Annotated in this window: 38 protein-coding genes and 4 pseudogenes; 23 read left to right on the top strand and 19 right to left on the bottom strand. The window is 62.5% G+C overall.

The features are described 5' to 3' along the window. Positions 1 to 255 precede the first annotated feature (255 nt). Positions 256 to 507: pseudogene (locus ASG57_RS23835) on the top strand (transposase); the annotation flags it as partial. 9 nt (positions 508 to 516) lie between these two features. Here ASG57_RS23835 and ASG57_RS39335 read toward each other — a convergent pair. Then, a pseudogene (locus tag ASG57_RS39335) lies at positions 517 to 953 on the bottom strand (SOS response-associated peptidase); the annotation flags it as partial. A 1,135-nt stretch (positions 954 to 2,088) separates the two neighbouring features. On the opposite strand from ASG57_RS39335, the gene ASG57_RS23825 reads away from it, so the two are divergent. Further along, a complete protein-coding gene (locus ASG57_RS23825; RefSeq protein WP_057197725.1) occupies positions 2,089 to 2,673 on the top strand; it encodes a DUF2939 domain-containing protein in 585 nt (194 codons plus the stop codon). Positions 2,674 to 3,810: 1,137 nt separating this feature from the next. Here the strand turns inward: ASG57_RS23825 and ASG57_RS23820 are convergent. Next, positions 3,811 to 4,577, bottom strand: a pseudogene (locus ASG57_RS23820) (YqaJ viral recombinase family protein). 448 nt (positions 4,578 to 5,025) lie between these two features. On the opposite strand from ASG57_RS23820, the gene ASG57_RS36995 reads away from it, so the two are divergent. Both ASG57_RS36995 and ASG57_RS36990 read left to right on the top strand, forming a co-directional pair. After that, positions 5,026 to 5,586, top strand: a complete 561-nt coding sequence (locus ASG57_RS36995) for a D-glycero-alpha-D-manno-heptose-1,7-bisphosphate 7-phosphatase (protein ID WP_502690811.1) — start codon at positions 5,026 to 5,028, stop codon at positions 5,584 to 5,586. Between the two features lie 119 nt (positions 5,587 to 5,705). Next, positions 5,706 to 6,089 (top strand): hypothetical protein, encoded by a 384-nt coding sequence (locus tag ASG57_RS36990; protein ID WP_230646867.1) that lies wholly within the window; start codon positions 5,706 to 5,708, stop codon positions 6,087 to 6,089. A gap of 719 nt (positions 6,090 to 6,808) precedes the next feature. Here the strand turns inward: ASG57_RS36990 and ASG57_RS23805 are convergent. The 4 genes and pseudogenes from ASG57_RS23805 to ASG57_RS23780 form a co-directional block, all read right to left on the bottom strand. Further along, a complete protein-coding gene (locus tag ASG57_RS23805) occupies positions 6,809 to 7,015 on the bottom strand; it encodes a hypothetical protein (protein WP_057197719.1) in 207 nt (68 codons plus the stop codon). 1,320 nt (positions 7,016 to 8,335) lie between these two features. Continuing rightward, positions 8,336 to 8,724: pseudogene (locus tag ASG57_RS40105) on the bottom strand (recombinase family protein). Next, positions 8,706 to 8,969 (bottom strand): hypothetical protein, encoded by a 264-nt coding sequence (locus tag ASG57_RS23790; protein WP_057197712.1) that lies wholly within the window; start codon positions 8,967 to 8,969, stop codon positions 8,706 to 8,708. Before ASG57_RS23790 ends, ASG57_RS40105 begins: the two are co-directional and overlap by 19 nt. 323 nt (positions 8,970 to 9,292) lie before the next feature. Next, positions 9,293 to 10,516: a phenylacetate--CoA ligase family protein gene (locus ASG57_RS23780; protein ID WP_057197708.1), complete on the bottom strand. Its 1,224-nt coding sequence runs from the start codon at positions 10,514 to 10,516 to the stop codon at positions 9,293 to 9,295. Between the two features lie 86 nt (positions 10,517 to 10,602). On the opposite strand from ASG57_RS23780, the gene ASG57_RS23775 reads away from it, so the two are divergent. Beyond that, positions 10,603 to 11,757, top strand: a complete 1,155-nt coding sequence (locus ASG57_RS23775) for an AGE family epimerase/isomerase (protein ID WP_057197705.1) — start codon at positions 10,603 to 10,605, stop codon at positions 11,755 to 11,757. A gap of 60 nt (positions 11,758 to 11,817) precedes the next feature. Here ASG57_RS23775 and ASG57_RS23770 read toward each other — a convergent pair whose 3' ends face one another. The 6 genes from ASG57_RS23770 to ASG57_RS23745 form a co-directional block, all read right to left on the bottom strand. Next, a complete protein-coding gene (locus ASG57_RS23770) occupies positions 11,818 to 12,657 on the bottom strand; it encodes an ABC transporter ATP-binding protein (RefSeq protein WP_057197703.1) in 840 nt (279 codons plus the stop codon). A gap of 125 nt (positions 12,658 to 12,782) precedes the next feature. Next, positions 12,783 to 14,066, bottom strand: coding sequence for an ABC transporter substrate-binding protein (locus ASG57_RS23765; protein WP_057197701.1), 1,284 nt, complete (start codon positions 14,064 to 14,066; stop codon positions 12,783 to 12,785). A gap of 44 nt (positions 14,067 to 14,110) precedes the next feature. After that, entirely contained in the window at positions 14,111 to 15,184 is a 1,074-nt protein-coding gene (locus ASG57_RS23760; protein WP_057197699.1) for a branched-chain amino acid ABC transporter permease, read from the bottom strand. A gap of 3 nt (positions 15,185 to 15,187) precedes the next feature. Further along, positions 15,188 to 16,081, bottom strand: a complete 894-nt coding sequence (locus ASG57_RS23755) for a branched-chain amino acid ABC transporter permease (protein WP_024343311.1) — start codon at positions 16,079 to 16,081, stop codon at positions 15,188 to 15,190. A gap of 118 nt (positions 16,082 to 16,199) precedes the next feature. After that, on the bottom strand, positions 16,200 to 18,131 hold the full coding sequence (locus ASG57_RS23750; RefSeq protein WP_057197697.1) for a long-chain fatty acid--CoA ligase: 1,932 nt from the start codon (positions 18,129 to 18,131) through the stop codon (positions 16,200 to 16,202). Then, positions 18,128 to 18,949 carry an ABC transporter ATP-binding protein gene (locus tag ASG57_RS23745; protein WP_024343313.1) on the bottom strand — a complete coding sequence of 274 codons (822 nt, stop codon included), beginning with the start codon at positions 18,947 to 18,949 and terminating at the stop codon, positions 18,128 to 18,130. Before ASG57_RS23745 ends, ASG57_RS23750 begins: the two co-directional genes overlap by 4 nt. 335 nt (positions 18,950 to 19,284) lie before the next feature. On the opposite strand from ASG57_RS23745, the gene ASG57_RS23740 reads away from it, so the two are divergent. Next, positions 19,285 to 19,959, top strand: coding sequence for a Crp/Fnr family transcriptional regulator (locus tag ASG57_RS23740; RefSeq protein ID WP_024343314.1), 675 nt, complete (start codon positions 19,285 to 19,287; stop codon positions 19,957 to 19,959). Here the strand turns inward: ASG57_RS23740 and ASG57_RS23735 are convergent. Together ASG57_RS23735 and ASG57_RS23730 are read right to left on the bottom strand one after the other, a co-directional pair. Next, positions 19,956 to 21,215, bottom strand: a complete 1,260-nt coding sequence (locus ASG57_RS23735) for an MFS transporter (RefSeq protein ID WP_057197695.1) — start codon at positions 21,213 to 21,215, stop codon at positions 19,956 to 19,958. The genes ASG57_RS23740 and ASG57_RS23735 overlap by 4 nt on opposite strands. Before the next feature lie 122 nt (positions 21,216 to 21,337). After that, entirely contained in the window at positions 21,338 to 22,177 is an 840-nt protein-coding gene (locus ASG57_RS23730) for a uroporphyrinogen-III synthase (RefSeq protein ID WP_024343316.1), read from the bottom strand. 136 nt (positions 22,178 to 22,313) lie between these two features. Here ASG57_RS23730 and purU point away from each other — a divergent pair, with 136 nt between their 5' ends. Then, complete coding sequence (purU, locus tag ASG57_RS23725; protein WP_024343317.1) at positions 22,314 to 23,177, top strand: formyltetrahydrofolate deformylase; 864 nt, start codon at positions 22,314 to 22,316, stop codon at positions 23,175 to 23,177. 97 nt (positions 23,178 to 23,274) lie between these two features. On the opposite strand, the gene ASG57_RS23720 is transcribed toward purU, so the two are convergent. Further along, a complete protein-coding gene (locus ASG57_RS23720; RefSeq protein ID WP_024343318.1) occupies positions 23,275 to 23,559 on the bottom strand; it encodes a hypothetical protein in 285 nt (94 codons plus the stop codon). A gap of 517 nt (positions 23,560 to 24,076) precedes the next feature. On the opposite strand from ASG57_RS23720, the gene ASG57_RS23715 reads away from it, so the two are divergent. The 12 genes from ASG57_RS23715 to ASG57_RS23665 all read left to right on the top strand — a co-directional run bounded on the left by ASG57_RS23715 (position 24,077) and on the right by ASG57_RS23665 (position 37,534). Further along, positions 24,077 to 25,279 carry an ABC transporter substrate-binding protein gene (locus ASG57_RS23715; protein ID WP_024343319.1) on the top strand — a complete coding sequence of 401 codons (1,203 nt, stop codon included), beginning with the start codon at positions 24,077 to 24,079 and terminating at the stop codon, positions 25,277 to 25,279. A 134-nt stretch (positions 25,280 to 25,413) separates the two neighbouring features. After that, positions 25,414 to 26,283 (top strand): branched-chain amino acid ABC transporter permease, encoded by an 870-nt coding sequence (locus ASG57_RS23710; protein WP_057197693.1) that lies wholly within the window; start codon positions 25,414 to 25,416, stop codon positions 26,281 to 26,283. 8 nt (positions 26,284 to 26,291) lie between these two features. Beyond that, the gene (locus tag ASG57_RS23705; protein ID WP_057197691.1) at positions 26,292 to 27,320 is read left to right on the top strand and encodes a branched-chain amino acid ABC transporter permease; all 1,029 of its coding nucleotides are present in this window, start codon (positions 26,292 to 26,294) and stop codon (positions 27,318 to 27,320) included. Beyond that, entirely contained in the window at positions 27,317 to 28,072 is a 756-nt protein-coding gene (locus tag ASG57_RS23700) for an ABC transporter ATP-binding protein (RefSeq protein WP_024343322.1), read from the top strand. Before ASG57_RS23705 ends, ASG57_RS23700 begins: the two co-directional genes overlap by 4 nt. Beyond that, positions 28,065 to 28,781: an ABC transporter ATP-binding protein gene (locus ASG57_RS23695; protein WP_024343323.1), complete on the top strand. Its 717-nt coding sequence runs from the start codon at positions 28,065 to 28,067 to the stop codon at positions 28,779 to 28,781. The genes ASG57_RS23700 and ASG57_RS23695 overlap by 8 nt, the downstream gene beginning before the upstream one ends. A 20-nt stretch (positions 28,782 to 28,801) precedes the next feature. After that, a complete protein-coding gene (locus tag ASG57_RS23690) occupies positions 28,802 to 29,920 on the top strand; it encodes a cobalamin-independent methionine synthase II family protein (protein WP_024343324.1) in 1,119 nt (372 codons plus the stop codon). Positions 29,921 to 30,392: 472 nt separating this feature from the next. After that, the gene (locus ASG57_RS23685; protein WP_024343325.1) at positions 30,393 to 31,748 is read left to right on the top strand and encodes a hypothetical protein; all 1,356 of its coding nucleotides are present in this window, start codon (positions 30,393 to 30,395) and stop codon (positions 31,746 to 31,748) included. A gap of 60 nt (positions 31,749 to 31,808) precedes the next feature. After that, the gene (gene metK, locus ASG57_RS23680; RefSeq protein WP_024343326.1) at positions 31,809 to 33,005 is read left to right on the top strand and encodes a methionine adenosyltransferase; all 1,197 of its coding nucleotides are present in this window, start codon (positions 31,809 to 31,811) and stop codon (positions 33,003 to 33,005) included. A gap of 122 nt (positions 33,006 to 33,127) precedes the next feature. Next, the gene (ahcY, locus tag ASG57_RS23675; protein WP_024343327.1) at positions 33,128 to 34,549 is read left to right on the top strand and encodes an adenosylhomocysteinase; all 1,422 of its coding nucleotides are present in this window, start codon (positions 33,128 to 33,130) and stop codon (positions 34,547 to 34,549) included. Positions 34,550 to 34,709: 160 nt separating this feature from the next. Then, positions 34,710 to 36,170, top strand: coding sequence for a flavin-containing monooxygenase (locus ASG57_RS23670; RefSeq protein ID WP_024343328.1), 1,461 nt, complete (start codon positions 34,710 to 34,712; stop codon positions 36,168 to 36,170). Between the two features lie 138 nt (positions 36,171 to 36,308). Beyond that, positions 36,309 to 36,464, top strand: a complete 156-nt coding sequence (locus tag ASG57_RS38805; RefSeq protein WP_162832013.1) for a hypothetical protein — start codon at positions 36,309 to 36,311, stop codon at positions 36,462 to 36,464. A 140-nt stretch (positions 36,465 to 36,604) separates the two neighbouring features. After that, positions 36,605 to 37,534 carry an aspartyl/asparaginyl beta-hydroxylase domain-containing protein gene (locus ASG57_RS23665; protein ID WP_024343329.1) on the top strand — a complete coding sequence of 310 codons (930 nt, stop codon included), beginning with the start codon at positions 36,605 to 36,607 and terminating at the stop codon, positions 37,532 to 37,534. A gap of 53 nt (positions 37,535 to 37,587) precedes the next feature. Here the strand turns inward: ASG57_RS23665 and ASG57_RS23660 are convergent, their stop codons facing one another. From ASG57_RS23660 to galE, 3 genes are all read right to left on the bottom strand, one after another. Then, positions 37,588 to 38,289 carry a fumarylacetoacetate hydrolase family protein gene (locus ASG57_RS23660; RefSeq protein WP_024343330.1) on the bottom strand — a complete coding sequence of 234 codons (702 nt, stop codon included), beginning with the start codon at positions 38,287 to 38,289 and terminating at the stop codon, positions 37,588 to 37,590. A gap of 38 nt (positions 38,290 to 38,327) precedes the next feature. Next, entirely contained in the window at positions 38,328 to 40,130 is a 1,803-nt protein-coding gene (locus tag ASG57_RS23655) for an ABC transporter ATP-binding protein (RefSeq protein WP_024343331.1), read from the bottom strand. Between the two features lie 118 nt (positions 40,131 to 40,248). Next, positions 40,249 to 41,262, bottom strand: a complete 1,014-nt coding sequence (gene galE, locus ASG57_RS23650) for a UDP-glucose 4-epimerase GalE (RefSeq protein ID WP_024343332.1) — start codon at positions 41,260 to 41,262, stop codon at positions 40,249 to 40,251. 126 nt (positions 41,263 to 41,388) lie between these two features. Between galE and ASG57_RS23645 the strand changes: the two genes are divergently transcribed. After that, entirely contained in the window at positions 41,389 to 42,480 is a 1,092-nt protein-coding gene (locus ASG57_RS23645; RefSeq protein WP_057197689.1) for a glycosyltransferase family 4 protein, read from the top strand. Positions 42,481 to 42,603: 123 nt separating this feature from the next. Here ASG57_RS23645 and waaF read toward each other — a convergent pair whose 3' ends face one another. Beyond that, on the bottom strand, positions 42,604 to 43,674 hold the full coding sequence (gene waaF / locus ASG57_RS23640) for a lipopolysaccharide heptosyltransferase II (protein WP_057197687.1): 1,071 nt from the start codon (positions 43,672 to 43,674) through the stop codon (positions 42,604 to 42,606). A gap of 157 nt (positions 43,675 to 43,831) precedes the next feature. On the opposite strand from waaF, the gene rfaD reads away from it, so the two are divergent. The 3 genes from rfaD to ASG57_RS23625 all read left to right on the top strand — a co-directional run. Continuing rightward, the gene (gene rfaD, locus ASG57_RS23635; protein WP_057197685.1) at positions 43,832 to 44,812 is read left to right on the top strand and encodes an ADP-glyceromanno-heptose 6-epimerase; all 981 of its coding nucleotides are present in this window, start codon (positions 43,832 to 43,834) and stop codon (positions 44,810 to 44,812) included. Between the two features lie 13 nt (positions 44,813 to 44,825). Continuing rightward, the gene (rfaE1, locus tag ASG57_RS23630) at positions 44,826 to 46,310 is read left to right on the top strand and encodes a D-glycero-beta-D-manno-heptose-7-phosphate kinase (protein ID WP_057197683.1); all 1,485 of its coding nucleotides are present in this window, start codon (positions 44,826 to 44,828) and stop codon (positions 46,308 to 46,310) included. Continuing rightward, positions 46,307 to 47,462: O-antigen ligase family protein (locus ASG57_RS23625; RefSeq protein ID WP_057197681.1), on the top strand; the 1,156-nt coding region annotated here is incomplete at its 3' end. The genes rfaE1 and ASG57_RS23625, both read left to right, overlap by 4 nt.

Raw genomic sequence — 47,462 nt, 5'->3', positions numbered from 1 at the left:
CCCTCGTTCACCACGCCACCATCGTCGAGATGAACGTCGAGAGCTATCGCAGGCGCACCGCCCTCGAACGCAAGCGCGGCCCCGGACGGCCGCCTTCGCACGCGACACCCAAAACTGTCGCTGATTGACGCTCCGCGACAATCAGAGCCAACAAAACTCTTGCGCGCGACAATCATCGCGGCAATCATCACCTCGCCGCGACACCGACTCGCCATCCTGATTGTCGCGCGCTTCCCACCCAGATTGTCGCGCTATAGCCACAAGTCGAAAGCCGTCAGGCAGATGATCAAGGCTGCCGGCGCCAGGCTCTGGTACCTGCCGCCATACTCGCCCGACCTCAACCCGATCGAACAGGCCTTCTCCAAGATCAAACATTGGATGCGGCAAGCTCAGAAGCGCACCATCGAGGACACCTGGCGCCATATCGGTCACCTCGTCCAGGACATCCAGCCTCGCGAATGCGCCAACTACTTCGCAACCGCCGGTTATGCTTCAATCAAAATGTGAAACGCTCTAGAGGCCGGCAAAGCAAGCCTGAGGGCGGCTCTCGTCAACCGCGGACCATGTGTTCTCGCCTTCAGCCTTGTTGAACTCGCTAAAGTTGTTGAAAGGGACGACGCACCGGATCTCGACGCCCAGTGACCGCGTCCAATGCTTCGACTTAGGTTCCGAATGTCCGTTGTGCCGCTGTTGGGCTCCATCCGAAGCGCTCCTTGAAGTCGACATCCTTACCCTTCGATAGCAGCTTCTCCGCGCGCTTCTTGGTCGCGTCAATGATGGCTTTGGATGAAGACTGCATTCCCGACCTGGCGAGCGCAAGCTATCGGCCATCATGCCCGGTCGGACGATCAGAGCTTTGTAGTCCGGGAATCCGCCTGGCATCAGCGCCAGATTCCCAGTGTATTGATTGCCGTGCGAAACAGAGCGCTGATCGCAGCTTGGTTGGTCGTGATTGGCGATCGGAGAGTATCGCCGACCGACCGAAATTCCCAGTTGATCCGTCAGAGAAGAACAGCGCCGGCTCGTAGCAAAACGCCTTTAATCTCCAAAGCCGGTGCTACGCCAGTGCCAACACGCCGCTGGACACGAAAGTGTGCTAGCCGCTTGTGTCGCTGACCCAGCCCAGTGGGTGAAGGCTCTCGCTACACCCAGTGAGAGCACTGGATCGAGCTATATGCGCCCAACTGGTACGGGATCTGGGCAGATCATTTGGCAATGGTCGCGGCAATTCCGACCGATGCTTCTGCGATCGGTAAAAGGCTTGCCCTAAGGGAAGCGCCTACCAATCCGCCAAGCCAAAGTCCGGCACAACCGCTGGCCAGGGAGAAAATTACGATAAACCGATAATCCGCAGCTGGCCCATAATTTGTCGGAGAGGCTGGGTCATGTTGCAATTCAAGAGCAATTTGTAGGCGAGTGCAAGCTACACCATCGGTGAATTGACGTTGCTAGTCCTTACCCGTGTCGGCAAGGCCTGTCCGTGAGGACCATCTGCTTTGGACATCGCGCCGAGCGAAGGAGGGGTTATCTATGCGATCAGTTCCTTGCGCAAACTCAAGCGGGATCGCAGGTCATTGAGATCGAGCCGGCCCCTCTAGACTGCGACGACGATGTCGCCAATGATGTCCTGCCGTGCGGCTCGCGGTGGCGGGCCTCTACTGCCTCGGCAGGCAGGTCCTGTACCGCGCCACGTAGTCATAGTCCGCCGGGCAAACAGCAGAGCCGCGGCGGTTTCGCTGAGCAGGGACTGCGCCGGACATTGCCGCCCGGGAGACGCAGCGACGGATCCGGGCGACGTAATCGTAGTCTTGCGGACACACCGCCGATCCGGCCCTGTTCCAGTAAGCTCGAACCTCGGGCGGCACACCTCGAGCCTCATTAATCAGACCCGCTGCAGTTGGAGACGCGGCGAGGGTAACCAAGGCGATAGTCAGCAATATCCGAAGTCTCCGCATACACTTCTCCCGGCCGGTGAATTAATGCTCGAGGAACTGAACACCGACTGAATTGTCGGCTCTATTCACGCCAGCGAGCCCTAATCTCATCACAAACGACATCCATCAGGGCGCGATCCAGAAAGGATGCCCAATGCGTTGGTTTTTCGGGTCTTTGGTTGCTTTGCTTGTTTGCCTTGGGATCTACATTGGTTCCGCGATTGTCTCTCTCGGTGGTCTGGTCCAGGCGGTCAAGGCTGGCGATGGCGCCGAAGTGCTTGCGCGGACAGACACGGCACGAGTGCGCCGCTCCCTAGTGGATCAAATCGTCGCGGCTTACCTCAAGCAGATCGGCCGTGAGCGGCCAGTGAAGCCGTTGGAGCGGTTAGCAGCCAATACGTATGGAGCCTCCGTTGCCGACGCCATGATCGCGAAGATGCTAACGCCGGAGAACCTTACGGCGGTCTTGAGCAAGGGTGCCATCAGCGTTGGCGGGGTCGACGCTAACATGCAGCGCCTGACCGATATCGACACCGCCAAGGTCTTCGACATCTTGAAGCGTGTGAGGCCAACGAAGCCGGTCGAGCTTCAAATCCTCGTCGGCGAGGCGGAAAACGAAGGAAGCGTCAGCCTTCACTTCGAGGGCAACGGATGGAAGCTTTCGGGCATCCAACTGCCGAATGCCGCGGTTCAAGTGCTCGCCCAGAACCTCGTAAGGAATCCCGGCCGGAACGGATAAGGAGGCGACGGTGCACGCTGACGGGCTTGTCTTCCATTTCGCGCAGCGCAGCACGTTCTAAGCGATATAGCCTCCGCTGTCATAGCTCACATAGGTGTGCACCAATTGGTTTTGTTGATCATATGTACAAACACCATAAAATGTTCGATTGGTTCGCCTGATCGTAATCCGTATAGGCAGCCGTGCCATCGTCATTGATAATGGTTACGTAGTCCATCCCTTGTGAGTCATAGCCGGTGATTGGCTGCGATCGCGACTGCGTTCCGGCGGCATCGGAGGTCGTAACGAAGACACCTCCGGCGTCGCCGTAAATAGATACAGACGAGAGGCCGCCCTGGGACGTACTCCGAAACCGCAGTCTTCCAGGAGAAGACCGACCGATCGTCATAATCCGTGAAATAGATGCGGCCATCGTCTAACTTCTGCTGAACGTTGTCCAACTGGCCCTCCGACTTATAGCTACTTGTCGAGACGGTCCAAGCTTGCGACGATGCTCGGTCCCAGTCCGTGATTGCCTTATGGCCATCGTCTAACACGTGCGTGACACGATCCAGCACACCTTGATTATCGAAAATCGAGGTGACCGACGCCCAAGCAAAAGAAGAGGCTTGATCGTATTCAGCGAGTTCGGGCGGCAACACCGAGGGCCGTTCAGAACGCTCCCCGGGCGGCTTTCCTTTCGGGCTCCGCTGGGCTCTGAGGCTCGCGGGCCGACGGAGGTACTGTCACGAAATCAAAGGCATTTAGATCGTCTTCCCCGGTATTTCAAACCAGGCGAACAGGGCATAGCGGCAGGCATAGGTGAGCGCCGCCCCCCCATCCGGTGCGGGGCTTCGACCTCCTTTGAGGCGCAGACCGGAAGGTCTGAGGAGATCCATTCTCCGGAGGCGTGGGCGAGCAGCGTGGTGAGATGAATTTGGCCCGTGACCTGCTCAATCCGAGTGGTCTGGATGGTCGCGATCTCCTGCGGCTCAACGTCTTGCGGACGATATCCAGACCCGAGGCCAGAGACGCGTAGCGGAAGGTTCGATCATCCTCCCGCGGAAAGGCGATCGGATCACGACGGTCAGGGTCTTTTCGGGGTTTGTCAGGTCAGCCTGGGCCCGGGCGAGGGCGGCGGCGATGGTCCCGATCTGCTCACTGGACTGATGCATGGGGCCCCTGCGTCGCCTGGGCTTCGAAGCTGATTGCGCCGGACTTGGAGCGCTTGGCCTTGATCCCGTGCCCGGTGGCTTCCTTGGCGTCTTCCGGCATGAGAGCTTTCAGGTCGGCCTTCGCCGCCTCATGTTGCCCGTGGGCCTCTCGGGTTCGCAAATAGGTGGCCGCCAGCTCTGCCCATTGGTTCGAGGTGGACATGTCGACCACTCTGACAGCCTCCAGTCCTGGGCGAGGCGTCTCGATGTTGAACAGAGCGGGAGGCTCGCCACTCTGGACACAGCGCCAGAGCAACATGGCGGCGTTGGCGAGCCTTCCGAACAAGTGGGTGAGCAGGGCGGGTGGGCGTGAATCTTGATCTCGACCCATTTGCCGCCGCCTGTGATGATGGAGAGAACGGCGCTACGAGATGCGGTGAACCACATGTCGTGCTGCAGCTGAGCCATGTGCTTCTCGGCTGCAGCTTCCTCGGTGAAGGCCCAGGGCAGCATGAACTTGGCTTCGAAGACCGCGCCGGTTTGCTCGACGGTCCCATCCAGCGTCGCCGCCATCCATTTGTGCACGGGATGACGAACACGCTTCTGGATGTCCTTCACCGTGAATCCGCTCGCGCGCTGATACCAGGCGCGGTTCAAGACTTCCGTCACAGTCCCGAGTTGGACAACCAAACTGTCCGAGAGATCCTGCGGCTCTGCTTCGCCGCGCTTTTCGCGCCAAAGTCGGATCAGGCTCTCTTGATCATCCCCCATGATGATGCGGGCATCCGAGCCGCCAATGAAATGCCGTCGGTCGTTTGGGTTGAATCTGATGATGTGATTGGGCGCGTCCGCGCCATTCGTTTGAACCGTTGTCACCGGTATCTCCTACGCAAGAACAAGCGGCTTCACATGCCGCACTGCCCGAAGCCCCGCATCCGCGAGGCGAGATACCGGCGCTATGATCGGTGCTAGCGCCCGGGCGACTCAGTAACGCTCCAATCGCGGGGGAATGCCAGTCCTTTCTGCAGCAATAATGTTGCTCGCTTTTCCGTAGGGAATGCCTCTTGTTCTCGCGCGCTTACACCAGGCGAGTGTAGGCTGACCGACATCAAAAATGACAAAAGGAAGCCAAATCATACGCGAGCAGCAACGAGCTGGCTGCAGATGGCGCGGCATGGAAATCCAATCCTATCCAGCCGCAACAGGTTGAATTGAAGCAGTGGTTGTCGGAGTATCGTGTATTTCCTCGAACGTAGGTCAGCGAGCTTTGCGGCGTCCGGCAGTTTTCTTTGATCGTGACGGGGTCCTCAATGAGGATGATGGCTACGCTTTTGATCCGGACAAGATCCGATGGGTCGAAGGAGCCCAGCAGGCTGTTAAAGCGGTCAACGACGCCGGGTACTTTGCGTTTGTCGTAACGAACCAATCAGGAGTTGCGAGGGGATTTTACGAGGAGCGCCATGTTCGCAACTTGCACGAATGGATGTCGCGTGAGCTTGATAGTGTTGGTGCCCACATCGATGCTTTCGAATTCTGCCCGCATCATCCCGATGGATTGATTGAGCGATACCGTGTCCTCTGCAACTGTCGTAAGCCGCAGCCAGGAATGATCAGAGCTCTGCTTGAGCGATATCCAGTCGATATCGATGCTAGCTTCATGATCGGAGACAAGCAAAGCGACCTTGCCTCGGCACAGGCGGCCGGCATCGCCGGCTATCTGTTCAATGGTACCAATCTCCACACCTTTATCGTCCCGTTGCTAAGCGGGCCGGTCTCATGATTCACTGCATCAACCACTCTCGCGCTGCGGCCGCGGGGACGAAGGCTGACCTCGTCAATTCTCAGATCGGCGGATGGTTGATTGCTAGCGCGCGAAATCAAGGAGGTACATTGGCGTCCATGCGACAAATCGAAGCCAATCGCGCAAACGCAGAGAAGAGTACCGGTCCTCGAACCAGTGTTGGGAAAGCAATATCGAGCCGCAACGCTTATCAGCACGGGCTGTCTCGTTGGAACGAGGCCGCTGGTTGTGGTTTTGCCGGGTTCGATGCAGTTCTTGCGGACGAATTCAAAAGAGCGGGAATGGAGGCTGCGCTTCAAGATCTGGCTCAAGCCAGAGATCGACAGAATAGGCTGCGAGCTTTTAAGCTCGCCTTGATCTTGGCCGTGATTGAGGGGGCCGCACTGCAGATGAAGGTCTTGGCGCGCCTGGAGCGTTATGAGAAGGCTGCTTTGTCGAGACAGCGGCGTGGGCTCAAACGCGTGAAGGGGAATAATGGATGAGGGTGTCAAGCTCAAGGCGAGCCGTCAGAGCGGGAGCTCACCAATGTCGGTTCAAGCTGAGTGACACCGCCCAGTTGGGCAATTTGTGCAGTACTGCTGGTATTCCTTTGGAAGCGTCATGAACTACATTTCCCCTGCTGGCAGTCATTGCCATCGGCCTCTTCGTGCTCTACGCGATGGTGCGGCCGACCTTGCGTCGATCTCGGACGTTCGAGGAGATTCCCCATTGGCCCGATTCAAGCCTGAGGTAAGCGGCTAAGCCAGTTAGGTCTGATCTTCAATCGCAAGCCGGCCTCGTCAGCCGGCCTTGCGAGGCGAATCGATAAAACCGAAATGGAACTTGCATCGTCGGACAAAACAGTGGTTCATAGGGTGCTGGTCCCCCGCCAATGGCGCCCAGCCAATGGCCGATGAATGCAAGACTTTGTCCGACCTGCCTGAAGTAGCTAAGCTTAATGGAGAGTTCCAAAGGAATTACGGAAAAGTACTCGGAGCGTTCCTGTACCTTCGATCAATCAGCGCCGCTCGTGGCCGTTCCTGGTTTTGGACAGCATTGCTCTCAGCCGCTTGCTCGGCGGGGCTGGCCTGGCTTGGAAAACAGATCCCTCCGTGAGCAGCCAGGTGACAGCTTCCTAACGAACGTGAGTGCCCATCGGGAAGGCCATTAGGGGATCCTCCGATCTCGCGTGCTAAGGGGAAGAGAGCTCCGCAGGAGCCGCTTAAACGATACCCCCAAAGTCGATGCCTTCCTTGGCAAGCTCCTCGGCTTCCTCGGCGGAGGCGGTGGGTTTCGTATCAAGGTAGGGATGCTCAGAAGCCGGCAGGATGGTGCGAATGTTTTGGCCATCCGAGCGTGTGATGCGGGCAACCCAGCGCTTGTGGCCGTGCTCAAACCGCTGGATGTGATACTGCTTGTACGCAATCATGAATCTCAAACGCGACTGACGCTGACACCGGCTCTATCTATATGACCCGATGCGGCCGCACAACGGTGTAAAAGCGCCGTAATATCCGCCTTTTCCGAACCGAAGCATCTCCTCGGTTCAATCTCATAGAAAAACCCGCCGACTTGGAAGGCCGGCGGGAGTTAACTGAGATTGCGACCGCATAACCGGCCGTCCGCTGATGATAGCACTGCAGCTTGCTGGCGTGAAACGGGGGCGCCTGCTCATTTTTTAGCTGGTCCATCCAGTCTTGACCCGAGACTAGAGGCGAAGATCTAGAGCGGGCTCGTGATTGAAAGTTGTTGACCGGGCGGGAGCCAGCTTCAGAAATGCTCTTCCTTTCGGTCCCGACGCAATCCCCGCTGTAATTTGCAACCTGAGACCGGGATGGCGCCCAACGCCGGCATGGCGACCCTTCGGACTGCATAGCGCGAAAGCGAGAAGGCTAGTCGCGATCGCGGTGTGCGAGGAGACGAAGTCGCATGCGGCAAGCTCCAGTTCGAGGTCAGTGATCCGTTCGAAGATGTGAGCGGCGATCCTCTCCGACTCCTGGATGGTCAGCGATCGGATGCCATGGACGTGAGTTCGTCTCTGAGGATTTTCGCGGCAATCGACTTAACACTCATAGTAGGCATATCCCAAATGCGAGCATCAAAGCTCAGCCCGAGCGCCAGCACAAGGTCTTAAACCCGGTTTACTGATATCAGCGCCGCCGGCGGATGTTTCTGGTTTAGGTTGCGGCGTTCTTGGCCGCTTGCTCCTCGACCATTGCGCAACGCGGGAAGTAGCATCCGGCTTTTTAAGTCGCCGGAAAAATGGCTTAGACTACATCATTGACGGTCTTCAAACGCGCAATCCTCCCGCCGGGCTCGTGACGTTTCGGAAAAGCGGATTGTGCGCTTTATTTTGCCGTCGGTCGGCAACGATACGTGATCGAGCACTGTCTTGTGCTCGGCTAGGCGGATGGCGGCGATCCGGCCGTGAGGAAGGCACACCTCCCGCTCGATGCTCCAATACGGTGCATGCGTTGGCTTTTGGCCAAGGGTCCAACGGGCGGCCCTCACAGAAAGAAAGGCCGTCCCGTTCACTCGAAGGCAATTGCTCCAGCCCCCGAAATGATCCGTCCGCCAGCCGCCTATTAGCAGCGGCCTGTTCGACAAGCTTTGACCTAAGCTCCGACCAAACCGGACGCGCATCGAGAAGCTCGTAATTGCGCTTCGGGGTGTAGCCGAGCAGCCGCTACAGATCTCGAAAATTGCCAAAGTGGGTCTGGCAGTTCGCAGACCAGGGCAGTCCTAGCGTTCAATCTATATTGGTCGGCGTCAAGCGGCCCTCTCTAAGAGCTTTGCGCAACGGACCGAGCATCTCGTCCTCGGACAGATCAACCCGACGCTCCTCGATAATCTTCCTGACTCTGAAGAAGACCTCGCGATCGATGATGGGCTCGGTGCAACCCTCTCTTCTTATCCATTGTTCGGGCGGGTTCTTCACCGCCGCCTGTCGGAGCTTTTGTTGAAGATGAGATTTCCGATATAGCTCTCGTTTCTGAGAACAGTGCCAACCGCCGCGCGGATCCACGCCGCGCCGGTACTCGAGACGAGGCCTTTCTGGTTGAGCTCCAAAGCGATGACTGACACGGATCTAACCTCCAAAAACCGTTCGAAAATCCATTTCACGACAGCGATTTCCATGGATCGCCCGGTCTAATGCGAATGTGGTCGGCCAGGATGTACTTCCGCTCCCCCTTCTTCATCGCTTGTCTGGTTTGCATCTCTTCATCGACGAGCTCCCGCACGAGCGCGTAGCCGACACGCCCGCAGGGTTTATAGCCCAGCCGCGCAAAGCGGCATCGACCGGCATAGACCTTCGCCGATAGCTCGCGACTGTACTCGGCCGCCATCACGCGCTCGATGTTCTTGACGATGCTCGCGAGCATGCTTCCATCGTTCTCGAATTGCTCGGCACAATGAGCGACCTTGATACCAGCGCGCCGATAAGCGAACTCATAGTGCGCGCTTTCATCAACTCCTGGAACGACCCCATCGACTTCCGTCGTAGGCCAGACGGGGTAAGTATCTCGAGCGCTTGTCTCATCCACTTCCGCGCTTCGATGAGGCTTCCCTGCTTGGGCTACGCATATTCCCTATTATCTGACGAGAAATTCCCTGGTAGCGGTTTGGAATCCCTGTTATTTTCCGCCGGCGGCTCGTCGTAACAGCGGACTATTGAAGCGCACGTGTGCGCAAAACTGGTCAGCTTCTAGCGCTCGTCCGAGATCACCTTGCCGTCGTTCGGCAGCGTGCCTGGACTGACCAGCTCGACGGCGCCGCTGAGTTTCGTCACGGCGCGCAAGCTGGCTGCAATCTCTTCGCCCAGCGCGTCGTTTGCGGCCGCCGTTTCGACCCTCAGCGTCATTGCGTCTGTTTCGCCTTGGCGCGTCACGACGAGGCGCAGTCGTCCCAGCGAGGAATGGCGCTTGCTGATCTCGGCGATCTGCTCGGGCCGGACGAACATGCCTTTGACCTTGGTGGTCTGGTCCGCGCGGCCCATCCAACCCTTGATCCGCATATTTGTGCGCCCGCATGGACTGGTGCCGGGAAGGGCCGCGGTGAGGTCGCCGAGCGCGAGCCGGATCCAGGGATGGTGGGGGTCGAGCGATGTCACCACGATCTCGCCGACATCGCCCGGCGCCACCGGATCTCCGGTACCTGGCTTGACGATCTCCAGGATCAGGTCCTCGTTCACGACCATGCCCTCGCGCGCCTCGGTTTCGAAGGCGATCAGGCCAAGATCGGCGGTCCCGAAGGCCTGGTAGGCGTTGATACCGCGCGCCTTGATCTCGGCCTGGAGCGAGGGCGGGAATGCGGCGCCGGAAACCAGCGCGCGCTTGATCGAGGAGATGTCACGGCCGGCACTTGCCGCGGCATCGAGCAGGATCTTCAGGAAATCCGGCGTGCCGCTGTAGCCCACAGGACGATAGGCTTCGATCAGCTCGAATTGCTGCTCGGTGTTGCCGGGGCCCGCTGGGATCACGGCGCAGCCAAGCGCGCGTGCCGACGCATCGAAGATGAATCCTCCGGGGGTGAGGTGGTAACTGAAGGTGTTGAGGACGATATCGTCGGGGCGGAACCCGGCCGCGAACAGCGCCCTTGCGCCTCGCCAGGGATCGGCCTGCCGCCCTTCGGGCTCGAAGATCGGACCGGGGGAGGTGAAGAGACGTGCGAAAGAGCCGGGAGGGCACGCCACGAAGCCTCCGAAGGGCGCAGAGGCCTTGTGCAGGGCGGGCAGTTCCGACTTGCGCAACACCGGCAGGCCCGCCAGAGCCGCTCTGGAGGTCACGGAGGCCGGATCCAAACCCTTGAGCCGCTCGGCATAGGCCGGGGCGGCCATCGCCGCTCGCAGCACCTCCGGAAGGCGGGCGAACAGGTCGGCTTCCCGCGCTGCTGGCTCCCGCGTCTCGCGGGCGTCGAAATGAGCGATCATGGCTATTGTTTCCGTGTTGGCATCCGTTGCGCGCCGCCACCGGCATGGCTATCAGACCGCCATCGGCTAGGTTTGAAGAGGGCCTGATGGCGGACGAAGGACTGACTGCGGCGGACGAGGCGACGGACGTCGTGGCGCGCCTGAAGCGCCGCATGATCGACGAGGCTCTGCCGCTTTGGTCGACCGTCGGCTGGGACCACGCCGCCGGCGGCTTCATCGACCGGCTGCACCGCGACGGCACGGCGGACGCAGCAGCGCCGCGGCGCGTGTTCGTGCAGGCCCGGCAGATCTGGTGCTATGCCAAAGCCGCACAGATGGGCTGGTACCCCGAGGGGCGCGCGATCGCGCTGAAGGGGCTGGCGCATCTGCTGGCCAAAGCGAAATCGCCAGACGGACGGCCCGGCTATGTGCACCGGCTGACACCCGAGGGCGCGGTGCTGGACGCCCGGCGCGATGCCTATGATCACGCTTTCATCCTGTTTGCGCTCGCCAGCGTCTACGCGCTCGACCAGGATGCGCAGGTCCGCGCCGAGATCGAAGCGCTGCTCGCCTTCCTCGACGGACACCTGCGCTCGCCCCATGGTGGCGTTCACGAGGGCCTTCCGGTTTCGCTGCCGCGCCGGCAGAACCCGCACATGCATCTGTTCGAGGCGATGATCGCGTGCTTCGAGGCGACTCACGATCTGTCGTTCCAGAACCGGGCCGGAGAATTCTTCGCGCTGTTCCTGGCCAATCTCTACGACAAGCAGAAGCGCATCCTGACGGAATATTTCGAGGAGGACTGGTCGAAGATCGAGCCGGTCAGCGTCGAGCCGGGACATCAGGCGGAATGGGTGTGGCTGTTGAAGGGCTTCGAGCGCATCACCGGCTGCCCGACCGGGCAGCGGCGCGCGGAGCTGCTCGCCACCGCGCTGCGCTATCGCGACGAGGCGACAGGGTGCCTGATCGATGAAGGCGATGACGTCGGCAACATCCGCCGCAGCACGCGCCGGCTGTGGCCGCAGACTGAGATCGCAAAGGCGTGGATCGCGCAAGCCGAGTCCGGCGAGGCGGGAGCGGCGGATGAGGCACGTCGGGCGCTGGTGCGGCTCGAACGGCATTATCTCAGCCATCCCGTCAAGGGCGGCTGGTTCGACCAGTTCGATCGCGACGGCAAGTCGCTGATCGACACCATTCCTGCGTCGTCGTTCTATCATGTTCTCTGCGCGGTCACGGAGGCGGAGCAGGTGCTTGAAAATTGAAGCTCTCTTGTATTGACGCGTTTTCTTCACGCGAACCGGTTCCCACTTCGCCTGAAAACGCTACAGCCAGCGCTTGCGCCGCTTGAAGCTCTTGAGGTTCTTGAAGCTCTTGCGCTGGTCGCCGGCGCCGCCGAGGTAAAATTCCTTGACGTCCTCGTTGTCGCGCAATTCGTCCGCGCTGCCGTCGAGCACGACCTTTCCCTGTTCCATGATGTAGCCGTGGCTTGCCACCGAGAGCGCCGCGCGCGCATTCTGCTCGACGAGCAGGATGGTAACGCCGAGGTCGCGGTTGATCTTCTGAATGATCGAGAACACCTCTTTCACCAGCAGCGGCGATAAGCCCATCGAAGGCTCGTCCATCAGGATCATCTTCGGGCGTGCCATCAGGGCGCGGCCGATGGCGAGCATCTGCTGCTCGCCGCCTGAGAGATAGCCGGCAAGGCCGGTCCGCTCCCTCAGGCGAGGGAAATAGTTGAAGACCATGTCGAGATCGGCTTCGACCTCGCGATCCCTGCGGGTGAAGGCGCCGAGCTTGAGGTTCTCCAGCGATGTCATGTCGGCGACGATGCGCCGCCCCTCCATCACCTGGAAGATGCCGCGGCGAACGATCTTGTCGGGGTCAATGCCGTTGATCCGTTCGCCTTCGAACAGGATCTCACCGCGCGTGACTTCGCCGTCTTCGGTCTTGAGCAATCCGGAGATCGCCTTCAGCGTCGTCGACTTTCCGGCGCCGTTGGCGCCCAAGAGCGCCACGATCGCGCCCTTCGGCACGTCCAGGCTGAGACCGCGCAGCACCAGGATGACGTCGTCATAGACGACTTCGATGTTGCGCACGGCGAGAAGGGGTGGCGCAGGGACGATGCTGGCGGAGGGACGGGTCGCTTCCGTGATTTCGGTCATTGGGTATGCCGCCAATCCGTGACTGTCGTGATGCCCGGGCTGGTCCCGGGCATCCACGTTCTTCGTGCCGCGTGTTCAGACGTGGATGGCCGGGACAAGCCCGGCCATGACGTCGGAGACTTCGATCACCAGCCCAGCAATTCCGGCTTGCGCGGCAGCTCGACTGTCTTGACCTTCTCGAGCTTGATCGTGCCCTTGGTCATGAGATCGTTCAGATCGCCGTCGGTCGCACCCGACACCTTGGTGCGATAGAGATCGACCTTCAGCGTGCCGCGATGGTCCTTCTCCGTCCAGGTCGAGGGATTGCAGACACCTTCCATTCCGGCCGGCACCCAATCCTTCTTCTGGTGGAAGCCCTTGGCAACGTTCTCACCGGTTGCGCCACCGTTCTTGGCGGCCCACTCGATGGCCTCCTTCATGTAGAGCGACGAGCAGACGGCCGCGACGTAGTGCACGGGGCGATAGACCTTGCCGGTCGGGTCGGACATCTTGGAGATCTCCATCACCATCTTCATGCCGGGTGCATCGCCGCCCCAGCTCACCGCGGTCCGCAGCGGGAAGATCACGCCGTTGGCGGCGTCACCGGCCGTCTTCGCAGCGTTCTCGTCCATGCCCCAAACGTTGCCGAGGAACTGGATCTCGACGCCGGCGGTCTTGCAGGCCTTCATCACCGAGATGTTGGATGCAGCGGTGTTGCCGAGATAGGCATAGTTGGCGCCCGAGGATTTCAGGCTCAGGCATTGTGCGCTGTAGTCACCCGGCGCGAGAGCGAACACCAGCGGCGGCAGCACCTCGAAGCCGAGCTCCTGCGCCATGGCTTCACCGGCAGCCTTCGGCGCGTTAGGATAGGGGTGATTGGCGCCCATATGCACGAATTTCGGCTTGCCGGACTTGCCCTTGGCCTTCCAGTCCTCCGCCGCCCACATCAGCATCGCACGCAGCGCGTCGGAATAGCTCGGGCCGTAGAAGAAGTTGTAGGGCGCGGGCTTGGCCTTGCCGCTGATGCCTTCGGGATCGGTGAGGGCGGCGGCATAGGACCCGGACATGTCGGGGATCTTGTCCTGAGCGAGGAAGCCGGTCAGCGCCTCGGTGTCGGCGGTGCCCCAGCCCATGATCGCGGCGACCTTGGTGTCCGGCGCCGACCATTTCTTATAGAGCGCGATCGCGCGCGGCACCTGGTATCCGTAGTCGTTGGTATCGACGTTGAGCTGCTTGCCTCCGACGCCGCCGTTCTTGTTGACCCAGGCGAAGGTATCGGCGACGGCCTGCCCATAGGGCGTGCCGACGTCGGAAGTGCCGCCGGAATAGTCCGCAAGATGCCCGATGGCGATCTGTGCCTGCGCGCCGGCCGAGAAAGCCGCGATCGCAAGAGCGAGCGATGCTGTGCTCAAAAGTGACTTTGTCTTCATGGGTCGGTCCTCCTTGTTTATTGTTTAAGTGAAGTTGCCCGCGCTCAATGCGAGAACGGGTAGAGTTTCCAATACGCCTTGATCTGCCGCCAGCGATGCGCAAGGCCGTCAGGCTCGAACATCAGGAATGCGATGATGATCACCCCGATCGCGATCTCGCGCAGAAAGGTGATGTTGTTGTTGAGCGAGAGCGCCTTGTCGATCGCGCCGCCCTTGAGATAGTGGCTGGCGAACTCCATCGCCTCGGGCAGCAGCACCACGAAGGCGGTGCCCATCAGCGTACCCATGATCGATCCGGTGCCGCCGATGATGATCATGGCCAGGAACAGGATCGAGCGCTCGATGCCGAAGCCTTCCTGGGAGACCACGAGCTGGTAGTGTGCGTAGAGCGCACCAGCGATGCCGGCGAAGAAGGCGGCAAGCCCGAACGAGAGCGTACGATACTTGGTGAGATTGATGCCCATGATCTCGGCGGAGAGATAATGGTCGCGGATCGCTACCAGCGCGCGGCCGTCGCGCGTGCGCATCAGATTGGTTACCAGAACGTAGCTCGCCAGCACGTAGGCCAGCACGACGTAGAAATATTGCCGGTCGCCGCGCAATGTGTAGCCGAAGATCGAGAACGGCTCGGCGCTCGCCGGCACCGAGCCACCGGAGAACCATTCGGCACGAGAGAAGAAGTCGAGCAGGATGTATTGCGCCGCGAGCGTCGCGATGACGAGGTAGAGGCCTTTCAGCCGCGCGGCCGGGATGCCGAAGATCAGTCCGACAAGCGCGGTGACGAGGCCTGCGAGCGGAATCGCGAAGAACACCGGGATCGGCGCGTTGTTGGAGATGTAGGCCGAGGTGAAGGCACCGAGCAGGAAGAAGGCGGCGTGTCCGATCGAAATCTGGCCGGTGAACCCGACCAGGATGTTGAGGCCCAGCGCCGCGATCGAGAAGATGCCGATCTGGATCAGGATGCTGAGCCAGTAGCCGCTGAATAACTGCGGCGCGAGGCACAGCAGAGCAATGCCAGCGATCGCGAAGTTGCGGCTGGTGGTGGTCGGAAAGATCGTGGTGTCCGCCGCGTAGGTTGTGCGGAAGTCACCAGCAGGGATGAGGGCAGGGCCGGCCATGGGTCAGATCCGCTCGATGTCATGGGTGCCGAACAGGCCATAGGGCTTGATCATCAGCACAATGATGAGGACGTAGAACGGCGCGATCTCGTAGAGATTGCCCCAGTGCAGGTATTCGCTGTCGACATACTGCGCGACATTCTCGAGCAGCCCGATGATGATGCCGCCGAGCACGGCGCCGCCGATGGAGTCGAGCCCGCCGAGGATTGCCGCCGGGAACACCTTGATGCCGTAGGCGGCAAGGCCCGACGACACGCCGTTCACGACCGCAACGACGACGCCGGCGACGGCCGAGACTGTTGCCGAGATCGCCCAGGCCATCGCGAATACGCTCTTCACGGAGATGCCGAGCGATTGGGCGACCTGCTGGTTGAAGGCGGTGGCGCGCATGGCGAGGCCGTACTTCGAAGCGCGGAAGAACCAGGCCATGCCGATCATCATCGCGACCGACACGACGAGGCTCATGACATAGACGGTCTGGATCTGGAGGCCGAACAGGCTGACGGACTGGCTCTCGAACACGCGCGGAAACGGCTGCGGGTTGACGCCGAACATCCATTTTAGTGTCGCCTGGAGCACGGTGGACAGGCCGATCGTCACCATGATCACGGAGATGATGGGCTCGCCTATCATCGGCCGCAGAATCAGGACCTGGACGGCGATGCCGAACATAAACATGAACACCAGCGTGATCGGCATGCCGATCCAGAACGGCACTTGGTATTTCGCCAGCAGCGCCCAGCACACCCAGGCCCCGACCAGCAGCAATTCACCTTGCGCGAAATTGACGACCTGCGTCGCCTTGTAGATCAGCACGAACGACATCGCGACCACGCCATAGAGCGTTCCGACCACGAGACCGTTGACCAGGAGCTGGATGAGAAAGGCGGTGTTCATGCCAATTGACCCAATTCGTCATTGCCGGGCTTGGCCCGGCAACCCATCGACGCGGAAGAAAGCGTGTTCGGAAGTGGATGGATGCGCGGGTCAAGCCGGCGCTTGGCGATTCCTTGTGTCACTCCGCTGCCTCCGCCATGTGCCCATGCCCGCCGAGATCCACCACACGGAGCGTGGTGCGCACCCGCTGCGTGGTGCCGTCCTGGAAGCGGATTGCGGTGTCGACGGGGATGTCGGAGACGCCGCGGTAGATGGCGTCGATGATGCCCTCGTATTTCTCGTTGATGACGCTGCGGCGGACCTTTCGCGTGCGGGTGAGCTCGCCATCGTCGGCATCGAGCTCCTTGTACAGCAGCAGGAAGCGCGAGATGCGCTGGGCCGGCGGCAGCGTGGCGTTGACGGTCTCGACTTCCTTCCGGAGCAGCGCGTAGACCTCGGGCCGTGAGGCGAGGTCGCTGTAGGTCGTAAACGACAGTCGGTTCTTCTCCGCCCATTTCGAGATGATGGAATAGCGGATGCAGATCATCGCCGCGAGCGCGTCGCGGCCGGCGCCAAGCACCACGGCTTCGGCGATATAGGGCGAGAACTTCAGCTTGTTCTCGATGAATTGCGGCGAGAAGCGTTCGCCGCGCGAGGTTTCGGCGAGATCCTTGATGCGGTCGATGACGACCAATTGCCCCTTGTCGTTGAAATAGCCGGCATCACCGGAGCACAGCCAGCCGTCCTTGAGGTCGGCGACGCTGGCCTCGGGATTCTTGTAGTAGCCGAGGAACATGTTGGGATGGCGTACCACGATCTCGCCGACGCCGTGAACGTCGGCATTATCGATGCGGATCTCGACACTATCGGCCATCGGCACGCCGGTCGTATCGGGGTCGACCTTGCCCTCGGGATGCAGCGTGTACGCTCCAAGCAACTCGGTCTGGCCGTACAGCGTGCGCAGCGGCACGCCCATGGCCTGGAAGAACTTGAAGGTTTCGGGGCCGAGCGCGGCGCCGCCGGTTGCCGCCGAGCGCAGCCGGGTGAAGCCGAGGCGGTCGCGCAGCGCGCGGAACAGGATCGCATCGGCAAAGCCGGATCGCTTGCCCTGTTCGAGCGCGGCAAGGCCGGACTTCATGCCGATGTCGAACAGGCGCTGCTTGAACGGCGTGGCGTCCATGACCTTGGCGCGCACGTCGGCGGCGATCGATTCCCAGACGCGGGGCGCGAACAGCACGAAGGTCGGTGCGATCTCGCGCAGATCGTTCATCATCGTGTCGGGCTCTTCGACGAAGTTGATCTTCATCCGGCACAAGAGGCCTTTGCCGAGCACGTACACCTGTTCCATGATCCAGGGCAGCGGCAGCACCGATACGTATTCGTCGTCGGGTCCCTTCGGGTCGAAGGCGAGATAGGTCGCGCAGTGGCCAAGCACGCGGCCCGCCGCCAGCATCGCAAGTTTCGGATGCGAGGTGGTGCCTGACGTCGTGCAGAGGATCGCGACGTCCTCGCCTTTCGTCGCATCGACCAGCTTGTCGTAAAGCTCCGGCTCGCGCGCTGCACGTGCCCGGCCGAGCTCGGCAAACTTGTCCGCCGACATCAGCCTGGGATCGTCATATTTCCGCATGCCGCGTGGATCGGAATATATGATGTGCTTCAGCTTCGGCGCACGGTCGGCGAGGGTGAGCAGCTTGTCGACCTGCTCCTCGTCTTCGGCGAAGACGAGCTGCGCCTCGCCATAGTTGAGGAGATAGGATGCTTCCTCGTCCAGCACGTCGCGATAGAGCCCGAGGCTGAGACCCCCGATGGCGTGCGTCGCCACTTCCGCGGCGACCCAGTCCGGCCGGTTGTCGCCGATGATCCCAATGACATCGCCACGGCCGAGACCGAGCTCGACGAGACCGAGCGCGAAGTCGCGCACCCGCGTCTGGTAGTCGCTCCACGTGAAGATGCGCCACAGCCCAAGATCCTTCTCGCGCAGGGCGATCTCGTTGCCGTGCTCCCTGGCGTTGAGCCGGAGCATCTTGGGATAGGTATCAGCCTGCGCGACGCGGCTTGCGTAGTCCATCATGCCGCGCTCTCCTGCGCCGGCCGGGCATCGTCCGGATCGACCAGCACCTCGTCCTCCTCGCCGAGATAAGCGCGCTTGACGTGAGGATCGGCGAGCACGGCCGCGGGATCGCCCTCGGCGATCTTCTTGCCGAAATCGAGCACCATGACGCGGTGGGAGATGTCCATCACCACGCCCATGTCGTGCTCGATCATCACCACCGTCATCCCGAACTCCTCGTTGAGATCGACGATGTAGCGGGCCATATCTTCCTTTTCCTCGAAATTCATGCCGGCCATCGGCTCGTCGAGGAGGATGAGGCGCGGTTCCAACGCCATTGCGCGGGCAAGCTCCACGCGCTTCCGCAGGCCATAGGAGAGGGTGCCGGCGGTAGCTTTTCGCACCGACTGGAGGTCGAGGAAGTCGATGATCTCCTCGACCTTGCGGCGGTGCTCGAGCTCTTCCTTGCGCGCACCGGTGAGCCAGTACAGCGAGCCCGTGAGGAAATTGTTCTTCAGCAGGTGATGGCGGCCGACCATGATGTTGTCGAGCACGCTCATGTGGTGGAACAGCGCCAGGTTCTGGAAGGTGCGGCCGATGCCGAGCGAAGCTCGGGCGTTTGGCGTCAAGCCCGTGATGTCGCGGTCCTGGTAGAAGAGCTGGCCTTCGGTCGGCTTGTAGCGACCGGAAATACAGTTCACGATCGAGGTCTTGCCGGCGCCGTTGGGGCCGATGATCGAGAACAGCTCGCCTTCCCCGATGGCGAAGCTGACGTCGGTCAGCGCACGGACGCCGCCGAATCGCAAGGACACGCCGCGCACTTCAAGACTGGTAGCCACCAAACGAATCCCTCCCGGTCACGGCGCTTTTTTCGGCGCTCTTCGTCCGTTCTGTCGGGCGATCCTAGTACGGCGGTCGCGGTGAGGCCATGCAGCAGATGGTCTCGACCGGCGCGGCGCCACTCTCGATCCCGTTTGGGCCCGAGAGCCGTATCGCCCGAGGTGGCTCTCAATAGGGGAAAGCGCTATTTTGAAATGTCTCCCGGCTGACAATTCTGCGACAAAGTTTGTTGGGCGACTGCGACCTTCATCTTTGGTCGAATGGCGGTCGAAATCGTCATGCTGCAATGCAGCAGAAGGCGGAGTGACAAAACGGTGCGGCTGGCCGCGAGATCATGATTTCAGAAGATCACCTGAAGCGCGTTGCCGCCTGGTCGCGCGAGCTTGCGCCAGCGGAAATCGAGGTCGCGCGTGCCGGAATCACGGAGCGGTCCTACGGCACCGGCGAAACCGTGTTCATGCGCGGTGACATCTTTGGCTATTGGGCCGGCATGGTGAGCGGCCTTGCCCGCATGGGCGGGGTCTCGCGCGACGGCAAGGAGACCAGCCTTGCCGGGCTGACGGCGGGGGCCTGGTTCGGCGAGGGCAGTGTGCTCAAGAACGAGCCGCGCCGTTACGACGTGGTCGCACTGCGCGACAGCCGCGTCGCACTGATGGAACGCAGTGCCTTCATGTGGCTGTTCGAGAACAGCGTCGGCTTCAACCGCTTCCTGGTTCGCCAGCTTAATGAGCGGCTTGGTCAGTTTATCGGTATGCTCGAGGTCAACCGCACCCTGGATGCCACCGCGCGCCTCGCCCGCAGCATTGCTTCGCTGTTCAACCCGATCCTCTATCCGGAATCGACCGCGCATCTGGAGATCACCCAGGAGGAGATCGGGGCGCTGTCCGGCATGTCCCGCCAGAACGCCAATCGCGCGCTCAACCGGCTGGAGAAAGAGGGGCTGCTGCGGCTGGAATATGGTGGCGTCACCATCCTCGACATCGAGCGACTGCGCGGGTACGGGGACTAGCGTGCATTGGCGGGGGCGTGCACCGGCCAGAGGTCGGCGCGCCAGCGCACGGCGATCGCCAACATCGCGACGAACCCTGCGACGGTATAGAGCGCACCCGTCGCGGAATAGCCGATGATGTCGATCAGGCTGCCGGCCGCGAGCAGTCCGATGGGCAGGCCGTAGATCACCATCATGCGCACGCCCATGACGCGGCCGCGCAGATGCGCGCTCGCTGCCCGCATCAGGATCACGGCGGCCGAAATCATCGACATGCTCTGGGCAATGCCGGCAAGAACGAGGCAGGCCATGGCTACCGGCAAGGTCCCGGCCTCGACGAACACCAGCAGCATGGCGTACCAGGCCAGCGTTGCGCCGATCAAAAGCCGGGCAATGCGTACGCCGCTGACCAGGCTGAGCGTGATCGAGCCGATCAGAGATCCGATGGCGAAGCTTGCCGAGAGGTAGCCGAGGCCGGCCTGGTCGGTATGAAAGATGTCCCGCGCGATGTAGGGCAACAATCCGCCGGTAAAGGGAAATGCGGTGAGATTGGCAAGGAAGGCGACGCACAGCGCTGCGCGCATTCCCGGCCCATTCCAGGCGTAGACGATCCCTTCCTTGAGGTCGCCGAATAAACGGGAAACGAAATGGCTGTTTGCCGGAAGATCGGTCGTGGTGAGGGTCCTTTTCGGCCGGGTCAGGCAGAGCATGAGAAGTGCGGCTGCGAGGTAGAGGCAGGCGATCACCACATACACGAGACCGATTCCGAGGACGGCAAACAGGCCGGCGCCCGTCAACGCACCGGCGATCCGCGCGCTGTCCTGGGTCGTGCGCCCAACGCTGATGGCGGCGACCAGCTGCTCCGCCGGCATGATCTCGGCAAGCAGTGCGCCCCGGACGCCGAGATCCGACGGGCGGATCACGCCCATGATCGCGACAATGATCATGACGCTCAGCGGCGACAAATGACCGGTCAGGGCCAGGACCATGATGGTCGACGACAGCGCCGTGTACGCAAGACGCATCGCGACGAGGAGATCGCGATGACCGATGCGGTCGCCGATCATGCCGAATACGGGCGCAACCAGTGTTCCGACGAACTGGAGCGAAGCAAGTACGGTGAGCAGGAGCACCGATCCGGTTTCAACCAGGATATACCAGCCGAGCACCAACGTCTCGATCTCGAACGCCCACGAGGTGAGCAGGTCGGAGGGCCACTGGAAGCGATAGTTGCGGATGCGGAATGGCGCGAGCGCAGAACTTCGTGCTGTGCTCAAGGCGCGACGGCTCGTGTCACGGCGATTCCCTGCCCGTGTGATTTCTTTTCATTTCCCGCAAGGTAGGGCCGGCGACGCGCGTGTCAATCTGAACTGCCGCATGCCGCTCCCGCGCTGAGCTCCTATCTGTCGGTCGCCGGCTTCCGCTCGGCCAGCGTTGTGGCCATTGCCGAGATCAATGGACGCATGAAATAGGCGTCCTCTGGTGGCGAGATGTCAGTGCGCAGAGCATGCGCAGCGAGCTCACCGGAGACGGCCGGGCCGACCGAGGCGATCAGCGTGCGCTCGAGCCCGGCCCGAAGACGCGCCTCGATGCCATGCGCCTTCGCTGCCTCGATCAGGCGGCGAACCTGGCCGAGATTGGTCAGGGCAATGGAATCGATCCGGCCTGCGGCCATGTCGTCGATCGCGGCGACGATGTTTGCATCCGCCGCCTTGGAATCGTAGACATAGGGCAGCACGGTGTCGACCTCGGCCCCTTGCGCGGCCAATGCGCCGGTCAGCGCGCTGTGGTCCTTGTCCGGATAGAGCTGAAGGCCGACGCGCCGTCCGTTCAGGTCGAGCTTGGCAAGCATGTCGATCACGCCTTCGGTGGTCGGTTTCTCGGTGGTCTGCTGCGCCTCGAGACCGATCTCGCGCAGCGCCTTGCCCGGCTTCGGGCCGCGGGTGAATTTGCGGGTCTTGGCAAGCGCCGAGACGAGGGCGGAGTCGAGCCCGCGGGTGCGGGCGAGCTTCATGATCCGACGCAGACCTTCGCCCGTCATCAGCACGAGATCGTCAAATGGCTGGTCGATCGCACGGTGGATCCAGGCTTCGACCGGGGCGGGGTCCGCTGCATCGTGAATGGTGAACATCGGGCACTGCACGACCTCGGCGCCTTGCTCGACCAGGAGCTTCGAGAACTGCGCCTCCTCCCGCGTTTCCAGGATTAGGATACGGTAACCGTTCAAGCGGTCGGCCATGGGTATGCTCCGGTCAGAATTCGCAATCGTCCGTTCATCCTGACTCTGGGCGCGGGATTGGCGCAAGGGCGTGGTCGATGCTAGAGCAGGGCGCAAATCGCAGATAGTTCCGCTGCACAAACCTTCATCGAGAGCCATGCCCGACCATCAATATGTCCTGACCCTGTCCTGTCCGGATCGTCCCGGCATCGTCTCGGCGGTTTCGACGTTCCTCGCCCACAATGGACAGAACATCCTCGACGCCCAGCAGTTCGACGACGTCGAGACCAGGAAGTTCTTCATGCGGGTGGTGTTCACAGCGGCCGACCTCGCCGTGGAATTGTCGGCGCTCCAGACCGGCTTTGCCGCGATCGCCGAGCGCTTCGGCATGGAGTGGCAGATGCGCGACCGCGCTACGCATCGCAAGGTGATGCTGCTCGTGTCGAAATCCGACCACTGCCTGGTCGACATCCTCTACCGCTGGCGCACTGGCGAATTGCCGATGATTCCGACCGCGATCGTGTCCAACCATCCGCGCGAGGTCTATGCCGGACTCGATTTCGGCGGCATTCCGTTTCACCACCTGCCTGTCACCAAGGAGACCAAGCGCGAGCAGGAGGGGCAGATCATGGATCTCGTCGGCAAGACGAAGACCGATCTCGTCGTGCTCGCCCGCTACATGCAGATCCTCTCGGACGATCTCTCGGGAAAGCTGTCGGGGCGTTGCATCAACATCCACCACTCGTTCCTGCCGGGCTTCAAGGGCGCAAAGCCCTACCACCAGGCGCATGAGCGCGGCGTCAAGCTGATCGGCGCGACCGCACATTACGTGACGCGCGACCTCGACGAGGGGCCGATCATCGACCAGGACGTCGAGCGCATCAGCCATCGCGACACGCCGGAAGATCTGGTTCGCAAGGGCCGTGACATCGAGCGCCGCGTGCTGGCACGGGCCATCCGCTACCATCTCGACGATCGTGTCATCCTTAACGGCCGCAAGACGGTGGTGTTCGTGGATTAGGTGGAAGTCATTCCGGAGCGCGCGAAGCGCGAATCCGGAGATCTCGAGATTGCAGGTTTTCGATGCTGACGCATCGCCCTGGAACAACGGCGGCGGGTCAACGCATCTCGTTGCCCGAAGTGGTGCCCGTCGCACCCTTCTGCGACTGCTCCTCCTTTTCGCGCTCCGCCGCCGGCAGCAGCCGCTTGCGTTCGCGTTCCCTCATGTAGGCGTCGTACTGCGGTGTGCCCGGACGCGGCGGAGCATCGGCCGGCAGGCCCCCGGCCCATTGCGGGACGTAGTCGCCCATCCCGGCGGAAAGCCTCTCGTTGACCGTCCCACAGCCCGACATTCCTGCGGCAAGCGCAACGATAGCGAGGGCGGAACGAAAATTCCTGGGCATTGTGTGAGCGCGCACGCATTCGATCATCTGGCGCCGGCTGAGCCGGCGGACGGGAGAGTAGCCATCAACAAGGTAAAATAGACTTATTCGAGGTAGGTAGTTTATTACCAAATGCGCGGAGCCAAGGAAGGCGGATGTACAAATACTGCAAAAGAAAGACGCAATTCTCCATCCGCTTGGCCCGCCGCACTTCTAAACTGCGAGGCGCGGTTCGAGCCCAACACAAATCGGTGCGACGGAAGGGTTTTATTGACAAGTTCATTTTCTTTGTACATTCGTGCAAATTACGGCGACCGCATCCGGGTGCTCGAGCTATCCCGGCGTAAGCCGTGGCATGCTTCCATACGACGGTCACGGGCTTGCGCCGAAGAGTCGCCAAACGTCCGATTGACAAGGAGGGCGCGAAAGACGCCCATGTGGTGCGCGACGATCACTCCGCGCAGAGCCAACGGTTGAGGCAAAGGACCGGGCACTCGGTCCAGGCACAAGAGTCAGGAATGAAGGGGAGGGACATCTGATGTTCGAACGCAAACAATTGTCTCATAGGGCGATTGGTAAGGCGACTTGGGCTGCTGCCGTTACGGCCATTGCAGGCCTTGCCGGTCTCGCGCCAGTCAAGGCCGCGGACAGCGTCAAGATCGGTCTGATCCTGCCGATGACCGGCGGCCAAGCCTCGACCGGCAAGCAGATCGAGAACGCGATCAAGCTCTACATGCAGCAGAAGGGCGACACCGTCGCCGGCAAGAAGATCGAGATCATTGTCAAGGACGACGCCGCGATCCCGGACAAGACCAAGACCGCCGCGCAGGAATTGATCGTCAACGACAAGGTCAGTTTCATCGCCGGGTTCGGCGTGACGCCGGCCGCGCTTGCCGCCGCACCGCTGGCCACGCAGGCCAAGATTCCGGAAATCGTGATGGCAGCCGGCACCTCCATCATCACCGAGCGTTCGCCTTACATCGTTCGCACCAGCTTCACGCTGGCGCAGTCCTCGACCATCATCGGTGATTGGGCCGCCAAGAACGGCATCAAGAAGGTCGCAACCCTGACTTCCGACTACGCACCGGGCAACGACGCGCTGAATTTCTTCAAGCAGCACTTCACGGCCGGCGGAGGCGAGGTGGTCGAAGAGGTCAAGGTTCCCCTGCAAAACCCTGACTTCGCGCCGTTTCTCCAGCGCATGAAGGACGCCAAGCCCGACGCGATCTTCGTCTTCGTGCCGGCGGGCCAGGGCGGCAACTTCATGAAACAGTATGCCGAGCGCGGGCTCGACAAGGCCGGCATCAAGGTGATCGGGCCCGGCGACGTCACGGACGACGACCTGCTCAACAACATGGGGGATGCCGTGCTCGGCACCGTCACGGCGCATCTCTATTCCGCGGCGCATCCCTCGCAGATGAACAAGGATTTCGTCGCAGCCTACAAGAAGGCTTTCGGCAACCGTCCGGGCTTCATGGCTGTGGGTGGCTATGACGGCATCCATCTGATCTACGAGGCATTGAAGAAGACGGGCGGCGACACCAACGGCGACAAGCTGATCGAAGCCATGAAGGGCCAGAAGTGGGAGAGCCCGCGCGGCCCGATCTCGATCGATCCCGAGACCCGCGACATCGTGCAGAACATCTACATCCGCAAGGTCGAGAAGGTCGACGGCGAACTCTACAACGTCGAATTTGCGACGTTCGAAGCCGTCAAGGATCTCGGCAAGACCAAGAAGTGATGCGCGAGAGCAGGGTATCCCGGGGGCGCATTGGACCGAAACCGGGATCTCGCAATTGCTGAAACGAGATTCCGGGTTCAGCGCCCAGCGCTGCCCGGAATGACGAGTGATGACCCAGGGGTTTTCCGCTCCCGATGACCGCAATCCTCACCAACCTGTTCGATGGCGTTGCCTACGGCATGCTGCTGTTCGTGCTCGCCTGCGGACTTGCGGTCACGCTCGGGCTGATGAACTTCGTCAATCTTGCCCACGGCGCGTTTGCCATGGCCGGCGGCTACGTCTGTATGGTGTTGGTCAACAGGATGGGCTGGCCGTTCTTCGCGGCCCTGCCGCTCGCTTTCGTCTCATCTGCAGCGATTGGCATTGCGCTGGAGCGTACGCTGTACCGCCACCTCTACGCGCGCAGCCATCTCGACCAGGTGCTGTTTACCATTGGCCTGACCTTCATGTCGGTTGCGGCCGTCGATTACATCCAGGGCTCGTCCCGGGTGTTCATCAATCTGCCGGCCGCGCTTCAGGGCCAGTTCGACCTGTTCGGCGTCGGCATCGGCCGATACCGGCTGATGATCATCGTGATCTGCGGCTTGCTTACCATCGCGCTTCAGCTGGTGCTGGCGAAGACGCGGTTCGGCAGTCGCCTGCGCGCAGCGGTTGACGACCCCCGCGCCGCGAGCGGTCTCGGCATCAACGTGCCGCAGGTGTTCGCGCTCACCTTTGCCTTCGGTTGCGGACTTGCCGGCCTCGGCGGCGCGCTCAGCGCCGAGATTCTCGGCCTCGATCCATACTTCCCGCTGAAATTCATGATCTACTTCCTGATCGTGGTCACCGTTGGCGGCTCCTCTTCGATCACCGGCCCGTTCCTGGCCTCACTCCTGCTCGGCATCGGCGACGTCGCTGGCAAGTATTACGTGCCGAAGATGGGGCCGTTCGTGATCTACACCATCATGATCGTGATCCTGATCTGGCGTCCGAACGGCCTGTTCGGTCGCACGGCCGCGCGTTGAGTTCGCCGATGAGCGCTGCTTCCGACGTTGGTTATAACGCCCAGCGCCAGGCGCGCTGGCATTACGGTGAAATCGCCTTCTGGCTCATCGTGCTGTCCTGCGGGTTCCTGTTTCCGTCTCGCTACCTGATCATGACCGATATCCTGCGGCTGGCGCTGTTCACGATGTCGCTCGATCTTATCTTGGGTTATGCCGGCATCGTCTCCCTCGGCCACGCCGCCTTCTTTGGCGTCGGCGCCTATGCGGCGGGCCTTCTCGCACTTCACGGCATCATCAATGAGCCGGTGCTCGCGCTGATCGCCGCTGGCCTTGCTGCCATGGTGCTCGGTTTCGCCACCAGCTTCCTCGTGATCCGCGGCGTCGACCTGACACGCTTGATGGTGACGCTCGGCATCGCCCTACTGCTGGAGGCGCTCGCCGAACGCTTCTCCAACATCACCGGCGGCACCGACGGCCTGCAAGGCATCGAGATGCAGCCGATTTTCGGCCAGATCCCGTTCGACATGTTCGGCAAGGCGGGCTTCTTCTACTCGCTGGCCGTGCTGTTCCTGCTCTTCCTGTTCGCACGCCGCGTCGTGCATTCGCCGTTCGGCCTGTCACTGCGCGCGATCAAGAACAATCCGCTGCGCGCCGCCGCGATCGGCATCCCCGTCAACTGCCGCCTGATCGCAGTTTATACCCTGGCAGCGTTCTATGCCGGCATTGCGGGGGCGCTGTTCACCCAGACCACCGCGATCGCCTCGCTCGATGTCTTTGCCTTCGAGCGATCCGCCGACCTGATGCTGGTCCTCGTCATTGGCGGCACCGGCTATCTCTATGGCGGGCTGATCGGCGCGGTTGTCTTCCGCCTGCTCCAGGAATTGTTCTCCACCATTACCCCGCAATACTGGCAATTCTGGATCGGCCTCGTGCTGGTCGTGATCGTGCTGGTCGGCCGCCAGCGCATGCACCGGTGGGTACTCTATGTGCCCAATCTGATCCTCAGGATGGTCGCCGGGCGCAAGGCTGTCGTCGCTGTGCCGGAGGGCGACGCATGACCATCGCGCTCGAAACGAAGAACCTCGAAAAGCAGTTCGGCGGCCTGCGCGTCACCCGCGATCTGTCCTTGAAGGTCGAGCAGGGGGCCCGCCACGCGCTGATCGGCCCGAACGGGGCCGGCAAGACCACGGTCATCAACCAGCTCACCGGAGTGCTCAAGCCGAACTCGGGCCGCATCCTGCTCGAGGGCCAGGACATCACCGATCTGCCCGTGCACAGGCGCGTGCTGCGTGGCTTGTCGCGCACCTTCCAGATCAACCAGCTCTATCCTGACCTGACTCCGCTCGAGACTATCGGGCTCGCGGTCTCGGAGCGCCTCGGCCATGGCGGCGACTGGTGGCGGCGCATGGGCACGCGCAATGACGTCAACGACGAAATCGCCGATCTGCTTACGCGCTTCCATCTGCTCGATGCCATGAACGAGCAGACCGTGACGCTGCCTTATGGCAAGCAGCGGCTGCTCGAGATCGCGGTCGCCATCGCAACCAAGCCGCGCGTCTTGCTGCTCGACGAGCCGGCCGCCGGCGTGCCCGAGAGCGAACGGCATGACATTCTTGCCGTGGTCGGCGCGCTGCCGCGCGATGTGACCGTACTCCTGATCGAGCACGACATGGACCTCGTCTTCTCCTTTGCCGACCGCATCTCGGTGCTGGTCTCGGGCGCTCTGCTCACGGAAGGGCCACCCGAGCAGGTCGCGCGCGATCCGCAGGTGAAGGCCGTCTATCTCGGCGAGGAAGCGGTCGATGTCTGACCTGCTCGCGATCGATTCACTTCGCGCCGGTTATGGCGAGGCGGTGGTCCTGCCGAACATGTCGCTGGGCCTTGCCGAGGGACAGGTGCTGGCGCTGCTCGGCCGCAACGGCACCGGCAAGACGACGTTGATCAACTCCATCGTTGGCGTCACCCGCTGCTTCTCCGGCTCGATTGCGCTCGCCGGCACGGATCTTACCTTGCTCCGGCCTGACCAGCGGGCACGTGCCGGCATCGGCTGGGTGCCGCAGGAGCGCAACATCTTCCGCTCGCTCACGGTAGAGGAGAACATGACCGCGGTGGCGCAGCCGGGTCCCTGGACCTTCGAGAAGGTCTACGAGATGTTCCCGCGACTGAAGGAGCGGCGAAGCAATTTCGGCAACCAGCTTTCCGGCGGCGAGCAGCAGATGCTGGCGATCGGCCGCGCGCTGACCCTCAATCCGAAAGTGCTGCTGCTCGATGAGCCGACGGAGGGTCTTGCTCCCATCATCGTCGAGGAACTGCTGAAGGCGATCGGCAGCATCACGCGGGCAGGCGGGATCTGCTCGATCATCGTCGAGCAGAATGCCCAAAAGATTCTGGGGCTGGCCGATCGCGTTGTGATATTGGAGCGCGGAACGATCGTCCATGATGCCCCAAGCGCCGCGCTGAAGGCCGACCCGTCGGTCCTGGAGCGCCACCTCGGCGTCACAGGGACGGCGGCCCACTAGAAAACCTTTGGGAGTAAAGAATGCAGCGAACCAGAGCCCCCTTCCGCGCCGACGAGGTCGGCAGTCTCCTGCGCCCGGCCAAGATCAAGGAAGCCCGCACTCGTCTCGAGAAGGGCGAAATCTCGGCCGACGATCTGCGCAAGATCGAGGACATGGAGATCGAGAAGGTCGTGCACAAGCAGGCCTCGATCGGGCTCAAGCTCGCGACCGACGGCGAATTCCGCCGCTCCTGGTGGCACTTCGACTTCCTGGCGAAGTTGACCGGCTGCGAGCTGTTCCACCCCGACACCGGCATTCAGTTCGCGGGCGTGCAAACCCGTCACGACGCGGTCCGCGTGATTGGCAAGCTCGACTTTCCCGACGATCATCCGATGCTCGACCACTTCCGCTTCCTGAAGAAGTGCGCCGACCAGGCGCATGTCACCGCCAAGATGACGATCCCGTCGCCGGCGGTGCTGCACTTCCGCGGCGGGCGCAAGTCGATTTCGAAGGACGTCTATCCCGATCTCGACGCCTTCTATGAAGACTTAGGCAAGACCTACCGCAAGGCCGTGAAGGCGTTCTACGACGCGGGCTGCCGCTATCTCCAGTTCGATGACACGGTCTGGGCGTATCTCTGCTCGCAGGACGAATTGCAGAAGGCGCGCGAGCGCGGCGACAATCCGGACGGTCTGCAGCAGATCTATGCGCGCATCATCAACTATGCGCTGGCCGAAAAGCCTGCCGACATGGTGGTGACGACGCATGTCTGCCGCGGCAATTTCCGCTCGACCTGGATCTCCTCGGGTGGCTACGAGCCGGTCGCCGAGACCATGCTGGCCGGCACCAATTATGACGGCTACTTCCTCGAATACGACAGCGATCGCGCCGGTGGCTTCGAGCCGCTGCGCTTCCTGCCTAAGGGCAACAAGGTCGTCGTGGTCGGCGTCATCACTTCGAAGTTCGGCGAGCTCGAGAAGAAGGACGACATCAAGCGCCGCCTGGAAGAAGCCGCCAAGTTCGCTCCCCTGGAGCAGCTCGCCCTCTCTCCGCAATGCGGCTTCGCCTCGACGGAAGAGGGCAACATCCTCTCCGAGGAAGAGCAATGGGCCAAGCTCAGCCTCGCGGTCGAGATCGCGAAGGAAGTGTGGGGGAACTAAGGCGTACGCGCTCCGGCGCACGAGTACCGCGAGCCTTCACTACATACTCACCGTCATTCCCCGCGAAAGCGGGGAGTCCGGTACGCTGCGGCTTCTCGGGTCAATCATTGGCGTCACGGAGCACTGGATTGCCCGGTCAAGCCGGGCACGACAGCTCAGCGTTGTGGCGAACAACATGGCAATCAAGGTCAATCCGACCTCATTTCTCCGCCAGATGAACCTCGCCCAGCAGTGACGAGTTCGAGCGCTCGGCTGCTCGTTCTTCGCGGCCGATCCCTCAGCCCCACCGCGTCAGCTTCGACAGCCGCGCGTCGCGCCTTCGCCCTCGGGTCGCTTCACCGGCGCGCTCGCGTGCCGAATCAGGGGACGTTCGCCGGCGCATATACCCGGCGCCCGATCCGCTATTCCCAGAGTGGGCAGAATTTGCTACGTCCGAGCGACCCAATCGCTCTGCCCACGGCATTCCCACCGCATGAAGAACGACGAAATCCTGAGCCAGATCACCGAGTTCTGCCGGAAGGCGGACATGGCGGAATCGACGTTCGGCCGGCGCGCGGTAAACGATGGGAAGCTCGTGCATCGCCTGCGCGAGGGCAAGCGCATCACCATCGACACGCTCGAGCGAATCCAGGCCTATATGGCGGCGTCGATGGCCGGCGGCGCTCCGCCGCCGCGGGGGCTCCAGGTGCCGCCGGAAAAGCGTGATCCGCGCGGAAACTTCCGCTTCTTCGAGAACCGCCAAAAATACCTGCTGTTCGTCCACACCTGCAGCGAAAAGCGTGTGATCGCGGACAGGGTCGCCCTGGAGCTTGCCTCGATCCATCCGCGACCTCCGGCGCTGCGCCTGTTTGACGCCGGGGTCGGCGACGGCACGGTGCTGGCGCGGGTGCTGCGCGCGACGCACCAGCGCTTCCCGCATATGCCGTTCTACGTTGCCGGGAAGGAACTCAGTCTCGAGGACCTGCGCCTCACGCTCGAGAAGGTGCCTGACCGCATTTTTGAGCATCCGGCGTCGGTATTCGTCTTTACCAACATGTTCTATGCGGAAGCGCCCTGGCTCACGCCGGCGTCGCCTGCAGCGGCGGCCGCTACCGTGTGGCACGAAGTCCCGCTTCGCGGCGCTTCATCGGGCGAGTTCGAGCAGCAGATTGCCGAGTTAAGGCCGTTCCTGGAGCAGAATTGGCGCGCGGCCATCAGCCCACGGACGGCCATGCCGCTCTACGAGCGGCCGGTCGTCCTCGTGCTCTACCGCGAAGACCACAGGTTCCTGCTGGATTCGACCATTCCGCGGCCGGGCCAGGCCGAAGCCAATTTCGACCTTGTCATCGCATCTCAACCCTATCGGGCTCTGTCCTCCGTCAATTTCCGGGCCAAGCGGATCATCGCGCCTCTGGCGCGAGCGCTTCGGCCGGGCGGTCGGTTGATCGGAATTCACTCCCATGGCCAGGATCCGGGCATGGAAATGATCCAGGCGATCTGGCCTGGAGAAAATCCTTTCTCGGTCAGCCGTCATGAGCTACTGCGTGCAGTTAAGTATGAACTTGGATCGGTGGGCCGCGACTTAAATTTTAATGCCTACGCGGATAACCGTTCGATCTTCAGGTATGATATGGAAGCGCTGCCCAACGAGGTCACCGGCACAATCGGAACCTCGACGGCCTTTGCAGCGTGGAATGCGGCGGTGTATGTCGCTCAGATTGAGGACGACCGGTTGACGGAAATGACTCAAAACGGCCGCACCCTGGATGCCGCCAGGGACGTGCTGCGAAAATACAACGGACTCTGGTTTCTCGACGAATCCTACGTCATCTCGCGCCGGCGTGATTGACATCATTCAAAGTAAACATCGCAAACGCCCGCCGGCTAGTGGCGGAACAAGGGGTTACTGATGCGCGCGTCCTATCTCTTCACCAGCGAGTCCGTCTCCGAAGGCCATCCGGACAAGGTCTGTGACCGGATTTCCGATGAGATCGTCGACCTGTTCTATCGTGAAGGGCCGAAGGCCGGCATCGATCCCTGGCAGATCCGCGCCGCGTGCGAGACGCTCGCGACCACCAACAAGGTGGTGATCGCCGGTGAGACCCGTGGTCCGAAGTCGGTGACCAACGAGCAGATCGAGAGCGTGGTCCGCAACGCGATCAAGGACATCGGCTACGAACAGGAAGGCTTCCACTGGAAGACCTGCGACATCGAGATCCTCCTGCATCCGCAGTCGGCCGACATCGCGCAGGGCGTCGATGCGCTGCAGCCGGGTGAGGTCAAGGAAGAAGGCGCGGGCGACCAGGGTATCATGTTCGGTTACGCCACCAACGAGACGCCTGATCTGATGCCGGCGCCGATCTTCTACGCCCACAAGATCCTGCGCCTGATCTCCGAAGCCCGCCACTCCGGCAAGGAGAAGGTGCTGGGTCCGGACTCCAAGAGCCAGGTCACCGTGCAGTACGAGAACGGCAAGCCGGTCGGCGTGCGCGAGATCGTGGTCTCGCACCAGCACCTGATCGAGGACATCTCGTCCAAGCAGATCCGCGACATCGTCGAGCCCTATGTGCGCGAGGCGCTGCCCAAGGACTGGATCACGCCGAAGACGATCTGGCACATCAATCCGACCGGCAAGTTCTTCATCGGCGGTCCCGACGGCGATACCGGCCTGACCGGCCGCAAGATCATCGTCGACACCTATGGCGGTGCGGCTCCGCATGGCGGCGGCGCATTCTCCGGAAAGGACCCTACGAAGGTCGACCGTTCGGCGGCCTATGCTGCGCGCTACGTTGCCAAGAACATCGTTGCCGCCGGTCTTGCCGACCGCTGCACGCTGCAGCTTGCCTACGCCATCGGCGTGGCGCGTCCGCTGTCGATCTACATTGACACCCACGGCACCGGTAAGGTGTCGGAGGACAAGCTCGAGAAGGCGGTGGCGCAGGCGATGGATCTGACGCCCCGCGGGATCCGCACCCATCTCGACCTCAACCGCCCGATCTACGCACGTACTTCTGCTTACGGTCATTTCGGCCGCACGCCCGACAACGAGGGTGGCTTCTCCTGGGAGAAGACCGACCTCGTCGAGCAGCTCAAGCGCGCGCTGTAGTCTCTAGCATCATTCCGGGGCGCCGCCACATCGGCACGCCCCGGGATCTTGATCCTTCGGCTCCGAGTTCGCCCGTTTTCACGAGTGCCCGGAATGACGAGCCAAACAAACAGGAACCCCCTATGAACGCGAAGCCCGGCTTCACCGACTACATCGTCAAGGACATTTCGCTGGCCGATTTCGGCCGCAAGGAGATCTCGCTCGCCGAGACCGAGATGCCCGGTCTGATGGCCACCCGCGAGGAGTACGGCCCGAAGCAGCCCCTGAAAGGCGCGCGCATCGCCGGCTCCCTGCACATGACCATCCAGACCGCTGTGCTGATCGAAACGCTTGCAGCCCTCGGCGCCGACATCCGCTGGGTGTCCTGCAACATCTATTCGACGCAGGACCACGCCGCGGCCGCGATCGCCGCCGCCGGCATTCCCGTGTTCGCCGTCAAGGGCGAGACGCTGACCGACTACTGGGACTACACCGCAAAGCTATTCGACTGGCACGGTGGCGGTCATCCGAACATGATCCTCGACGACGGCGGCGACGCCACCATGTACGTCCATCTCGGTCTGCGCGCCGAGAACGGCGACACTGCCTTCCTCGACAAGCCCGGCTCCGAGGAAGAGGAAGTCTTCTTCGCGCTTTTGAAGAAGCAGCTCAAGGAGAAGCCGAAGGGCTACTTCGCCGGGATCGCCAAGAGCATCAAGGGCGTTTCCGAAGAGACGACCACGGGCGTGCATCGTCTCTATGACATGCAGAAGGCAGGCACGCTGCTGTGGCCGGCCATCAACGTCAACGACAGCGTGACCAAGTCGAAGTTCGACAACCTCTATGGCTGCCGTGAGTCGCTGGTCGACGGCATCCGCCGCGGCACCGACGTGATGCTGTCGGGCAAGGTTGCGATGGTCGCCGGTTTCGGCGACGTCGGCAAAGGCTCGGCGGCGTCGCTGCGCCAGGCCGGGTGCCGCGTCATGGTGTCGGAAATCGACCCGATCTGCGCGCTGCAGGCGGCGATGGAGGGCTACGAGGTCGTGACCATGGAAGACGCCGCGCCCCGCGCCGACATCTTCGTCACCGCCACCGGCAACAAGGACATCATTACCATCGAGCACATGCGCGCGATGAAGGATCGCGCCATCGTGTGCAACATCGGGCACTTCGACAACGAGATCCAGATCGCGGCTCTCCGTAACCTGAAGTGGACCAACATCAAACCGCAGGTCGACGAGATCGAATTCCCCGACAAGCACCGAATCATCATGCTATCGGAAGGCCGCCTCGTGAATCTCGGCAACGCCATGGGTCATCCGTCCTTCGTCATGTCGGCGTCCTTCACCAACCAGACGCTGGCGCAGATCGAGCTGTTCGCCAACAACAAAGACGGCAAGTACGAGAAGAAGGTCTACGTGCTGCCGAAGACGCTCGACGAGAAGGTCGCGCGCCTGCACCTCGCCAAGATCGGCGTGAAGCTGACCGAACTGCGCAAGGACCAGGCCGACTACATCGGCGTCAAGCAGGAAGGCCCGTACAAGTCGGACCACTACCGGTACTGATTTGCTGGTTCGACCGCCCATCGACGCAAAGCCCCGGAGCGATCCGGGGCTTTCTTGTTTCGGCGCTTGGAATTCAACTCGCTTTGCAGTTGTTGCGCGGCTGATTGCCAATTGACGGCCAGCAGCGACGGGCGGACAATCCGCGCAGGCGGAGGAAACCATGCAACAAGAACACTTCGACGTCCTGATCGTCGGTGCCGGCTTGTCCGGCATCGGCGCGGGCTATCATTTGCAGACCAAGTGCCCCGGCAAGAGCTTCGTGATCCTGGAGGGGCGTGACTGCATCGGCGGCACCTGGGACCTGTTTCGCTATCCCGGCATCCGCTCGGACAGCGACATGTTCACGCTCGGCTATTCCTTCAAGCCCTGGACCGATCCGAAGGCGATTGCGGACGGGCCGCAGATCCTGAACTATGTGCGCGAGACCGCCGTCGAGAACGGCATCGACAAGCACATCCGCTTCCGCCATCGCGTCAAGCGTGCCTGCTGGTCCACGGCGGATGCGCGCTGGACGGTGGAAGCCGAGCGCATCTCAGGCGAAGGCGCTGCCGAGCTCGTGCGGTTCACCTGCAATTTCCTGTTCATGTGCTCGGGCTATTACAAATACGAGGCGGGCTACACCCCGGAGTTCACGGGCGTGACGGATTTCGCCGGCCGCGTCGTACACCCGCAGAAATGGACCGACGATATCGACTACGCGGGCAAACGCGTCGTTGTGATCGGTTCGGGCGCGACCGCGGTGACGCTGGTGCCTGAGCTCGCCAAGACGGCGGCGCACGTCACCATGCTGCAGCGCTCGCCAACCTATGTGGTGTCGAGGCCAGCGCAGGATCCCGTTGCCAACAAGCTGCGCCGCAATCTGCCGCCGCGCCTTGCCTATCATCTGATCCGCTGGCGCAACGTGATGTGGGGGATGTTCTTCTTCCAGCTCAGCCGGCGCCGGCCGGCCAAGGTGAAGGACCTCATCCTCAAGGGCGTGCAGATGGCCCTTGGTCCCGATTATGACGTCGCCACCCATTTCACGCCGCGCTACAATCCCTGGGATCAGCGGTTGTGCCTGGTGCCTGACGGCGACTTGTTCAAGGCTCTCCGGGAGCAGCGCGCATCCGTCGTCACCAGCGAGATCGATACGTTCACGCGCGACGGCATCCGGCTCAGGGATGGCCGCGAGCTTGCCGCCGACATCATCGTCACCGCGACCGGGCTGGTGCTCCAGGTGGTCGGCGGTCTCGAGGTCAGCGTCGACGGCCGCGCCGTCGATTTCGCGAGCAGGCTGACCTACAAGGGCATGATGTATGCCGACGTGCCGAACATGGCTTCCGCCTTCGGCTACACCAATGCGTCATGGACGTTGAAATGCGATCTCACCTGCGAATATGTCTGCCGGCTCATCAACTACATGGACCGGCACAATTTCCGCCAATGCATGCCGCACAATGACGACCCGAACGTCACCCTGCAGCCATCGCTCGACTTCACCTCGGGTTATGTACAGCGCTCGATTGCGAAGATGCCGAAGCAGGGCTCGAAGCGGCCGTGGCGGCTGTATCAGAACTACGCGCTCGACATTGTCTCCCTGCGCTTCGGCCGGATCGACGACGGTGTGATGCGATATTCGTGATCGCACCGACAATGCGTTGTTTTGCGTATACTGCGCTTGGGTTGAATCGGCGATGGTTCCTGGACGGTTAACGCGGATTTAACGGATGAGTCCTAGCCTGTCTCGGCCGGGGTTACTCGCAAGGCCGAGGTGAGCCCAATGGAAGCCCAGAAGATCGCGGTCGACGCCGTCGTCGCGCTGACCGATTGCGACCGCGAAGCCGTCATTGCCTTCATCCGCCGGCTTTACCTGGCGGGCGTCACCGATCCCAAGCGCCTGACCTTCAAGGGGCTCCAGGCGCTGTCGCGGGCCTGATTCGCTCGTCTCGCGATTCGGCCCCAAGTTCCATCCCGTCGCTCTCTCCGGCGTGACTACAACCCAGTGGCGAATATCTTGTCGCTCGGGTGCGGTTGGAGTAGATGACGTCCCCGGCTGGGTCACTCGGGAACTGGGGAATGTTGAAACAGCTTTTTGCACCGCAACTCGTCGTTCTGTATGTGCTTGCGGCCTCGACAATCTACGTTCACTTTCGCGGCAAGCAGCGGCTGCGTTTCGCGCGCCAGCTCGGCGACCACTCGACCTATCTCGCGCCCTACAACGTGCTGATGTATGCGGGCTCGGCCGTGCCCAACAAGCCGGTGATCTCGGTCGAGCAGTTTCCGGAGCTCAAGCCGCTGAGCGAAAATTGGGAGACCATTCGCGACGAGGCGGTACGCCTGTTCGACGAGGGCTTCATCCGCGCCGCTGCGAAGAACAACGACTGGGGCTTCTACTCGTTCTTCAAGAGCGGCTGGAAGCGGTTTTACCTGAAATGGTACGACGACTTCCTGCCTTCGGCGCGCACGCTGTGCCCGAAGACGGTTGAGCTGCTCAACGCGATCCCGAGCGTGCACGGCGCGATGTTCGCGGTGCTGCCCCCGGGCGGCAAGCTAGGGGCCCATCGCGATCCCTTCGCCGGCTCCCTGCGCTATCATCTCGGCCTGGTTACGCCGAACTCAAACAAGTGCCGGATCCTCGTCGACGGCGTCGAATGCGTCTGGCGCGACGGCGAGGCCTTCATGTTCGACGAGACCTTCATCCACAGCGCCGAGAACGCGACCGACGTCAACCGCATCATCCTGTTCTGCGACGTCGAGCGCCCGATGAAATACGGCTTCATGACTGCCATCAACCGCTGGGTCAGCCATCACATCGTCAAGGCATCGGCGACGCAGAACGTTGAGGGTGAGAATGTCGGCGTGCTCAACAAGGTGTTCGGCAAGCTCTACGAGATCCATCTCGCCAGCCGCAAAGTCAAGGAGTGGAATCGCAACGTCTACTATACGCTGAAATACTCGCTCACGGTGCTGATCCTCGGCCTCATCGTGTGGTCGGCGTTGCGTTGAACAAAAAAAGGCCCCGGACACCTCCGGGGCCTTCTGAGCTTGACGCCGCGCAGCTATTCCGGCTGACCGATGCTTACCTTCAGCGTGCCGACGCCGTCGACCCCGCATTCGAGCTTGTCGCCGGGCTGGAGCTGCGACACGCCCGCTGGCGTGCCCGTCATGATGATGTCGCCGGCCGCGAGCTTCACTTGCTGCGAGAGCTGCCAGATGATCTCCGGCACGTTCCAGATCAGCTCTGTGAGGTCGCCCTTTTGCGCTTCCTTGCCGTTGACGGTCAGCCAGATCTTGCCCTTGGAGGGATGGCCGATCTTCGAGGCCGGCTGAACCGCGGAGCAGGGCGCCGAATAGTCGAACGACTTGCCGATCTCCCAGGGGCGCTCTTTCTTGCGCGAGGCGATCTGGAGATCGCGGCGGGTGAGATCGATGCCGACGGCGTAGCCGTAGACGTGGTCCAGCGCCTTGTCGGGAGGGATATTCAGCCCACCGCTCTTCATCGCCACGATCAACTCGACCTCGTGATGCAGGTCCTTGGTCAGCGGCGGATAGGGAATGGTGGCGCCGTCGGGCACCAGCATGTCGGCGTGCTTGGCGAAGAAGAACGGCGGGGCGCGCTCGTCATTGCCCATCTCGCGGATGTGCTCGAGATAGTTGCGTCCGACGCACCAGATGCGGCGCACCGGATACCGGCCGCTCTCGCCAACGACGGGAAGCGAAGCCTGGGGCGGAAGCGGGATGACGTAGGAGGCGGCGTTCATATCGCGGATCTCGCTGCTCTTGAGGTTGATGAGGAACTCTATGCCGTTGCGCTGATCGGCGCCAGGGCACCGGAATCGTGATGTTGCAGCCGGAAGAACGACGCATAGCGCCCACCGCGACGCAGCAGTTCGTCATGCCGGCCCTGCTCGACGATCTCACCGCCCTCGACCACGAGAATCGCATCCGCGTGCATGATGGTGTGCAGGCGATGCGCGATCACGATGGTGGTGCGGTTCTGGCAGAGATGCTCGATCGCTTCCTGCACCTGGCGCTCGGATTCAGAATCGAGCGCGGCGGTGGCTTCGTCCAGGAGGATGATCGGTGCGTTCTTGATGAGCGCGCGCGCCACCGCGATGCGCTGGCGCTGACCGCCGGACAGCTGCGTGCCATGCTCGCCGACTGGCGTGTCGTAGCCGAGCGGGAAGCCCATGATGAAATCATGCGCGCAGGCCGCCTTCGCGGCGCCGATGATCTCGTCCTCGCCCGCGCCGGGTCGGCCGAAGGCGATGTTGTTGCGGATGGTGTCGCGGAACAGATAGACGTCCTGGCCGACATAGGCGGTCTGCGCGCGCAGTGACTTGCGCGAGACCGCGCCGATCGACTGGCCGTCGATCACGATGTCGCCCTGCGTTACCTCGTAGAAGCGCAAGAGCAGCGCCAGCACCGTAGACTTGCCGCCGCCGGAGGGGCCGACCAAAGCGGTGACCTTGCCGGGCTCTGCGACGAAGCTCATGCGGTTGAGCACGGTTTCGCCATCGCGATACGAGAAGCTGACGTCGCGCAGCTCGATCCGGGCATCGGACAGCTTCAGTGCCGGCTTGTCGTCGTCGGCATACTCGCTCGCCGGGCTGTCGATGATCTCGAGCAGCATGCGCGCACCGACGAGCTGGCTGTTGAGGTCGATGTTGAGCCTGGCCAGCCGCTTGGCCGGCTCGGTCGCCATCAGGAACGCGGTCATGAAGGAGAAGAACGCGCCGGGCGTGGCATTGAGCGCGACCACGGCATAGCCGCCGTACATCAGGCAGCCGGCGACCGCGAAGCCCCCTAACATCTCCATCAGCGGGTTGGAACGGTTGGCAACGCGGGCCATCTTGTTGGCATTGCGTTCGACGACCGCGATGTTCTCGTCGATGCGCTTCTGCATGGTCTCTTCGAGCGTGAACGCCTTGACGGTGCGGATGCCCTGCAGCGATTCCTGCATCGTCTCCATGATGTCGGCGGTGCCGGTGAACTGGTTGAAGGCGAGGCCTTTGATGCGCTTGACTAGCTTGCGCAGCACCAGCATCGCCGGCGGCACCGCGACGAGGCCGATGAAGGACATCAGCGGATCCTGCCACACCATCACGCCGATCATGGCAAGCAGCATCAACAGGTCGCGGCCGACGGCGTTGACCAGCATGTTGAGCACGTCGGTGATGGATTTGGCGCCGGCCGTCAGCCGTGCCAGGAATTCGGAGGAGTGCCGCTCTGAGAAGAAGCCGACGCTCTCGCGCATCAGCTTGGCGAAGAGCTGGCGCTGGTTGGTGGCGAGGATGGCGTTCGAAATCTTCGTCAGGATCACCATGTGGCCGTAGGTCGCCACGCCCTTGATGAAGAGCAGGATCACGGTGATGCCCGAGAACATCGCGATGCCCGGGACGTTCTTGTCAACATAGGCCTGGTTGATGACCTGGCCGAGCACATAGGTCGCGCCGGCGGTCGCACCTGCGGCGAGCGCCATCAGGGCGAAGGCGACGAGGTAGCGCCGCCAATAGACGATGCCCTGTTCCGTGATCAGGCGGCGGATCAGGACCACTGCCGCGTAGGGATCGTCGGTGATTCTCTTTGGAAACTGCGCCATCAGGTGTCCATTGACGGCGCAGGACAAAGCCTGCCCGCGCGTCAGGGATCGATGGGCCTCTGTGCCCGCTCAAGCGGGGTTTTTCAAGCCCAATTAAGGGCTTGCGCTTGGGACGATTCTAGGCCGAGACGGCGTGGCGGAGATCGCCGTGGCGCTCGCGGAACAGCTTGTCCTCCCACGCCAGCGCGTGTGCTGCGATGGTCTCGAGGTCCTCGTATTGCGGCTTCCAGTCGAGCAGGCCGCGGATGCGGCTGGTGTCGGCGACCATGGTCATGATGTCGCCAGGCCGGCGCGGTGCGTATTGCACGGCGAAGCTGCGGCCCGAAACGCGGCGCACCGCGTCGATCGTCTCCAGCACCGAATAGCCGCGGCCATAGCCGCAATTGAGCGTCATCGAGGCGCCGCCGTTGCGCAGATAGGCAAGCGCCGAGCGATGGGCCTGCGACAGGTCGGTGACGTGGATGAAATCGCGGATGCAGCTTCCGTCCGGGGTCGGATAGTCGGTGCCGAACACGTCGATCTTGGCGCGCTGGCCGGTCGCGGCTTCCACGGCGATCTTGAGCAGATGCGTCGCGCCGACCGTGGCGAGGCCGATGCGCGCCTGCGGATCGGCGCCGGCGACGTTGAAATAGCGCAAGGTCACGTACTGCATGCCGTAGGCCGCCGCGACGTCGTGCAGCATGATCTCGGTCATCAGCTTCGACGAGCCGTACGGCGATAGCGGCCGGGTCGGCGCGTGCTCGGGCACCGGCACCTGGTCCGGATTGCCGTAGACGGCGGCCGTCGAGGAAAAGATGAAGCGGCCGATGCCGCGCTTGACCGCGACGTTGAGCAGGTTGCGCGCCGTCGTGAAGTTGTTGCGATAGTAGCCGAGCGGATCGCGCATCGAGTCCGGCACGACCACTGAGCCCGCGAAATGAATGATGCTCTCGATGTCGTGCTGGGCGATCACGCCCTCGAGCAGGTTCTCGTCGCCGGCGTCGCCGATGAACAGCGGCACGCCTTCCGGCAGATAGGTGGAGAATCCGGTGGAGAGATCGTCGATCACGACGACATCCTCGCCGGCTTCCGCCAGCGCCAGGACCGTGTGACTTCCAATATAGCCGGCGCCGCCGGTGACTAGCACAGCCATGATCTCACCCGTCTCAGATCAACGCGCAAACTTAGCGCTTGCGTGGTGAAGAGGGGGTATCGGCACAGCTGAACTGGTCACTATGCTTAATGTTGCGTATAGGGACTTTGCGAAACGGAGCATGACGTGGCGAACTCCCCCGGCGACCTCGACGTGATCGTGCCAAATCTGCACAGGCGCTATTCCGGGGTCACCGCGACCAACCGGATGGTGGCGCCGCGGCTGGCGAAACTCTATCGCGCGGCGTGGTTCGGCTCGGATACGCCGGAGGGGATCGGGCGACTCGGCATTGCGGATCTTCTGAAGCTGTGGCGCCGCAGGCGACCGTTGATCTGGCATGCGCGCCGCAACAACGAGATGATCGCAGGCGTCGTGCTGCGCGCGTTCGGCTGGCCGCTCAAGGTGGTATTCACCTCAGCGGCGCAGCGGCACCACAGCTGGATCACGCGCTGGCTGATCCGGCGCATGGATGCGATCATCGCGACGTCAGATGTCTCGGCGTCGTTCCTGAAGGTGGCGGCGACGGTGATCCCGCACGGCGTCGACACCGAGGTCTATGCACCGCCGATGGATCGCGCTGCTGCCTTCGCCGAAAGCGGCCTGCCGGGCCGCCATGCCATCGGCTGCTTCGGCCGCGTCCGTGCGCAGAAGGGCACCGATCTGTTCGTCGAGGCGATGTGCCGCCTGCTGCCGCACTATCCGGATTTCACCGCCGTCATCGTCGGGCAGGTCACGCCCGAGCAGATGCCCTTTGCCAACGACCTGAAGACGCGCATCGAAGCCGCCAACCTGCAATCGCGAATCGTCATCACCGGCGAGTTGCCGATCGAGGCGGTGCAGCGCTGGTATCAGCGCCTGACGATCTACGCCTTTACCTCGCGCAACGAAGGCTTCGGCCTGACGCTGATCGAGGCGATGGCGGCCGGCAGCGCGCTCGTTGCCGCACGCGCCGGCGCGGCCGAACTCGTGGTGGAGGATGGCGTCACCGGCGTGCTGATCCCGACCGGCGATGCCGATGCGCTCGCCGCGGCCCTTGAGCCGCTGATGCGCGATGTGGCTGCAGCCACCGCGATGGGCGAGCGCGGGCGGGCGCGGGTGCTGGCAAGCTTCAGCCTCGATGCCGAAGCAGCGCGGATCGCCGAGGTCTATCGGCCGCTGCTCTCGGGCGATTTTCGCGGAGCGCAAACAAAAACACGAAAACAACCCCATGCACAGTAGCCGGGTCAGCAAAATCAAGGGTTTGGCGGAGAGTTCGACGGACTGCGGATTTTTCGAATCAAATTTTGACTCGTCGGGCAAAACAGTGGCAGGATGCCATCATTGGTGCGAGCCACGATCGCCTCAGCTCGTCACCCTTGCCCCGGCTTCCCCCAGCACCCGCTCCGCAATCTTCACCACCTCGCTGGCCGCGATATTCCCCATGCAGCGATGATCATTCATCTTGCAGATGGTGCTCTGGCAGGGCTGGCAGGACAGCACTTCCCTGTCCTGCACAACGGTCGCGGCGAGGCCGTTGAGCGGTGCCCACAGATAGGGGCTGGTGGGACCGAAAATCCCCATGGTGGGCGTGCCCAGGGCGGCTGCGATGTGCATCAGGCCGGAATCGTTGGAGATCGCAACGCCGGCCGCGGCCATGGCGAGGACGCCGTTGCGCAGATCGGTGCCGGTGAGGTCACGCACGCCGGGACCGCCGGCCGCAACGATCTCCTGGGCGAGGCCCTTCTCGGCGGGGCCGCCAACCACCCAGACCTCCAGGCCGCGCTCGACCAGAAGCCGGGCAGCCTCGGGATAATAGGTCCAGCGTTTTGAGACACCTACCGAGCCGGGGGCGAGCGCCACCGCGGCTCCGGCGCTGAGGCCGTTGGCTTGGCGCCAGCTGGCGATCTCCTCGACGGGGACCCGGAGTTGCGGCACCGGCCATTCCGGCGGCAAGGGGGCTCCGTTGGGCTGGGCCAAAGCGGCATTCTTGTCGATGAAGCGGGGCAGCTTCTTCTCACCCCAGCGCCAGCGGTTGATCAGGCCGAACCGGAACTCGCCGACAAAGCCGACCCGTTCAGGAATACCCGCCAGGGCCGGCGCAATAGCCGCCTTCCATGTGCGGGGCAGCACCAGCGCGGTGCCGTAGTTCCGCTCGCGCAGGAGCTTGGCCAGGCGGAATTGGCGGGCTATGGCGAGCCGGCCCCGGGGCAAGTCCCACACAACGCCTTCCCGCACGCCGGGCATGTAATCGACCAGCGGGGCGCAGAGCGAGGTGGTCAGAAGATCGACCGGCCGGTTTGGCCAGCGCTCCTTCAAGACACGCACGACCGTGTGATTACGCACGAAATCGCCGATCCACATGTAGGGAATGATCAGGATCGGCCGGGTGTCGCTCCGGTCTGCATTTCCGCTAAGTTCCGAATCTTGATTCATTCGATAATTGGGGTGAGGCAATCCAACGTGGCGGTTCGGTTAGCCGCTCCGGGCCGGCAGGTAAAGCCGGCAGGCCTCTCAGTCCAAAACTGCTTACACTTTGGCGGCTCATGCGCTACGGCAGGACCGGGCCGCAAAATCGGGCAGGGATTTCGGAATGTTGCTGGTGACCGGCGGAGCCGGTTTTATCGGATCGAATGTCGTGGCCGCGCTCAATGACGCGGGTCGCAGCGACGTCGTGGTCTGCGACTGGCTCGGCACCGAGGGCAAGTGGCGCAATCTCGCCAAGCGGCAGCTTGTGGATATCGTTCCCCCGGCCGAGCTGATGGACTGGCTGAAGGGCCGCAAGCTGGACGCGATGGTCCATCTCGGGGCGATTTCCGCCACGACCGCGACCGACGGCGACCTTGTCATCGAGACCAATTTCCGCCTGTCGATGCGTCTTCTGGAATGGTGCACGATGAACGCAGTCCCGTTCATCTATGCCTCCTCGGCAGCGACCTATGGCGATGGCATGGAAGGCTTCGACGACGACGGCTCGCTGCCGGCGCTGAAGAAGTTGCGGCCGATGAATCTCTACGGCTGGAGCAAGCACCTGTTCGATCTTGCGGTCGGCGGACGCGTCGCGAACGGCGAGCCGCTCCCGCCGCAATGGGCCGGGCTGAAGTTCTTCAACGTGTTCGGTCCCAACGAATATCACAAGGGCTCGATGATGAGCGTGCTGGCGCGGCGCTTCGACGACGTCAAGGCTGGCCGCGTCGTGCAGCTGTTCAGGTCGCATCGCGAGGGCATCGAGGACGGTGATCAGCGCCGCGATTTCATCTATGTCGACGATGTCGTGCGGGTCCTCATGTGGCTGCTGGCGACGCCATCCGTGTCCGGCGTGTTCAACGTCGGCACGGGCAAGGCGCGCAGCTTCAAGGACCTCATGCTTTCTGCCTATGCCGCGCTGGGCACCAGGCCCAACATCGAATACATCGACATGCCGGAGAGCATCCGCGACAGCTACCAGTACTTCACCGAGAGCAAGGTCGATCGCCTGTGCCGCGCTGGCTATAATGGCGGCTTCACCACGCTCGAGGACGCGGTGAAAGCCTATGTCGGGGACTATCTCGACCGGCCCGATCGCTTTCGTTGAGGCCCCTTAGACCATGCCGACTCCCATTCTCGATTTCGATGCCCTCGCGCAAGCCATCTCGGGCCGAACGGTGCTGTGCATCGGTGACGTCATGCTGGACGAGTTCGTCTATGGCGAGGTGTCACGGATCTCGCCGGAGGCGCCGGCGCCTGTCATCGCCGCCCAGCGCAGCGAGATCCACATCGGCGGCGCGGGCAACGTCGCGGGCAACGTCGCTTCGCTCGGTGCGCGATGCATCTTCGTCGGCCTCATCGGCGAGGACGATGCCGGCGCACGGCTCGCGGCGGCGCTCAAGGAGCAAGCCGGCATCGAAAGCGTGCTGGTGTGCGATCCCTCGCGGCCGACCACGCGAAAGGTCCGCTTCGTCTCCGAGCACTTTTCCACGCATATGCTGCGCGCGGATTGGGAGCAGGCGCTGCCTGCATCTGATGACATCGAAACGAAATTGATCGATGCGATCCTGCCGCAGATCGCCCTTGCGGACATCGTGCTGCTGTCCGATTACGCCAAGGGCGTGCTGACCGCGCGCGTGATCCGCCATACCATCGACGAAGCGCGAAAGCTCGGCAAGCCCGTGATCGTCGATCCCAAGAGCCTGAACTGGGCGATCTATCGTGGTGCCACGCTGCTGACCCCCAACCGAAAGGAATTTTCGGAGGCGACCCGCAGCCGCGCCGACACGCCCCAGAGCATCGTCGAGGCGAGCGAGGACGTGATGCGGCTCGCCGATTGCGAAGCAATCCTGGTCACGCAGGGCGAGCATGGCATGACGCTGGTGCCGCGCAACGGTGAGGCCGTTCACGTTCCGGCTTTCCCTGTGAAGGTGCGCGACGTCTCCGGCGCCGGCGACACCGTCGCCGCTGCGCTCGCGGTGTCGCTCGCGGCCGGCGCGGACTGGGACACGGCGCTGCGCGTCGCCAATGCCGCCGCGGCCGTCGCGGTGGGTAAGCAGGGCACCGCCAACGTGAGCACGACCGAGCTGCGACGCAAGATCCTGCCGCACGCCACACTCGCGGCCGAGGAGAAGATCGTGCTCGATCCGGCCGCGCTCGATGCCCAGCTCGCCGAATGGAGAAGGCAGGGCCAGCGTGTCGGCTTCACCAACGGCTGTTTCGACATCCTCCATCCCGGTCACGTCAAGGTGCTGACGGCGGCGCGCGCGGCCTGTGACCGCCTGATCGTGGGGCTCAACAGCGACGCCTCGGTCCGGCGCCTGAAGGGTGCCGATCGCCCGGTGCAGGACGAACGCGCGCGTGCCGAGGTGCTCGCCGCATTGGAGGCCGTGGATCTTGTCGTCATCTTCGAGCAGGACACGCCGATCGAGCTGATCACACGGATCAAGCCCGGCGTGCTGGTGAAGGGTGGCGACTACACGCGCGAGCAGGTGGTCGGCCACGAGGTTGTCGAGGCTGCGGGCGGGGTGGTCGTGCTGGTCGACATCCTCCAGGGCTTCAGCACGACGGCGCTGGTTCACCGCGCCCGGGGAGGGAGCAAGTGACGGTGCTTGCCCGGGAGACCTCCGGCCAGACCTTGCGGCGGCGCCTGCGCAGTCCGGCGGCCTGGAGCGAGACAGTCGACCTGTTTGCGATCCTGACCGCGGCTTCGCTGCCGTGGTCGACGTCCCTTGCGGGGATCTTCAACGCGCTGATGCTGCTCTGCATGGTGCCGTTCCTCGATTTGCGCGCGTTCCTGCAATCGCTGAAGCGACCGATCTGCCTTGCGCCGATCGCGCTCGTCATTCTCGCGCTGGCGGGAACGCTGTGGTCGGATGCGCCCTGGGGCACGCGCTTCTATGCGGTCAATCCGACGGTTAAACTGCTCGTGCTACCGGTCCTGCTCTATCATTTCGAGCGCTCGCAGCGCGGGCACTGGGTGCTGATCGCCTTCCTGGTATCCTGCGCGCTGTTGTCGGTGATGTCCTGGCTTGTGCTCTTCTATCCGCATCTCTCGCTCAAGACCGACCCGGTGGAGCGCGGCATCTTCGTCAAGAACTACATCGACCAGAGCCAGGAGTTCGCGCTCTGCGCGGTCGCGCTCGCCTATCCGATCGTGATGCTGCTGCGCGAGAAGCGCTACTGGTTCGCCGCACTGCTCACCGCGCTTGCGCTCAGCTTCGTCGTCAACATGGCCTTCGTCGTCGTATCGCGCACTGCGCTGGTCACCATTCCGATCATGTTCGGCGTGTTCGCGCTGCTTCACCTCAAATGGCCCAGCATCGGGATCGTCGCCGCAGCGCTTCTCACCGGCGCCTTCCTCGCTTGGCAGGTCTCGCCGCAGTTGCGACATACTGCCGAGCGGTTTACCGACGACTACACGCGCTATGTGGAAAAGGGCGAGCCGACCTCCCTCGGCCTGCGGCTCGAATTCTGGCGAAAGTCGCTCGGCTTCTTCGCGGAGGCGCCGGTCGTGGGGCACGGCACCGGCTCGACGCGCGGATTGTTCGAGCGCGTCGCGACCCCCAGCGGTCGGTACCAGGCCTCCGCCGAGGTGATCGGCAACCCGCATAACCAGACGCTGAACGTGGCCGTGCAGTGGGGCGTGATCGGGATCGTCGTCCTCTACGCCATCTGGATCCTGCATCTGCTGCTATTTCGGGGTGACGGCTTTGCCGAATGGATCGGGCTCCTGGTGAATGGATCGGGCTCCTGGT

This window comes from Bradyrhizobium sp. Leaf396, from assembly GCF_001424605.1.
Classification (GTDB): Bacteria; Pseudomonadota; Alphaproteobacteria; order Rhizobiales; family Xanthobacteraceae; genus Bradyrhizobium; species Bradyrhizobium japonicum_C.
The sequence above is the reverse complement of the archived record's forward strand: the minus strand, read 5'-3'. Positions and strand labels throughout refer to the sequence as shown.

Coding starts and splice junctions, on each gene's coding strand:
- ASG57_RS23685 (WP_024343325.1), top strand. CDS start 30,393: ATGAAGAACGACGAAATCCTGAGCCAGATCACCGAGTTCTGCCGGAAG.
- ASG57_RS23655 (WP_024343331.1), bottom strand. CDS start 40,130: ATGGCGCAGTTTCCAAAGAGAATCACCGACGATCCCTACGCGGCAGTG.
- ASG57_RS23790 (WP_057197712.1), bottom strand. CDS start 8,969: ATGCTCGCGAGCATCGTCAAGAACATCGAGCGCGTGATGGCGGCCGAG.
- ASG57_RS23765 (WP_057197701.1), bottom strand. CDS start 14,066: ATGAAGACAAAGTCACTTTTGAGCACAGCATCGCTCGCTCTTGCGATC.
- ASG57_RS36990 (WP_230646867.1), top strand. CDS start 5,706: ATGCGACAAATCGAAGCCAATCGCGCAAACGCAGAGAAGAGTACCGGT.
- ASG57_RS23710 (WP_057197693.1), top strand. CDS start 25,414: ATGACCGCAATCCTCACCAACCTGTTCGATGGCGTTGCCTACGGCATG.
- ASG57_RS23690 (WP_024343324.1), top strand. CDS start 28,802: ATGCAGCGAACCAGAGCCCCCTTCCGCGCCGACGAGGTCGGCAGTCTC.
- waaF (WP_057197687.1), bottom strand. CDS start 43,674: ATGAATCAAGATTCGGAACTTAGCGGAAATGCAGACCGGAGCGACACC.
- ASG57_RS23700 (WP_024343322.1), top strand. CDS start 27,317: ATGACCATCGCGCTCGAAACGAAGAACCTCGAAAAGCAGTTCGGCGGC.
- ASG57_RS23825 (WP_057197725.1), top strand. CDS start 2,089: ATGCGTTGGTTTTTCGGGTCTTTGGTTGCTTTGCTTGTTTGCCTTGGG.
- ASG57_RS23775 (WP_057197705.1), top strand. CDS start 10,603: ATGGCGGACGAAGGACTGACTGCGGCGGACGAGGCGACGGACGTCGTG.
- ASG57_RS23755 (WP_024343311.1), bottom strand. CDS start 16,081: ATGAACACCGCCTTTCTCATCCAGCTCCTGGTCAACGGTCTCGTGGTC.
- ASG57_RS23730 (WP_024343316.1), bottom strand. CDS start 22,177: ATGGCCGACCGCTTGAACGGTTACCGTATCCTAATCCTGGAAACGCGG.
- ASG57_RS23760 (WP_057197699.1), bottom strand. CDS start 15,184: ATGGCCGGCCCTGCCCTCATCCCTGCTGGTGACTTCCGCACAACCTAC.
- ASG57_RS23705 (WP_057197691.1), top strand. CDS start 26,292: ATGAGCGCTGCTTCCGACGTTGGTTATAACGCCCAGCGCCAGGCGCGC.
- ASG57_RS23780 (WP_057197708.1), bottom strand. CDS start 10,516: ATGATCGCTCATTTCGACGCCCGCGAGACGCGGGAGCCAGCAGCGCGG.
- ASG57_RS23720 (WP_024343318.1), bottom strand. CDS start 23,559: ATGCCCAGGAATTTTCGTTCCGCCCTCGCTATCGTTGCGCTTGCCGCA.
- ASG57_RS23670 (WP_024343328.1), top strand. CDS start 34,710: ATGCAACAAGAACACTTCGACGTCCTGATCGTCGGTGCCGGCTTGTCC.
- ASG57_RS38805 (WP_162832013.1), top strand. CDS start 36,309: ATGGAAGCCCAGAAGATCGCGGTCGACGCCGTCGTCGCGCTGACCGAT.
- metK (WP_024343326.1), top strand. CDS start 31,809: ATGCGCGCGTCCTATCTCTTCACCAGCGAGTCCGTCTCCGAAGGCCAT.
- rfaE1 (WP_057197683.1), top strand. CDS start 44,826: ATGCCGACTCCCATTCTCGATTTCGATGCCCTCGCGCAAGCCATCTCG.
- galE (WP_024343332.1), bottom strand. CDS start 41,262: ATGGCTGTGCTAGTCACCGGCGGCGCCGGCTATATTGGAAGTCACACG.
- ASG57_RS23770 (WP_057197703.1), bottom strand. CDS start 12,657: ATGACCGAAATCACGGAAGCGACCCGTCCCTCCGCCAGCATCGTCCCT.
- ASG57_RS23805 (WP_057197719.1), bottom strand. CDS start 7,015: ATGATTGCGTACAAGCAGTATCACATCCAGCGGTTTGAGCACGGCCAC.
- ASG57_RS23695 (WP_024343323.1), top strand. CDS start 28,065: ATGTCTGACCTGCTCGCGATCGATTCACTTCGCGCCGGTTATGGCGAG.
- ASG57_RS23740 (WP_024343314.1), top strand. CDS start 19,285: ATGATTTCAGAAGATCACCTGAAGCGCGTTGCCGCCTGGTCGCGCGAG.
- rfaD (WP_057197685.1), top strand. CDS start 43,832: ATGTTGCTGGTGACCGGCGGAGCCGGTTTTATCGGATCGAATGTCGTG.
- ASG57_RS23660 (WP_024343330.1), bottom strand. CDS start 38,289: ATGAACGCCGCCTCCTACGTCATCCCGCTTCCGCCCCAGGCTTCGCTT.
- ahcY (WP_024343327.1), top strand. CDS start 33,128: ATGAACGCGAAGCCCGGCTTCACCGACTACATCGTCAAGGACATTTCG.
- ASG57_RS23715 (WP_024343319.1), top strand. CDS start 24,077: ATGTTCGAACGCAAACAATTGTCTCATAGGGCGATTGGTAAGGCGACT.
- purU (WP_024343317.1), top strand. CDS start 22,314: ATGCCCGACCATCAATATGTCCTGACCCTGTCCTGTCCGGATCGTCCC.
- ASG57_RS23665 (WP_024343329.1), top strand. CDS start 36,605: ATGTTGAAACAGCTTTTTGCACCGCAACTCGTCGTTCTGTATGTGCTT.
- ASG57_RS23750 (WP_057197697.1), bottom strand. CDS start 18,131: ATGATGGACTACGCAAGCCGCGTCGCGCAGGCTGATACCTATCCCAAG.